The sequence below is a fragment of the Burkholderia theae genome, assembly GCF_048565265.1.
Lineage (GTDB): Bacteria > Pseudomonadota > Gammaproteobacteria > Burkholderiales > Burkholderiaceae > Burkholderia > Burkholderia theae.
The window spans coordinates 2601505-2657839 of sequence record NZ_CP183461.1; the positions used below are offsets into that span (position 1 = coordinate 2601505).

Annotated in this window: 54 protein-coding genes, 3 tRNA genes and 3 rRNA genes (2 of these 60 running past the window's edge); 27 read left to right on the plus strand and 33 right to left on the minus strand. The window is 64.1% G+C overall.

Going from position 1 to position 56335, the window contains the following annotated elements; translation table 11 throughout:
* On the plus strand, positions 1-791 hold the 3' portion of the coding sequence (locus ACN22W_RS12270; protein WP_193098728.1) for a fatty acid desaturase. 319 nt of this gene lie to the left of the window's left edge; 791 of the gene's 1110 nt are visible here — the last part of the coding sequence; its start codon lies beyond the left edge, outside the window; its stop codon occupies positions 789-791.
* Between the two features lie 43 nt (positions 792-834).
* Here the strand turns inward: ACN22W_RS12270 and ACN22W_RS12275 are convergent, their stop codons facing one another.
* From ACN22W_RS12275 to ACN22W_RS12310, 8 genes are all read right to left on the minus strand, one after another.
* On the minus strand, positions 835-1455 hold the full coding sequence (locus ACN22W_RS12275) for an HAD family hydrolase (protein ID WP_048248867.1): 621 nt from the start codon (positions 1453-1455) through the stop codon (positions 835-837).
* 133 nt (positions 1456-1588) lie between these two features.
* Positions 1589-2455, minus strand: a complete 867-nt coding sequence (locus ACN22W_RS12280) for a hypothetical protein (protein WP_419684543.1) — start codon at positions 2453-2455, stop codon at positions 1589-1591.
* Between the two features lie 51 nt (positions 2456-2506).
* Positions 2507-3163 carry a TerD family protein gene (locus ACN22W_RS12285; protein WP_129512557.1) on the minus strand — a complete coding sequence of 219 codons (657 nt, stop codon included), beginning with the start codon at positions 3161-3163 and terminating at the stop codon, positions 2507-2509.
* 92 nt (positions 3164-3255) lie between these two features.
* Positions 3256-4272 carry a DUF475 domain-containing protein gene (locus tag ACN22W_RS12290; protein ID WP_419684545.1) on the minus strand — a complete coding sequence of 339 codons (1017 nt, stop codon included), beginning with the start codon at positions 4270-4272 and terminating at the stop codon, positions 3256-3258.
* A 43-nt stretch (positions 4273-4315) separates the two neighbouring features.
* Complete coding sequence (locus ACN22W_RS12295) at positions 4316-5062, minus strand: VWA domain-containing protein (protein WP_343494579.1); 747 nt, start codon at positions 5060-5062, stop codon at positions 4316-4318.
* A gap of 10 nt (positions 5063-5072) precedes the next feature.
* Complete coding sequence (locus ACN22W_RS12300) at positions 5073-6161, minus strand: toxic anion resistance protein (RefSeq protein WP_419684547.1); 1089 nt, start codon at positions 6159-6161, stop codon at positions 5073-5075.
* A 353-nt stretch (positions 6162-6514) separates the two neighbouring features.
* On the minus strand, positions 6515-6931 hold the full coding sequence (locus ACN22W_RS12305) for a hypothetical protein (RefSeq protein ID WP_419684549.1): 417 nt from the start codon (positions 6929-6931) through the stop codon (positions 6515-6517).
* A 7-nt stretch (positions 6932-6938) separates the two neighbouring features.
* A complete protein-coding gene (locus ACN22W_RS12310; RefSeq protein ID WP_193098734.1) occupies positions 6939-7568 on the minus strand; it encodes a LysE family translocator in 630 nt (209 codons plus the stop codon).
* A 346-nt stretch (positions 7569-7914) separates the two neighbouring features.
* On the opposite strand from ACN22W_RS12310, the gene ACN22W_RS12315 reads away from it, so the two are divergent.
* A complete protein-coding gene (locus ACN22W_RS12315; protein WP_419684551.1) occupies positions 7915-10101 on the plus strand; it encodes a TonB-dependent receptor in 2187 nt (728 codons plus the stop codon).
* Between the two features lie 57 nt (positions 10102-10158).
* Positions 10159-10249, plus strand: a tRNA-Ser gene (locus ACN22W_RS12320).
* Positions 10250-10337: 88 nt separating this feature from the next.
* On the opposite strand, the gene ACN22W_RS12325 is transcribed toward ACN22W_RS12320, so the two are convergent.
* From ACN22W_RS12325 to acs, 3 genes are all read right to left on the minus strand, one after another.
* On the minus strand, positions 10338-12353 hold the full coding sequence (locus ACN22W_RS12325) for a VC_2705 family sodium/solute symporter (RefSeq protein ID WP_419684553.1): 2016 nt from the start codon (positions 12351-12353) through the stop codon (positions 10338-10340).
* Positions 12354-12356: 3 nt separating this feature from the next.
* A complete protein-coding gene (locus tag ACN22W_RS12330) occupies positions 12357-12701 on the minus strand; it encodes a DUF4212 domain-containing protein (RefSeq protein WP_419684555.1) in 345 nt (114 codons plus the stop codon).
* Positions 12702-12786: 85 nt separating this feature from the next.
* Positions 12787-14769, minus strand: coding sequence for an acetate--CoA ligase (gene acs / locus ACN22W_RS12335; protein ID WP_193098737.1), 1983 nt, complete (start codon positions 14767-14769; stop codon positions 12787-12789).
* Positions 14770-15084: 315 nt separating this feature from the next.
* Between acs and ACN22W_RS12340 the strand changes: the two genes are divergently transcribed.
* From ACN22W_RS12340 to ACN22W_RS12380, 9 genes are all read left to right on the plus strand, one after another.
* A complete protein-coding gene (locus ACN22W_RS12340) occupies positions 15085-15993 on the plus strand; it encodes a DMT family transporter (protein WP_419684557.1) in 909 nt (302 codons plus the stop codon).
* Positions 15994-16106: 113 nt separating this feature from the next.
* Entirely contained in the window at positions 16107-16730 is a 624-nt protein-coding gene (locus tag ACN22W_RS12345) for a TIGR00645 family protein (RefSeq protein ID WP_166960507.1), read from the plus strand.
* Between the two features lie 35 nt (positions 16731-16765).
* The gene (locus tag ACN22W_RS12350; RefSeq protein WP_129512569.1) at positions 16766-18289 is read left to right on the plus strand and encodes a fumarate hydratase; all 1524 of its coding nucleotides are present in this window, start codon (positions 16766-16768) and stop codon (positions 18287-18289) included.
* Between the two features lie 193 nt (positions 18290-18482).
* A complete protein-coding gene (gene bfr / locus ACN22W_RS12355; RefSeq protein WP_111016572.1) occupies positions 18483-18959 on the plus strand; it encodes a bacterioferritin in 477 nt (158 codons plus the stop codon).
* Between the two features lie 28 nt (positions 18960-18987).
* Entirely contained in the window at positions 18988-19851 is an 864-nt protein-coding gene (murI, locus tag ACN22W_RS12360; protein WP_419684560.1) for a glutamate racemase, read from the plus strand.
* Between the two features lie 150 nt (positions 19852-20001).
* Positions 20002-20238 carry a (2Fe-2S)-binding protein gene (locus ACN22W_RS12365; protein ID WP_039370093.1) on the plus strand — a complete coding sequence of 79 codons (237 nt, stop codon included), beginning with the start codon at positions 20002-20004 and terminating at the stop codon, positions 20236-20238.
* A gap of 218 nt (positions 20239-20456) precedes the next feature.
* Positions 20457-21191, plus strand: a complete 735-nt coding sequence (locus ACN22W_RS12370; protein ID WP_419684563.1) for an energy transducer TonB — start codon at positions 20457-20459, stop codon at positions 21189-21191.
* A 35-nt stretch (positions 21192-21226) separates the two neighbouring features.
* Positions 21227-21958, plus strand: coding sequence for a MotA/TolQ/ExbB proton channel family protein (locus ACN22W_RS12375; RefSeq protein ID WP_048248884.1), 732 nt, complete (start codon positions 21227-21229; stop codon positions 21956-21958).
* A 13-nt stretch (positions 21959-21971) separates the two neighbouring features.
* Entirely contained in the window at positions 21972-22400 is a 429-nt protein-coding gene (locus tag ACN22W_RS12380) for an ExbD/TolR family protein (protein ID WP_048248885.1), read from the plus strand.
* Between the two features lie 352 nt (positions 22401-22752).
* Here ACN22W_RS12380 and ACN22W_RS12385 read toward each other — a convergent pair whose 3' ends face one another.
* The gene (locus tag ACN22W_RS12385) at positions 22753-23727 is read right to left on the minus strand and encodes a LysR family transcriptional regulator (protein WP_129512572.1); all 975 of its coding nucleotides are present in this window, start codon (positions 23725-23727) and stop codon (positions 22753-22755) included.
* A gap of 122 nt (positions 23728-23849) precedes the next feature.
* Between ACN22W_RS12385 and ACN22W_RS12390 the strand changes: the two genes are divergently transcribed.
* From ACN22W_RS12390 to hemP, 3 genes are all read left to right on the plus strand, one after another.
* Positions 23850-24722 carry a pirin family protein gene (locus ACN22W_RS12390; RefSeq protein WP_419684567.1) on the plus strand — a complete coding sequence of 291 codons (873 nt, stop codon included), beginning with the start codon at positions 23850-23852 and terminating at the stop codon, positions 24720-24722.
* A gap of 101 nt (positions 24723-24823) precedes the next feature.
* A complete protein-coding gene (locus ACN22W_RS12395; protein ID WP_129512574.1) occupies positions 24824-25306 on the plus strand; it encodes an SRPBCC family protein in 483 nt (160 codons plus the stop codon).
* Positions 25307-25444: 138 nt separating this feature from the next.
* Positions 25445-25690: a hemin uptake protein HemP gene (gene hemP, locus ACN22W_RS12400; protein WP_048248889.1), complete on the plus strand. Its 246-nt coding sequence runs from the start codon at positions 25445-25447 to the stop codon at positions 25688-25690.
* Positions 25691-25964: 274 nt separating this feature from the next.
* Here the strand turns inward: hemP and ACN22W_RS12405 are convergent, their stop codons facing one another.
* The 5 genes from ACN22W_RS12405 to uvrB all read right to left on the minus strand — a co-directional run bounded on the left by ACN22W_RS12405 (position 25965) and on the right by uvrB (position 31516).
* Positions 25965-27362, minus strand: a complete 1398-nt coding sequence (locus ACN22W_RS12405; protein WP_419684569.1) for a 4Fe-4S binding protein — start codon at positions 27360-27362, stop codon at positions 25965-25967.
* Positions 27359-28201 (minus strand): FTR1 family iron permease, encoded by an 843-nt coding sequence (locus ACN22W_RS12410; RefSeq protein ID WP_193098745.1) that lies wholly within the window; start codon positions 28199-28201, stop codon positions 27359-27361. The genes ACN22W_RS12405 and ACN22W_RS12410 overlap by 4 nt, the downstream gene beginning before the upstream one ends.
* A 58-nt stretch (positions 28202-28259) precedes the next feature.
* Positions 28260-28592, minus strand: a complete 333-nt coding sequence (locus ACN22W_RS12415) for a cupredoxin domain-containing protein (RefSeq protein ID WP_034190351.1) — start codon at positions 28590-28592, stop codon at positions 28260-28262.
* A 55-nt stretch (positions 28593-28647) separates the two neighbouring features.
* Complete coding sequence (locus tag ACN22W_RS12420; RefSeq protein ID WP_048248892.1) at positions 28648-29199, minus strand: iron transporter; 552 nt, start codon at positions 29197-29199, stop codon at positions 28648-28650.
* A gap of 226 nt (positions 29200-29425) precedes the next feature.
* Positions 29426-31516 carry an excinuclease ABC subunit UvrB gene (gene uvrB / locus ACN22W_RS12425; RefSeq protein WP_419684572.1) on the minus strand — a complete coding sequence of 697 codons (2091 nt, stop codon included), beginning with the start codon at positions 31514-31516 and terminating at the stop codon, positions 29426-29428.
* Between the two features lie 251 nt (positions 31517-31767).
* Between uvrB and ACN22W_RS12430 the strand changes: the two genes are divergently transcribed.
* Positions 31768-32967, plus strand: coding sequence for an amino acid aminotransferase (locus tag ACN22W_RS12430; protein WP_412021433.1), 1200 nt, complete (start codon positions 31768-31770; stop codon positions 32965-32967).
* Positions 32968-33087: 120 nt separating this feature from the next.
* Here the strand turns inward: ACN22W_RS12430 and ACN22W_RS12435 are convergent, their stop codons facing one another.
* Positions 33088-33876, minus strand: a complete 789-nt coding sequence (locus ACN22W_RS12435) for a 3-hydroxybutyrate dehydrogenase (protein ID WP_419684574.1) — start codon at positions 33874-33876, stop codon at positions 33088-33090.
* 164 nt (positions 33877-34040) lie between these two features.
* Here ACN22W_RS12435 and ACN22W_RS12440 point away from each other — a divergent pair, with 164 nt between their 5' ends.
* Both ACN22W_RS12440 and ACN22W_RS12445 read left to right on the plus strand, forming a co-directional pair.
* Positions 34041-35012, plus strand: coding sequence for a potassium channel beta subunit family protein (locus tag ACN22W_RS12440; RefSeq protein ID WP_419684576.1), 972 nt, complete (start codon positions 34041-34043; stop codon positions 35010-35012).
* Between the two features lie 111 nt (positions 35013-35123).
* Positions 35124-35969, plus strand: a complete 846-nt coding sequence (locus tag ACN22W_RS12445; RefSeq protein ID WP_048248897.1) for a 23S rRNA (adenine(2030)-N(6))-methyltransferase RlmJ — start codon at positions 35124-35126, stop codon at positions 35967-35969.
* Positions 35970-35984: 15 nt separating this feature from the next.
* On the opposite strand, the gene ACN22W_RS12450 is transcribed toward ACN22W_RS12445, so the two are convergent.
* The 8 genes from ACN22W_RS12450 to ACN22W_RS12485 form a co-directional block, all read right to left on the minus strand.
* Complete coding sequence (locus ACN22W_RS12450; RefSeq protein ID WP_129512582.1) at positions 35985-36356, minus strand: hypothetical protein; 372 nt, start codon at positions 36354-36356, stop codon at positions 35985-35987.
* A gap of 113 nt (positions 36357-36469) precedes the next feature.
* The gene (locus tag ACN22W_RS12455; protein ID WP_006478295.1) at positions 36470-36616 is read right to left on the minus strand and encodes a DUF3563 family protein; all 147 of its coding nucleotides are present in this window, start codon (positions 36614-36616) and stop codon (positions 36470-36472) included.
* Positions 36617-36832: 216 nt separating this feature from the next.
* Entirely contained in the window at positions 36833-37237 is a 405-nt protein-coding gene (cueR, locus tag ACN22W_RS12460) for a Cu(I)-responsive transcriptional regulator (protein ID WP_193098747.1), read from the minus strand.
* A 260-nt stretch (positions 37238-37497) separates the two neighbouring features.
* Positions 37498-37610 (minus strand): 5S ribosomal RNA (gene rrf / locus ACN22W_RS12465).
* A gap of 182 nt (positions 37611-37792) precedes the next feature.
* A 23S ribosomal RNA gene (locus ACN22W_RS12470) occupies positions 37793-40674 on the minus strand.
* A 297-nt stretch (positions 40675-40971) separates the two neighbouring features.
* A tRNA-Ala gene (locus ACN22W_RS12475) sits at positions 40972-41047 on the minus strand.
* Between the two features lie 41 nt (positions 41048-41088).
* Positions 41089-41165, minus strand: a tRNA-Ile gene (locus ACN22W_RS12480).
* A 63-nt stretch (positions 41166-41228) separates the two neighbouring features.
* Positions 41229-42761 (minus strand): 16S ribosomal RNA (locus ACN22W_RS12485).
* Together the 16S, 23S and 5S rRNA genes with 2 tRNA genes alongside form the textbook arrangement of a ribosomal RNA operon.
* Before the next feature lie 566 nt (positions 42762-43327).
* On the opposite strand from ACN22W_RS12485, the gene ACN22W_RS12490 reads away from it, so the two are divergent.
* The 4 genes from ACN22W_RS12490 to ACN22W_RS12505 all read left to right on the plus strand — a co-directional run bounded on the left by ACN22W_RS12490 (position 43328) and on the right by ACN22W_RS12505 (position 47129).
* The gene (locus ACN22W_RS12490) at positions 43328-44545 is read left to right on the plus strand and encodes a DUF2863 family protein (protein ID WP_419684587.1); all 1218 of its coding nucleotides are present in this window, start codon (positions 43328-43330) and stop codon (positions 44543-44545) included.
* Between the two features lie 210 nt (positions 44546-44755).
* Positions 44756-45592, plus strand: a complete 837-nt coding sequence (locus tag ACN22W_RS12495; protein WP_419687418.1) for a LuxR C-terminal-related transcriptional regulator — start codon at positions 44756-44758, stop codon at positions 45590-45592.
* Between the two features lie 75 nt (positions 45593-45667).
* Complete coding sequence (locus ACN22W_RS12500; RefSeq protein WP_048249400.1) at positions 45668-46342, plus strand: energy-coupling factor ABC transporter permease; 675 nt, start codon at positions 45668-45670, stop codon at positions 46340-46342.
* A 139-nt stretch (positions 46343-46481) separates the two neighbouring features.
* Positions 46482-47129, plus strand: a complete 648-nt coding sequence (locus tag ACN22W_RS12505; RefSeq protein WP_412023356.1) for a BspC domain-containing protein — start codon at positions 46482-46484, stop codon at positions 47127-47129.
* Between the two features lie 78 nt (positions 47130-47207).
* Here ACN22W_RS12505 and ACN22W_RS12510 read toward each other — a convergent pair whose 3' ends face one another.
* A complete protein-coding gene (locus tag ACN22W_RS12510; RefSeq protein ID WP_419684589.1) occupies positions 47208-48362 on the minus strand; it encodes a M14 family metallopeptidase in 1155 nt (384 codons plus the stop codon).
* Between the two features lie 137 nt (positions 48363-48499).
* The gene (gene yaaA / locus ACN22W_RS12515) at positions 48500-49282 is read right to left on the minus strand and encodes a peroxide stress protein YaaA (RefSeq protein ID WP_048249394.1); all 783 of its coding nucleotides are present in this window, start codon (positions 49280-49282) and stop codon (positions 48500-48502) included.
* Positions 49283-49339: 57 nt separating this feature from the next.
* Between yaaA and ACN22W_RS12520 the strand changes: the two genes are divergently transcribed.
* Complete coding sequence (locus ACN22W_RS12520; protein ID WP_048249392.1) at positions 49340-49837, plus strand: putative toxin-antitoxin system toxin component, PIN family; 498 nt, start codon at positions 49340-49342, stop codon at positions 49835-49837.
* Between the two features lie 33 nt (positions 49838-49870).
* A complete protein-coding gene (locus ACN22W_RS12525; protein ID WP_419684592.1) occupies positions 49871-51043 on the plus strand; it encodes a pyridoxal phosphate-dependent aminotransferase in 1173 nt (390 codons plus the stop codon).
* Positions 51044-51085: 42 nt separating this feature from the next.
* Here ACN22W_RS12525 and ACN22W_RS12530 read toward each other — a convergent pair whose 3' ends face one another.
* Positions 51086-51742, minus strand: coding sequence for a glutathione S-transferase (locus tag ACN22W_RS12530; protein WP_048249387.1), 657 nt, complete (start codon positions 51740-51742; stop codon positions 51086-51088).
* Positions 51743-51944: 202 nt separating this feature from the next.
* Between ACN22W_RS12530 and ACN22W_RS12535 the strand changes: the two genes are divergently transcribed.
* From ACN22W_RS12535 to ACN22W_RS12545, 3 genes are all read left to right on the plus strand, one after another.
* Positions 51945-52736: an oxepin-CoA hydrolase, alternative type gene (locus ACN22W_RS12535; RefSeq protein ID WP_419684594.1), complete on the plus strand. Its 792-nt coding sequence runs from the start codon at positions 51945-51947 to the stop codon at positions 52734-52736.
* 29 nt (positions 52737-52765) lie between these two features.
* Complete coding sequence (locus ACN22W_RS12540; RefSeq protein WP_419684596.1) at positions 52766-53035, plus strand: hypothetical protein; 270 nt, start codon at positions 52766-52768, stop codon at positions 53033-53035.
* Positions 53036-53165: 130 nt separating this feature from the next.
* Entirely contained in the window at positions 53166-53858 is a 693-nt protein-coding gene (locus ACN22W_RS12545) for a glutathione binding-like protein (RefSeq protein ID WP_419684598.1), read from the plus strand.
* Positions 53859-53905: 47 nt separating this feature from the next.
* On the opposite strand, the gene ACN22W_RS12550 is transcribed toward ACN22W_RS12545, so the two are convergent.
* The 4 genes in view from ACN22W_RS12550 to ACN22W_RS12565 are tightly spaced (at most 38 nt apart) and all read right to left on the minus strand, a layout consistent with a single transcriptional unit that may run on beyond the window.
* Positions 53906-54382 (minus strand): MaoC family dehydratase, encoded by a 477-nt coding sequence (locus ACN22W_RS12550; protein ID WP_419684600.1) that lies wholly within the window; start codon positions 54380-54382, stop codon positions 53906-53908.
* Positions 54379-54840: a MaoC family dehydratase gene (locus ACN22W_RS12555; protein ID WP_193098757.1), complete on the minus strand. Its 462-nt coding sequence runs from the start codon at positions 54838-54840 to the stop codon at positions 54379-54381. The genes ACN22W_RS12550 and ACN22W_RS12555 overlap by 4 nt, the downstream gene beginning before the upstream one ends.
* A 38-nt stretch (positions 54841-54878) precedes the next feature.
* Positions 54879-56012, minus strand: coding sequence for an acyl-CoA dehydrogenase family protein (locus ACN22W_RS12560; RefSeq protein ID WP_419684602.1), 1134 nt, complete (start codon positions 56010-56012; stop codon positions 54879-54881).
* A 25-nt stretch (positions 56013-56037) separates the two neighbouring features.
* Positions 56038-56335 carry the final stretch of an acyl-CoA dehydrogenase family protein gene (locus ACN22W_RS12565; RefSeq protein WP_419684604.1) on the minus strand. 899 nt of this gene lie beyond the right edge of the window, so 298 of the gene's 1197 nt are visible here — the last part of the coding sequence; its start codon lies beyond the right edge, outside the window; the stop codon is at positions 56038-56040.

The window sequence follows — 56335 nt, forward strand, 5'->3', positions numbered from 1 at the left end:
TGGCGCTGTGCTGGCTCACGCGGCCCGGCACGATCAACCCGTGGACGCGGCGTCGCATGCACCTGCATCACCACAAGGTGTCGGGCGGCGAATCGGATCTCGAAGAATTCGGCATCACCAACGGCGAGCGCTGGGGCGTGAAGCGCCTGCTGATGATCGCGGACGGCATGCTGGCCGTCGTGCTGCGGCCGGCCGCGATGCGCCGCAAGGTGAAGCAGTACGTCGCCGCGCAGCCGGTGCAGGATGCGGCCGAACGCGTGCAGTTGCGTGTCGAGCAGGTGTCGTCGTACATGCCGGTCGGTCACGTGTATTACGCGCTGTGGCACGCGTTCATCGTCTATCACGTCGGCCTGTTCGCGCTGCATGCGTTTGGCTACGCGGTGACGGTGCCGGCCCTCGTCGAGCGCGCAATGAACGTCGTCGATTTCCTCGCGGTGGTATGGCTCGGGCCGAACTTCGTGCGCAGCTTCTGCATCAACTTCGTCAGCTCGAACATGCATTACTTCGGCGACATCGATTCGCGCAACGTGATCCAGCAGACCCAGGTGCTCAACCCGTGGTGGATGCTGCCGTTCCAGCTGTTCTGCTTCAATTTCGGCAGCACGCACGCGATCCATCACTTCGTGGTGCGCGATCCGTTCTACATCCGGCAGCTGACCGCGCGCACCGCGCATGCGGCACTGCGCGAAGTGGGCGTGCGCTTCAACGACGTCGGCACGTTCGCGCGCGCGAATCGCTGGGGTGCCTATCGCTCGCCGCGCGGCGAGCGCCGCATGCAGGCCGACGCGTAACGCGGGCGTCCGGCGGCACGCTGTGCCGAACCACCGCGGTCCATCAATCGCCGATCGGCGGCATCGCCCCCTGCCCGCGAATCCACGACCAGTTCGCGAGCTCGGCCATTTCCTTGTCGCCGCGGCTGTCGCCATACGCGAACAACTGCTTCGGCGGCCGGTTGCCCCACCACCCGCGCAGCCGCACGACCTTCTGCGGCCCCCAGCAGTTCTCGCCGTCGAGCCGCCCGGCGAACGTACCGCGCTCGAACGCAAGCCGCGTTGCGAGCACCGCATCGAAGCCGGCCGTCTTCGCCCACTTCTCCAGATACAGCGACGGCGACGCGCTGACCAGCACGACTTCATGCCCGCGCGCCTGATGCTCGCGAATGCGCTCCAGCATTTCCGGACGCACGAAGCGCGGCAGGTACGTGTCGACGAACGTGCGCGCCTGTGCGTCGAGCGCGTCCTCGCGGATCGGCCCGAACGCGAACGACGCGAACTTCGCTTTCGCGTCGCCGCGCGACAGCAGCCCGGCCTTCATCGCGACGATCCAAGGCAGTGCGCGCAGCCCGGCCCATGCGAAACGCGGCGTGCCGACCGCGTAGCGGACGAAATGGCGGAAGCTGTCGGTAGTCGTGATGGTGCCGTCGAAATCGAATGCGGCGACGATGCGGTCAGTCATGGAAAATCGGCGGGAAAGCGATGGGATGCCCGGGAAGATAGCAGACTCGCGCCGGCGTGCGAGAAATGGCGTGACGCGATGCGCCCGAGGCAACGAACCCGCGCGGCACAGCACCCGGGTTCGTGCCGTTCGCTCAGCGCTGCGGCCGCGCCGCCAGCGCAGCAGGAAGCACGACGTTCATCAGGTGGTCGGCGCGCGACAGCAGGTCGGACACGCGTTCGTCGAGCCCGCGCAGTTGCGCGGGTTGCATCCGGATCTGCTGGACGGCCTGCCCGACGATGTTGCGGCGGTCGAACAACGTGCGCTCGACACCCGCGTCGTCCGGCACGTGCACGACGTCCGCCACCGCGCTCAGCGCCGCGAGCACGACCACGAGGTTTTCTTCCGCGTGGCGGACCTTCGTGGCGAGTTCCCCGGTGCGGCGCGGGAAGAAACCGAGCGACTGCTTGAGCGCGCCGAGCGCCGCGCGGTAGTCGACATGATCCGACGCCCCGCCGAACCAGCGTTCGAACATGCCGGCCTTGCGCGTCGCCTGCGCGAGCATCCCGGCCATCATGTCGGCCGCGCCGAGTTCGTTGAATTCGCGCGTCGTCGCCGCGACGGCTTCGACGAGGTTGCCCGCCGTCTCCAGCGCGCCGTCGCCGATCGTCGCGACCGTCGCGAGCTTGAGCGGCACCAGTTGCCGGATATGCCGCTCGATGCGCGGCGCGTAGTCGGGATACAGATTCGGAAAGCTGGCCTGCGCGGCGCGGAAGCACGCGTCGAGCTGCGGGTGATTCGATTCGCCGAACAGCGCACGGCCGAGCGCATCGGCCGGCGCCGCGCGTTCGGCCTTGTCAGCCGCCGGCCCGAAGTCGAGCGCCTGCGGCGCCGCTCGCTCGGGCACACGCGCGGCCGGCGCGCCGCCCGCAGGCGGCGCGTCGAACGCAAGACGCCCGGGCGTGCGCTCGGGCGTCGTATCGAACTCGAGCCGTTGCGGCTCGTCGGACGGATTCGTCATCGCTGCATCCTGCCCGGCGCGGCGGTGTCCCGCACGCCGGGCCGCGGCCAGTCAGACCGCGCCGCCGTAGGCGCGCACGAAGTCGCCGAGGCCACGGTTGTAGCCGGCGCCGACGGCCTTGAACATGAAGTGACCGTCGCGGCGATAGAAGCTGCCGACCTGCACCGACGTCTCCATCGAGAAGTCTTCCTCGAGCGCGTACTTCGCGATCACCGCGCCCGACACCTCGTCGGCGATCTGGATATAGCTGTTGCGAACCTGGCCGAAATTCTGGCGGCGCGCTTCGGCCTGGTCGATCGTGACGACCACCGAGATTTCCTCGATATCGGCCGCGAGCTTCGTCATGTCGATGAAGATCACTTCGTCGTCGCCATCGCCGCTGCCCGTGCGATTGTCGCCGCTATGCACGACGCCCATGCACTTCGACGCGGGCATCCCGCGCTTCGGGAAATCGTCGCCCGGCTGGATGAAGGTTTCCTTGCGCTCCATCGTGCGCACTTCGCTGTTGTAGAACACGAAGTGCTGATCCGAGATCAGCTTCGGATTGCTCTGCGCGTCGTACTTGCACAGGAACACCGACACGTCGAGATCGAAATCCGTGCCCGTGTCCGTCGAGTTCGCGTCCCAACCGAGACCGATGCGGAATTTCTGCGTGCCGGGCGCTTCCTTCGACAGGTTGACGCGACCGCCTTTCGACAAATTGATCATCTGAACCTCTTCTGCTGGAACCGCCGTTGCGCCGGCGGTCATGCCGGGCCGCCCTGCGCGGCCCCTCGTTGATGGTGTCCGTGCCGCGCGCGTTACTCGCTCGCCACCGCGGTCCGGTCTTCCCTGCGTTGCACGACGATCGACGACCACACGGCCGCCGCGATCATCGCCGCGCCGATCAGGCCCGTGACGACCTCGGGCACCTCGAACTTCACGCCGAGGAACATGATCGTTGCGAGCGCACCGATCGCCCAGAACGCGCCGTGTTCGAGAAAGCGATATTGCGCGAGCGTGCCCCTCTTCAGCAGCACGAGCGTCATCTCCCGGATATAGGCCGCGCCGACGCCGAGGCCGAGCGCGATCAGGAAGATGTTGTTCGACAGCGCGAACGCGCCGATCACGCCGTCGAAGCTGAACGACGAATCGAGCACTTCGAGATACATGAAACCCGCGACGCCTTCGCGCACCACGCGCGTGCCCGTCTCCCCGCCGCCGACCAGGTCGCCCACGCCGTGCGCGATCACGAAGCCGATCACGCCGAACGCGCCCGCGAGCAGGAAGCTGACCTGCTCGGCCGCCGGTACGTAGAACGACGCGACGATCACGATCGCGAGCGTCAGCGCCACTTCCAGCGCCGTGATGCGACCGAGATGGCGCATCGGGCCTTCGAGGAAGCCGATCCAGTGCTCGTCCTTCTCGGTGTCGAGCATGAACTTGAAGAACACCATCAGCAGGAACGCGCCGCCGAACGCCGACACCTGGTGATGCGCGGACGTCAGCACCGCCGCGTACTTCTCGGGCGATTCGATCGCGAGCGTCAGCGCGTCCCACAGGCCGATGTGGCCGATCACCGCGACGATCAGCAGCGGGAACACGAGGCGCATGCCGAACACCGCGACCGGCAGGCCGAACACCATGAAGCGGTTGCGCCACTTCTCGGACCAGTTCTTCAGCACGGAGGCGTTGACGACCGCGTTGTCGAGCGACAGCGAGATTTCGAGCACGGACAGGACCGCGACGATCAGCATGTCCTTCACGCCGCCGAGGAGATAGGCCGCGACCAGCGCGAGCACCGTGAGCGACAGCGGGATCTTGAAGTCTTTCAACATGATGGGGATATCGAGTTCTGAAAAAGAGGCATGCGGGCCGCGCTTACTTCGCGCGCACCCAGTCGCAGAATTCCTGCGTGATCAGTTGTTCGTAGATCTGTTCGTCGCTGACGTCGAGCGATTCGAGATGCAGGAAACCAACGTTCGGCATCTCGTCCGCGACTTCCGCGAGGAAGCCGAATTCGCTCGGATCGCCGACGCCGACCAGCGACCAGTACAGCGGGAAGTGCTGCGACTCGGCCAGCAGCTGGCGCACGCGCTTGCGGTCGTTCTTCGGGTTCTGGCCGTCGGTGACGAACAGCACCCAGGCGGGCAGATGGCCGTTCACCGGTGCGGATGCGGCCGGCGCGGGCGCTTCGTCCGCGCCGCCGAACAGCCGGCTCAGGAAGCCGCGTTTCGCTTCGCGCTGCGGCTGCGGCTCCGGCGCGCGGAAGAAGAAGTCGACGATGTCGTTCATCACCGGCGCGTACTGCGTGCCGCCCCACTTGTCGATCCGGGCTTCGAGCACGTGGTCGGAAATGTACGAGCCGTAGTTGTCCGGCGTCGCGGTCGGCAGGCGGTCGTAGCCTTCGGTGAAGGTCCACGTGTCGACTTCGCCGTTGTCGTCGAACTTCAGCGCGATGCCGAGGATCCGGTCGTGCGTGTCCTGGATCACGCCCGACTGGTACAGCGGCTTCGCGGAGCCCGAGATGTCGAGCGCCGCGCCGACGCGCACGACGGGCGGCTTCAGGATCTGGCGTTTTTCGAGGACGATCGCGACCTTCGCCGCGCGTTTCTCAAGCGTAATCATGCGGTGTTCCTCAAGAGTGCTTCGGAGCGAATCGGGTGATCAGGTCCTGTTCGAGCTGGCGCAGGCGCGGCGCGTCCTGGTCGCGCTGGCGCTTGCCGTCGGCGATGATCTGCGTGATGTCGTCGAACGCGCCGAACAGCTGCTGCTGCGCGTATTCGAACGTATCGGTCGAGATCACCGGGCGCTGGCCGAGCTTCGCGACTTCCTGCGCGTTCTGGCGGTTCAGGTCGGCCTGCGCACGGATCGCCTCGTCGGCCGCGTCGTACGTCGCGTTCGCGAGCGCCGCCGCGCGCTTCGTGCTGAGCTGCTCGAGGTAGAGCGCGAACGCGTTGGTCCACGCGGGGATCAGCACGGTCTTGATCGTCATGAACTTCGACGTCAGCGTGCGTTTCTGGTCCTGCTCCATCCGGATCTGCGGCGCGAGCTGCTTCGACATCAGCATCGCGCGGTCGAGGTCGTCGAGCTTGCTTTCGAGCGCGTCGACCTTGCGCTTCACGTCGAGCAGGCGTTGCGCGCCGAACGCGTCGTCCACCTGCTGCTGGCCGGCCGCGAGATGCGCGCGCAGCGTCGCGAGCGCCGTCTCGCCGTGCGCTTTCGACTGCGCGAGCGCCTGGTGCAGCGCGTAGTTGTCGTTGTACATCCGCTCGAGTTCGTCGATACCGGCCTTCTGGCGCTGCGCATGGCTCTCGAGCTCGACGACGAGCGTATCCATCCGCTTGCTCACCGACTCGTATTGCGACAGCAGCTTCTCCTTGGTCGAGCGGAACAGCCGCGTGACCTGCGTGAGCAGCCCGCCCTTGTCGGCGCCGCGCGGGTCGAGCCCTTTCGCGGTCGCGATCAGTTCGTTGAGCTTGTCGCCGAACTGGTCGGCATCCGACGCGCGGACGCTCGCGAGAATCTGCTGGGAGAAGGCGGCGATCCGCGTGCCCTGCGTCGCGCCGAGCTGGTCGATCTCGTCGACGGTGATCAGGCGCGCGTTCTCCATCGGCTTCGCTGCCGGCACGACGGCGGCGGCAGGCACTGCGACAGGTGACAAAGACGGGGTGGAAGGACGATCGCTGACCGCATCGGATTTCTTGTCGTCGAATAGCGGCTTCATGTGGCTACCACGTTTCCTTTTCTGCTTTTTGCTACGTGTTGTCGTGCGCGCGAGGCGCGCATCCGCGATAACCGCCGTGCTCTCTCACGGGCGGCAGACGGACAATAAATGGCACGGCCGCATTACGTCAAGCGACGTAATTCTTTCAATTGCCATTCATTTTGTAATGAAGTGCGTGACCACGATGCCAGCCCGTCGCCATCCATACCGCCATGCGCGTTGGCCGCGTAAGATTCGGACGCATCCAAACTTACACGTCTGATCAATGCGAAAGAAAAATGAAATCGCCGGTATTGGCGCGTTTCAGACACCGCGCATGGGCGGCCGAGAGGCTCGCGATCGCCGATCGCGCGCTATCGATCGTGCACGCGATTCATGCCGAGCCGAGGCAGGACGAACGGCACGGAGCGGTCACGAATCGTGAAGTCCCATCGTCCGTCGATGCCCACGAACGTCGCGCTGAAATGCCGGACGTCGGCCCAGGTGATGTCGTCCAGATGGCACGACGCATACATCGCGCCGACCGTGCGTTGCGCGCACACCTTCAGCGGATCCTTCGACACGAGCGTGAAGGTGACGGCCTCTTCGAACGGGCAGTCGTAGTCGGTGACGAGCAGATAGGCGGCCGGCGTTTCGAACTGGCGCAGCAGCACGTAGCCGGAAATGGCGAGACCGCAACGCACGTCGTCCACGAGCACATGCGTGCGTGACGGCCACGCTTCGTACGGACCGTCGTGCGTTTCGAGCGTAAAGCGCTCGACCGGCTTCATCGCCGCGTCAGTTCGCGGCCTTGCGATACAGCGCGACGTAGCCCGCGAGCATCAGCAGCAGCGACCCGCTGACGCGGTTCAGCCACTTCTCCCCCGCCGCTTTCCACACCCGCACCGAATGCACGCCAAGCAGCGCGTAGCCGGTCATCCCGATGACGTCGATCGCGACGATCGTCGCCGCGAGGATCGCGTATTGCGGCGCGATCGCGTGCGACCGGTCGACGAACTGCGGCAGCAGCGCGGACATGAACAAGTAGTACTTCGGGTTGCTCATCGCGACGAAAAAACTCTTCAGGAAGGCGGTCCGGCGATCGGGCGTCGGGGGCTCGAGTTCCTCGGCCACGGCGGACCGGCCGCTCGACATCAGCATCCGGATGCCGACATACGCGAGCCACGCCGCGCCGAGCAGCTTCAGCGTCACGAACGCCGTTTCGGATGCGTCGAGCAGCACGCCGAGGCCGAGCCCGACCAGTGCGACGAGCACGACGTCGGCCGTGACGGCGCCGAGCATGCCGACCATCGCGTGACGCAATCCGTAGCGCGAACCGTTGCTCATCGCGAGCAATACCGTCGGGCCGGGTGTCGCGACGCCGACGGACAGGATCAGGGCAAATGCGAGCAACGCGGAGAGCGACATGGCGTGGCGTTCCTTCTGAAAGCGGCCGTGCGAACGGATGGCATCGTCGATCTCGGCCGTGCGGGCCGCAACCGGCGCGCCCGGTTTGCTACGACGAATGTGAACGGCCAATGATCGCACGCTCGTCCCGATGGCGCTCGGCGGCTGTGCGGTGCCGATCGTGCACGGCGATCGCCCGCCATCCCAGATAGTGATACCTCATTTTTGTAAACGACAATCATTCTCGTTTACGTTAGACTCCGCCGCTCGATAAAAACACGTCCGCGACAGCACGGACGCGTCACGCCGCCCGGATTCCGACTTGCCGCCCTGGGATGGATCACCGACTACCTCCGATTTGCGTCCCATGTCGACACTTTCGATACCCGTCCGGCGTCTCACGCCGATTGCATTCGGCATTGCGCTCGCCTGCACGCTCCCTGCCGCCGCGCGTGCCCAGCAGCCCGCCCCCGGCGCCAGCGTCAGCGCTTCGCCCGACGGCGCTGTGCTGCCGTCGATCAACGTGACCGGCGCCGCCGAGCCGCTGCCCGGCGACCTCGCGCCGACCTACGCGGGCGGCCAGGTCGCGCGCGGCGCGGATTTCGGCGTGCTCGGCCGGCAAAAGGCGAGCGACGTGCCGTTCAGCATGACCACCTACACGTCGAAACTGATCGAGGATCAGCAGGCGCGCACGCTCGCCGACGTGCTCGACAACGATCCGGCCGTGCGCAGCGCGTCCGGGTACGGCAACTTCTCGCAGGTGTTCGTCATCCGCGGCTTCCAGCTCGCCGGCGACGACGTGTCGCTGAACGGCCTGTACGGCGTCACGCCGCGGCAGCTCGTCGAAACCGACGCGGTCGAACGCGTTGACGTGTTCAAGGGCGCGAACGCGTTCCTGAACGGCGCGTCGCCGAACGGCTCGGCGGTCGGCGGTGGCGTGAACCTGCAGTTGAAGCGCGCGGACGACAAGCCGCTCACGCGCGTCACCGTCGACGGCGAGGTGTCCGGCTCGTTCGGCACGCATGTCGACATCGGGCGCCGCTTCGGCAGCGAAGGCCAGTTCGGCGTGCGCGTGAACCAGTCGATCCGCGGCGGCGACACGGCCGTCGGCGACGAGCGCCGCCGCAGCAACGTGACGGCCGTATCGCTCGACTGGCGCGGCGACAAGCTGCGCCTGTACGGCGACTTCCTGTATCAGCGACAGCGCATCGACAACGGCCGCCCCATCGTGCTGATCAGCGGCAACCAGTTGCCGGCCGTGCCGTCCGCGACCCACAACTATGCGCAGCCGTGGAGCTTCAGCGAGCTCGAAGACACGGTCGGGATCGTGCGCGCCGAATACGATTTCCTGCCCGCGTGGACGGCCTATGTGTCGGCCGGCGCGCGTCATACGAACGAGCACGGCGACTACTACACGCCGACCTACTCGTCGTCCGGCACGACCGGCTCGCGCCTGAGCGTGCCGCACAAGGAAGATGCGCAGTCGACCGAGGCCGGCGTGCGCGGCCGCTTCACGACCGGCCCTGTGTCGCACTTCGTGACGGCCGGCGCGTCGTTCATCCGCATCGACAGCCAGTCCGCATACACGATGTCGAACGCGTTCCCGACGACGCTCTACGATCCGGCGCCGGTCACCTTCCCGCCGACTGCCTTCGCGGGCGGCAACATGGACGATCCGGGCACGGTCACCAGGACCTGGCTGCGCAGCTTCGCCGTATCCGACACGCTCGGTTTCCTCGACGACCGCGTGCTCTTCACGATCGGCGCGCGCCGCCAGTCGATCTCGGTCGACGACTTCAGCTACACGGGCGCGGCCACCGCGACCTACAGCGACGCGATCACGACGCCGGTATTCGGTCTCGTCGTGAAGCCGTGGCGCAACGTGTCGATCTTCGCGAACCGCAGCGAGGCGCTCGCGCAGGGCGAGACCGCGCCGAGCACCGCGCGCAACGCGGGCCAGGCGCTGTCGCCGTTCCGCTCGAAGCAGTACGAAGCCGGCATCCGCTACGACACCGACAAGTACGGCGCGTCGCTCGCGCTGTTCCAGATCGAGAAGCCGATGGCGTACACCGATCCGGCATCGAACCTGTTCGGCGCCAACGGCACGCAGCGCCACCGCGGCATCGAGACGGCCGTGTACGGCGAACCGTGGAAAGGCGTGCGGCTGATCGCGGGCGCGACCTACCTCAATGCAACGCTGCAGAACACCTCGGGCGGCGCCAACGACGGCAACCGGCCGATCGGCGTGCCGTCGTTCCTGTTCAACGCGGGCGCCGAATACGACGTGCCGATGCTGCACGGCCTCACGCTGACCGCGCGCTGGATCCACACGGGGCCGCAGTATCTGGACGTCGCGAACACGATGTCGATCCAGGCGTGGGACCGCGTCGACCTCGGCGCGCGCTACGCGACGGAACTGTTCGGCAGGAAGACGACGTTCCGCGCGAACGTGCGCAACGTCGCGAACAAGTCGTACTGGTCGTCGACGATCGGCGGGTATCTGACGCAGGGCGATCCGCGCTCGGTGTGGCTGTCGATGACGACGGATTTCTGACGTCAGCGGAAGGGAGTGGCGGGCCGCCACCAGAGTTTGCTATACTCTCGGTCTTCCGGAGAGATGGATGAGTGGTTTAAGTCGCACGCCTGGAAAGCGTGTATAGGTTAATCGCCTATCGGGGGTTCGAATCCCCCTCTCTCCGCCAGAACGCATGAAGCCCCTTGATTTCCCGGAAATCAAGGGGCTTTTCCTTTTGGGGCGCCGACACGCCCCCTATCCGCCCGCCTCCCGCGTCACGGATGCCTGATGTAATCCACCAACGCCCGCGTGTATTCATCCGGCCGCCGATCGCACAGACTCGCCACGATCGCCACCGCAAACCCTGCCGGCACACCGAACACGCCCGAACTGATCGGCTCGATCCCGAACCACGTGCGCCCTGCGAACCCCGTCAGCTGCGTGAAGTACGGATAGGTCGACACGATGTAATACACGCACACCGTGAGCCCCGTCACCATCCCGGCAATCGCGCCGCGCGTCGTCGTGCGCTTCCAGAACACGCCGAGCACGAGCACCGGAAAGAAGCTCGATGCCGCGAGCGAGAACGCGGCGCCGACGAGGAACAGGATCTTCCCCGTATTGAGCGACGCGACATACGACGCGAACAGCGCGACGCCAAGCAGCAACACCTTCGAGATCGTCACGCGCCGCTGGCTCGACGCATCGGGTGCGACCATGCAGTAATAGACGTCGTGCGACAGCGCGTTCGCGATCGTCAGCAGCAGCCCGTCCGCGGTCGACAGCGCCGCGGCGAGCGCACCGGCCGCGATCAGTCCCGACACGACATACGGCAGCCCCGCGATCTCCGGCGCGGCCAGCACGACCATGTCCGGCTGCATCTGGATTTCCGACCAGTGCACGATGCCGTCGCGAATCACCTCGACGACGCTGATCAGGTCCGGTTCGAAGTGATGCCATTGCGTGACCCACGCCGGCAATTCGGCGAATGGCCGCCCGACGAGGTTCGCGAGGATCTCGTACTTGATCAGCACCGCGAGCACCGGCACGCTGAGGTAGAACAGCGCGATGAAGAACAGCGTCCAGCCGACCGAACGCCGTGCCGACGCGACCGACGTGGTCGTGTTGTAGCGCGTCAGGATGTGCGGCAGGCTCGCGGTGCCGAGCGACAGGCACAGCAGCAACGCGAGAAAATTCCGCTCGCGCGGCTTGCGCTCGTCGTCGCTCGCGGCGGGAAACGGCTCGTGCATCGGCACGGGCGGCTCGGCACGGGCAAGCAGGTCGTCGCGCGCCTGCGTCCACGCGACGCGCGCCGCCGCCGGATCGCGCGGGAAATCGGCCAGCTCGCGCTCGCGCTGGCTGATCTCGCGCAGCGGCCCGTTGTGGCGCCGCAGGTCGGCGAGCTGGTCGGCAAGATGCCTGCGTGCGTCCGCATAGGACGCCGGCAGCCGGTCGAGCCGTGTCTGGATGTCCGCGGCTTGCCGGCGGTACGCGTCGCGCACCTGCTGCTCCCCGGACGCATCGCGCACCTGCGCCTCGCGCGCCGCGACGCGCTCCATCAGCTTGCCGTAACTGAACTGCGGCACGGGGCCGAGCCCGTTCTTCATCGCGATCAGCGACACCGGAATCAGGATCGCGCTGATCAGGATGATGTACTGCGCGACCTGCGTCCACGTGACCGCGCGCATCCCGCCGAGAAACGAGCACACGAGAATGCCCGCGAGCCCGCAGAAGATCCCGATCGCGAAATCGACGCCGATGAAGCGCGTCGCGATCAGGCCGATCCCCTGGATCTGCGCGACCAGATACACGAACGAACACAGGATCGCCGCGCCGGCCGCCAGCGCGCGCACGGCGGTGCTCGAAAAGCGCGTGCCGAGAAAATCGGGAATCGTGTAGCGCGCGAGCTTGCGCACATAAGGCGCGAGCAGGAACGCAACAAGGCAGAACCCGCCCGTCCAGCCCATCACGTACGCCAGCGCGTCGTAGCCGGTGGAATAAAGCGATCCGGCCAGGCCGATGAACGACGCGGCCGACAGCCAGTCGGCCGCCGTCGCCATCCCGTTGAACGCGGACGGCACGCGCCGCCCGGCCACGTAGTACTCGACGAGATCGGACGTGCGCGACAGCAGCCCGATCACCGCATAAACGGCGATCGGCACGAACAGGAACACGTAGCCGATCCAGACTCCGGAGCCGGTCGCGCGCTCGATCCGCCACATCAGCAGCACGAACCCGAGAAACCCCAGCGTGTAGAGCGCGTACGCGCGTATCAGTCGATGCGTCAGCATGAATCAGCGCCCGCCGTGTGCGTGGGCGGTGCGCGCCGCATGGTCGTCATACGCGCGACGCAGTGTGCGGTCCGCGCGTTGCATCAGCCCGATGTAGACGACGATCAGCACGAGATACACGAGAATCGCACCCTGCGCGCCGACATAGAACGGCAGGCTGAAACCCGCGAAGCGGACACCCGCGAGCGCGGGCGCGAAGAACGGCACGACGAACGACACCGTGAAGCCGATCGCCATCAGCACCACGATCAGCGCGACGTTGAAACGCCAGTAGCGCGCGTGGGCACGCGCGAGCGGTTCGGGAACGGGCGGAGGCGCAGCGGGCGCGGGACAGGTCGGAACGGTCATGCCGTTATGTAGCAAAAAGCCCCTGCGCGGACAATCGGGATTGCCGCGCAGGGGCTCATGCGCGCGTGGCGCGACGCAGGTGCGATCAGCGCACTTCGGTGAGCTGGTCGAGGATCGCCGGGTTCTCGAGCGTGGACGTGTCCTGCGTGATCGCCTCGCCCTTCGCGAGCGAGCGCAGCAGGCGCCGCATGATCTTGCCCGAACGCGTCTTCGGCAGGTTGTCGCCGAACCGGATGTCCTTCGGCTTCGCGATCGGCCCGATCTGCTTGCCGACCCAGTCGCGCAACGTCTTCGCGAGCGCCGCGGCTTCCTCGCCTTCCGGACGCGAACGCTTCAGCACCACGAACGCGACCACGGCCTCGCCCGTCGTGTCGTCCGGACGGCCGACCACGGCCGCCTCGGCGACGAGCTCGTGCGAAACCAGCGCCGACTCGATCTCCATCGTGCCGAGCCGGTGGCCCGACACGTTCAGCACGTCGTCGATCCGGCCCATGATCGTGAAGTAGCCGGTGTCCTTGTCGCGCACGGTGCCGTCGCCGGCGAGATACAGCCGGCCGCCGAGTTCCTCGGGGTAGTAGCTCTTCTTGAAGCGCTCCGGGTCGCCCCAGATCGTGCGGATCATCGCGGGCCACGGGCGCTTGACGACGAGGATGCCGCCCTGCCCGTTCGGCACGTCCTGGCCCGTCTCGTCGACCACCGCGGCCATGATGCCCGGCAGCGGCAGCGTGCACGAACCGGGCACGGTCGGCGTCGCGCCCGGCAGCGGCGTGATCATGTGGCCGCCCGTCTCGGTCTGCCACCACGTGTCGACGATCGGGCAGCGCTCCTGCCCGACGTGCTTGTGATACCACATCCATGCTTCCGGATTGATCGGCTCGCCGACCGTGCCGATGATGCGCAGGCTCGACAGGTCATGGCTCTTCGGATGCACCTTGTCGTCGGCTTCGGCCGCCTTGATCAGCGAGCGGATCGCGGTCGGTGCGGTGTAGAACACGGTGACCTTGTGATCGCCGATCATCTTCCAGAAGCGGCCGGCGTCCGGATAGGTCGGCACGCCCTCGAACACGACCTGCGTGCCGCCGCAGGCGAGCGGACCGTAGGTGATGTACGTGTGGCCCGTGACCCAGCCGATGTCGGCCGTGCACCAGAACACGTCGGTCGGTTTCCAGTCGAAGGTCCACTTCATCGTCTGCGCGGCCCACAGCAGGTAGCCGCCCGTGCTGTGCTGCACGCCCTTCGGCTTGCCGGTCGAGCCCGACGTATACAGGATGAACAGCGGATGCTCGGCGCCGACCCAGGCCGGTTCGCATTGGTCGGATTCTCCGTCCGACAGTTCGTGCATCCACAGGTCGCGGTCCGCATGCCAGTCGATCTTGCCGCCGGTGCGGCGATAGACGATCACGCTCTTCACCGCTTCGCAGCCACCCAGCGCGATCGCCTCGTCGGCGATGCTCTTGAGCGGCAGCGTCTTGCCGCCGCGCGCCTGCTCGTCGGCCGTGATCAGCGCCACCGCGCCGACGTCGACGAGCCGCTCGTTCAGCGATTTCGCGGAGAAGCCGCCGAACACGACCGAGTGCGTCGCGCCGATGCGCGCGCAGGCCTGCATCGCGACGATGCCTTCGATCGACATCGGAATATAGATGACCACGCGATCGCCCTTGCCGATCCCGCGTTTCTTCAGCGCATTCGCGAAGCGCGACACGCGCGCCAGCAGATCCGCATAGGTGACGCGCGTGACGGTGCCGTCGTCGGCCTCGAAGATCACCGCGACGCGCTCGCCGTTGCCGGCCTCGACGTGCCGGTCGAGGCAGTTGTACGACGCGTTCAGCTCGCCGTCTTCAAACCACTTGTAGAACGGCGCGTTGCTCTCGTCGAGCACCTTCGTAAACGGCTTGTGCCACGCGAGGCCCTCGCGCGCGAGACGCGCCCAGAAGCCTTCGTAATCGGCCTCGGCCTCGGCGGCGAGCGCGCGATAGGCCGGCATGCCGGAAATGGTTGCCGCCTTCTCGAGCGCCGCGGGCGGCGCAAACTGACGGGTTTCGTGAAGAACCGATTCAATCGCAGACATCGACTACCCCTTGGTGAACATGAATCCTCTGCATGGCGGCGCGATCGTGCGCGCCGCGCGTCTTGGCCGGCGCATGTGCGCCGCTGTCTCCCACCCACCCGCGCACGGCCGCGAAGGCTGCGCGCGATGCTGCACCGCACCACGTCGCGCGTTGGCGAACGTGCGGCCCGGTAGTTTGCACGATAAGCGCTTCAACTTACCCGTCACTTACGCGGCATGGCCGTTGGCAGAGCCGTTTCGCATGTCGGGCGGCGCTTTACGCTGTTACAAACGCGACCCTACAATCCTAACTGAACTCGCCTCCCGGATTCCAGCTTGAATCGCTACGCCCTCTTCCTCATCCTGTCGATGCTGTTCGTCGGCAGCAACGTCGGTATCGGTAAATCCATCGTTGCATTCGTTCCTGTCGCCATCCTCGCCACGCTGCGCTTCGTGATCGCGATCGCCGTGCTGTGGCCGCTGTTCAGCCCCGTGAAAATGCGCGCGGTCAAGCGCGGCGAGTGGCTGAACCTGTTCCTGCAGGCCTTCTTCGGCACCTTCATGTTCACGCTGCTGATGCTCAACGGCGTGCAGCGCACCAGCGCGGTGGCGGCCGGCGTCATCACGAGCACGATCCCGGCCATCGTCGCGCTGTTCGCGTGGCTGATCCTGCGCGAAAAACCGAACGGCCGTGCGCTCGTGTCGATCGCGCTCGCGATCGTCGGGGTCGTGACGATCAACCTCGCCAACGGCGGCGCGGCCGGGCACGGCGCCCACGGCGAAGCGTCCGGCTCGCTGACCGGCAACCTGCTGATCCTCGGGGCCGTGTGCTGCGAATCGATCTACGTGATCCTGTCGCGCCGGCTCACGCAGACACTCGCGCCGATCGACATCTGCGCGTATACGCACCTGTTCGGCCTGTTCCTGATGCTGCCGCTCGGCGCGACGGCGCTGTGGCACTTCGATTACGCGAGCGTGCCGGCCGGCACCTGGGTGCTCGTCGTCTGGTACGGGCTGTCGGCCAGCATCTTCTCGTTCTGGCTGTGGATGAAAGGCATCCGGCACGTGCCGGGCAGCCTCGCCGGCGTGTTCAGCGCGGTGCTGCCGATCGCCGCCGCCGCGTACGGCATCGCGTTCCTCGGCGAACGCCCGACGCTCGCGCACGGCATCGCGCTCGCGTGCGTCGTCACCGGCATCGTGCTCGCGAGCCTGCGCGTGAAACGCGTGCCGTCCGCCGCCTCCTGATCGGTCCCCGGCCGCGCCGGCGCGTCGCTGCAGTCGCGCCGGCCGACGCGTTACAATAGCGCGCCTTTTCAAGATTACCCCCGATACCTGCGCACCGCGCCCGCACCGCCATCATGTCCGCCCCGCATTCGCCCGGCCGCCCCGCCCGTCGCCCGCTTCGCCCGCTTCCCGCGCTGATCTTCATGAGCCGCTGGCTCCAGGTTCCGCTTTACCTCGGCCTGATCGTCGCGCAGGCCGTCTACGTGTTCCTGTTCCTGAAGGAAGTCTGGCACCTGCTGTCGCATGCGACCAGCCTCGACGAAATCAGCGTGATGCTCGCGGTGCTCGGCCTGATCGACGTGGTGATGATCTCGAACCTGCTGATCATGGTGATCGTCGGCGGTTACGAAACGTTCGTGTCGCGCCTCGGCATCGAGGGCCACCCCGACGAGCCCGAGTGGCTCGACCACGTGAACGCGGGCGTGCTGAAGGTCAAGCTGTCGATGGCGCTGATCAGCATTTCGTCGATCCACCTGCTGAAGACGTTCATCAACCCCGACCAGCACACGATGCACGCGATCATGTGGCAAGTGATCATCCACGTGTCGTTCCTCGTGTCGGCGCTCGTGATGGCGTGGGTCGACCGCCTGACGACGCACACGCACCCGGCCCATTTTCACGAGCCGCGCGCCCACGACGGGCACGCGCCTGCAGCGAACGAGCCCCGGAAGCCGGCCGAAGCAGCCGTGAACGCATAAAACGCATTCCCCACTGTCCCCACAGAGTCTCAGCCATGACCGTCATCAAACAGGAAGACCTGATCCAGAGCATCGCGGATTCGCTGCAGTACATCAGCTACTACCATCCGCTCGACTACATCCAGGCCCTCGGCCGCGCGTACGAGCTGGAAGAGAGCCCGGCCGCGAAGGATGCGATCGCGCAGATCCTCACGAACAGCCGCATGTGCGCGGAAGGCAAGCGCCCGATCTGCCAGGACACCGGCATCGTCACGATCTTCGTGAAGGTCGGCATGGACGTGCGCTGGGACGGCGCGACGATGGGCCTCACCGACATGATCAACGAAGGCGTGCGCCGCGGTTACACGCACCCGGACAACGTGCTGCGCGCGTCGATCGTCAATCCGCCGGAAGGCGCCCGCAAGAACACGAAGGACAACACGCCGGCCGTGATCCACTACGAGATCGTGCCGGGCGACAAGGTCGACGTGCAGGTCGCGGCGAAGGGCGGCGGCTCGGAGAACAAGTCGAAGTTCGTGATGCTGAACCCCTCCGACTCGATCGTCGACTGGGTGCTGAAGACGGTCCCGACGATGGGCGCGGGCTGGTGCCCGCCCGGCATGCTGGGGATCGGCATCGGCGGCACGGCCGAGAAGGCGATGCTGATGGCGAAGGAATCGCTGATGGATCCGATCGACATCCAGGAAATCATCGCGCGCGGTCCGCAGGACTGGGTCGAGGAACTGCGTGTCGAGCTGCATGAAAAAGTCAACGCGCTCGGCATCGGCGCACAGGGCCTCGGCGGCCTGGCGACCGTGCTCGACGTGAAGATCATGGCCGCACCGACGCACGCGGCATCGAAGCCGGTCGCACTGATCCCGAACTGCGCGGCCACGCGTCACGCGCACTTCGTGCTCGACGGCTCGGGCCCGGCCAAGCTGGAAGCGCCGTCGCTCGACGCCTGGCCGAAGGTCCAGTGGGAACCGAACACGGAAACCAGCAAGCGCGTCGACCTGAACACGCTGACGCCGGAAGAAGTCGCCAGCTGGACGCCGGGCCAGACGCTGCTGCTGTCGGGCAAGATGCTCACCGGCCGCGACGCCGCGCACAAGCGCATCGCCGACATGCTCGCGAAGGGCGAGAAGCTGCCGGTCGACTTCACGAACCGCGTGATCTACTACGTCGGCCCGGTCGATCCGGTCCGCGACGAAGTGGTCGGCCCGGCCGGCCCGACGACGGCCACGCGCATGGACAAGTTCACCGAGACGATGCTCGCGCAAACGGGCCTGATCTCGATGGTCGGCAAGGCCGAGCGCGGCCCGGTCGCGATCGAGGCGATCAAGAAGCACAAGGCCGCGTACCTGATGGCGGTCGGCGGCGCGGCTTACCTCGTGTCGAAGGCGATCCGCGGCGCGAAGGTGCTCGCATTCGAAGACCTCGGCATGGAAGCGATCTACGAGTTCGACGTGCAGGACATGCCGGTGACGGTCGCCGTCGATTCGTCGGGCACGTCGGTGCACCAGACCGGTCCGAAGGAGTGGCAGGCGAAGATCGGCAAGATCCCGGTCGCGACCGCTTAAGCGCGATCGAACGAAAGGCCGGACGCGAGTCCGGCCTTTTTGCTTCTCGTTCTCATTATTGTGTGCGGCCGGTTATTCAAGGCTGATTCTCATTACACGCAAAAGGCAGGCCCGGCAAGGCTTCGAGGCTTGGCTTTTCTCGTTCGAGCGATTATCGTTCGGTTTCTGAAGCCCCACTGAACAAGGAACAGCCATGCAAGGCGACAAGAAAGTCATCGAATATCTGAACGCCCAGTTGAAGAATGAGCTCACGGCGATCAACCAGTACTTCCTGCATGCCCGCATGTACAAGCACTGGGGCCTCGACAAGCTCGGCAAGCACGAGTACGACGAGTCGATCGGCGAAATGAAGCACGCCGACTGGCTGATCGAGCGCGTGTTCATGCTCGACGGCCTGCCGAACCTGCAGGACCTGCACAAGCTGCTCGTCGGCGAGGAAACCGAAGAGATCCTGAAGTGCGACCTGAAGCTCGAGCAGATCTCGCAGACCACGTGCAAGGAAGCGATCGCCTACTGCGAATCGGTTCGTGACTATGTGTCGCGCGAGATCTTCGAAAAGATCCTCGACGACACCGAAGAGCATATCGACTGGCTGGAAACGCAGATCGACCTCATCGGCAAGGTCGGCCTGCAGAACTACCAGCAATCGATGATGGGTTCGGCCGAGTAATCGGCCCACTCGCCGCCGCGCCGTCCGCATGACGATGACGAACCAGCCAGCCGCTGCCGCGATGCGTGCCGCCGCCCCCGTCGGGATCTTCGATTCGGGGCTCGGCGGCCTGTCGGTGCTGCGCGCCGTGCGTGCGCACCTGCCCGGCGAGTCGTTCGTCTATACCGCAGATACACGCTACATCCCGTACGGCGAACGCGACGATGCATTCATCATCGAGCGCACGCTCGCGATCGGCGAGTGGTTCGTCCGGCAGGGCGCGAAGGCGCTCGTCGTCGCGTGCAATACGGCAACCGCGCAGTCGATCGCGGCGGTACGCGAGCATCTCGCGATCCCGCTCGTCGGCGTCGAGCCGGGCATCAAACCGGCCGTCCAGCAATCCGCGAGCGGCGTCGCCGGCGTGCTCGCCACCCAGTCGACGCTGCGCAGCGCCCGGTTCCAGGCATTGCTCGAGCGTCACGGCGCCGGCTGCCGCTTCATCTGCCAGCCAGGCCACGGGCTCGTACAGGCAATCGAGAGCGGCGACACGGGCTCGCCCGCGCTGCGCGCACTGCTCGACAGCTACCTGCAGCCGATGCTCGACGACGGTGCCGATACGGTCGTCCTCGGCTGTACGCACTATCCGTTCCTCACCGCCACCATTCGTGACATTGTCGGCGACCGCATGTCGATCATCGACACGAGCGACGCGATCGCGCGCCAGCTCGCGCGCGTGCTCGACCTGCACGGCCTGCGCGCGCCCGCCGGCACGCCTGTCGCGCCACCCCGGTTCTGCTCGACCGGCGACGGCCGGCAGTTGCAGGCACTCGCATCGACGCTGCTCGGCCTCGATGCGCCGGTCGAACCCGTCACCATTTCCTCGCCGAACGCGCGCGCCTGCGCGACCGCCTGACGCGGGCCGGCACGCCCCCTCCCGCCGCGGCTCCGCCGCCCCCGCCGTTTCAAGGGTCCGATGACCTTAAAAAAAGCCCGGGCCAGGCTTGTCAACGCCCGCAAAATTAATGATAATAATTCGCATTAACGTTAGCTATCGCAACTCATCATGATCGTCTGCGTGTGCAAGTCTGTTTCCGATCGCAAGATCCGCGCGTCCCTCGCAGAGGGCGTGAACTCTTTCGATGAACTCCAGTTCGAGCTCGGCGTGGCCACGTGCTGCGGCAAGTGCGAGGAGTCCGTACGCGACCTCATGGCCGAGCAAGGCGTCTGCGCGAGCCGGTGCGGTGTCGAGCATCACGCTCACCCGATCCCGGTCACGTTCTACGAACGCAAGGCTGCCTGACCGGCGCCGAGTGTGCGCATGCGGCCCAGGCCGCATTTTTTGTTTTGACCGTCAGCAAGCCACCGTCCGCGCGAGCCAGCGGCTTACCTGCCAAGGAGCCTGTCATGGAATTGCTGATCGGATTTGTGACCACCGTTTGCATCTCGCTGCTGATCTTCCGCAAGTGATGCCGATTCACCCGCCGCGCCCCGGGTGCGACATCGTTCTTTCAAGCTAACATGCAGGCTTCGCATTTCGCTCCTGCCGGCGCCTTGCCGGCTGCACCACGTATGAATCCCCGAGTGATCGTCGTCGCGGTCGGTGTGCTTGCCGCACACGCGATCATGCTGACGGCCGCCTGGCTCCATCGCAACGCGCCGCCGCCGCCGAAAACGGTCGAGGTCCAGTCGATCACCGCGCAGCTCATTGCGCCTGCGCCGATCGCGCAGCAGGTCGCGGTCGAATCGATCCGGCAACCCACGCCGCCGAAGCCGGTGCCGCGCGTAAAGCCGAAGGTCGAGCCGAAACCGGTGCCTACAGCGGTGAAGCCGACACCTCAGCCGGTTGCACAGTCGCCGGCCCCGTCGCCGACACCCGCGCCGGCCGCCGATCCAACGCCTGCTCCCGCCGCGCCCGCTCCCGCAGCACCAGCCGCCACGCCCAGCCCAGCGCGCGAAACGATGCAGATCAACGCACCGAAAAACGTGCCGACGGTCCAGTGCAAGATCATCGAGCCGCCCTACCCGTCGATGTCGCGCCGCCGCGGCGAATCGGGCACGGCCCTTGTTCACTTCGTCATCGGTGTGACCGGCAAGATCGAAAACATCGAGTTGCAGAAGAGCAGCGGCTACCCACGCCTCGACGAGGCCGCGCTCGACGCCATACGCGCAAGCACTTGCCGTCCGTACGTCGAGAACGGCCAGGCGATCCGCGTCGCCCGCACACAGCCCTACAGCTTCGGGCTCACTGACTAACCTGCCTCATCCGGAAGATTCAAAGGAAACAAAAAATGCAAAGCTACGGTATCGCGCACGTCTGGGCGCAAGGTGATTTCGTCACGCGCGCCATTGCGATCACGCTGCTCGTGATGTCGGTTCTGTCGTGGATCGTCATCGTCGTCAAGGGCTGGAACGTGGTTCGCCTGAACCGCCTCACGAAGAACGCCGAACAGGCATTCTGGCATTCGGACAATTTCGACGACGGCATCAAGAAGCTCGGCCTCGCCGCATCGACGCCGAACGACAACCCGTTCCTCGCGCTCGCGCTGTCGGGCAAGGAAGCAGCCGACCATCACCACCAGACGCAACCGCACCTGCACGACCGCATGGACGTATCGGACTGGGTCACGCGCTGCCTGAAGGACACGATGGACGAAGGCATCTCGCGCATGCAGAGCGGTCTCGCGGTCCTCGCGTCGATCGGCAGCACGGCGCCGTTCGTCGGCCTGTTCGGTACGGTCTGGGGGATCTACCACGCGCTGCTCGTGATCGGCGCAACCGGCCAGACGTCGATCGACCAGGTCGCGGGCCCGGTCGGCGAATCGCTGATCATGACGGCCTTCGGCCTGTTCGTCGCGATCCCGGCCGTGCTCGGCTACAACGCACTGACCCGCGCGAACAAGGGTGTCGTCAGCAAGCTGCGCCGCTTCGCGCACGGCCTGCACGCCTACTTCGTGACCGGTGCGAGCCTCGCATCGTCGTCGACGCGCGACGGCCTGCGCCTCGCGACGCGCGCCAGCTGAGACGGGGTGAACCATGGCAATGAACACTGGTTTCAGCGACGATGACGACGATGCCGTGATGAGCGAGATCAACATGACGCCGCTCGTCGACGTCATGCTCGTACTCCTGATCATTTTCCTCGTGACGATCCCGGCGATGCAGCATGCGGTGAAGATCGACCTGCCGCACGCCAGCAGCCAGCCCGTCGACGAAAAGCCGCAGACGGTCGACGTCGCGATCCAGGGCGACGGCACGATCCTGTGGGACGACCACACGGTCACGCGCGAACAATTGCAGGCACGCATCGCGGAAGCGGCGCAACGCAAGCCGCAGCCGGAGTTGCACCTGCGCGCGGACCGCAAGGTTGCATACGAGCATGTCGCCGAAGTGATGTCGGATGCGCAGGCAGGCGGCCTGACGAAACTCGGCTTCGTGACGGAGCCGGCAGCGAAAGCGAAGTAACACGCGCACGTCGCGCTCCTCGCCGAGCACAAAGTAAAAGGCCTTCATCGCCAGATGAAGGCCTTTTTTCATGCGCACGCGGGCGCCTTCGGGCGGCGGGCTCTTTGGCGGTATCGGTTGCGCCTCGAGCAACGCAAATGCGACTCTGCCGTGGTCTGCACGGACTGCGCGTTCTGCCCTATCTGGCTCACAATATATGCGGCCACCTGATTTCGCTCAGAACTTCCTTCACGAAATGGGATTTCAATATAGGCCCGCGCGCGCGCGCATTCAAGGCCCCGGCGATTGAAACTTGCGATTGCAGACGACGCTTCAATGACAAAACAAATTTGCCTCGTCGTGCGCGTCGTGTTCAGGTCGCCGAAGCATCGGCCGCGGCTTCCTTCTTTGCACGCTCGGGGCACCCCTGCTCCTTGTAGGCGCCGTGATCGAGCTTCTCGACCAGGTAGTCGACGAACGCACGCACCGCGGGCGGCATCCCCTGCCGCGACACGAACACCGCATACAGTTGCGGCACCGGCAGCGTCCAGCCCGGCATCACGGGCGACAGTTGCCCCGCACGCAGCGCATTGCCGTACATCATCTCCGGCAGCGCCGCGATGCCGAGGCCGTCGAGCACGGCCTCGCGGATCGTCATCAGGTCGGCCGTCACGAGCCGCGGTTCGTGCTCGTGCACATGACGCGTGCCGTCCGGCGCGATCAGGTTGAACACGTGCCGCCCGTCGACGCTCGGCGTATCGAGCGTCTCGAAGCCGGCCAGATCGTCCGGCACCAGCGGCGGCGCATTCTGGCTCAGCAGGCTCGGCGCACCGACCAGCATCTGCTCGGTGCGCCACAGCGGCCGCACGACGATGTTGGCGTTCTGCGGCGGCTCCGAGCGCACGCGCAGCGCGACGTCGATCGAGTCCTCGAAGAGATCGATCACGCGATTCGTCACGCGCACATGCACCCTCACCTCGGGATAACGACGCAGGAATTCGGGCAGGATGCGCGACAGCATCGTCTGCGACAGCGTGACGGGCACGCTGACCCGCACCGAACCGCGCGGCGACGCGCGCAACTGCTGCACCGCATTCATCGCGGCCTGCGCCTCGGCGAGCATCGCCTGGCAATGCTGGTAGAACAACTCCCCCGCCTCGGTCAGCGCGAGCTTGCGCGTCGAACGCTGCAGCAGGCGCACGCCGAGTGCCCCCTCGAGTTCGGTCAGGCGCCGCGACAGGCGCGATTTCGAGATGCCCAGCACGCGTTCCGCGGCCGAGAAACCACCATGTTCGACGACCTGCGAAAAGTACATGAGGTCGTTCAGGTTATGTGCATCGATATTCATCTCATCGTTCCAATTTCAGAACAATCCATTGCGAACCATCGCAAATCGAACGGGAAAACGCCCAATATAATAGCGCTATGTTTCAAAAATAACGCTATTCCGTTGATTCCGAGGGCCTCCCCATGACGACCGCTCGCTCGCTTGACCGCACCTACCCCGCGCTTCGCACCACCGAAGGCGGCGGCTTTGTCGTTCACCGTCCGTTCCCGACCCGGCTGCTGATGGATTTCGATCCGTTCCTGCTGCTCGACGAAATGGGCCCCGTCGACTACGCCCCCGGCGAAGCCAAGGGCGCGCCCGACCATCCGCATCGCGGCTTCGAGACCGTGACCTATGCACTCGACGGACGCTTCTGCCATCGCGACTCGTCCGGCCATGCGGGCACGCTTGGCCCCGGCGACGTGCAGTGGATGACGGCCGGCGCCGGCGTCGTGCACAGCGAAATGCCGGATCCGGCGTTCGCGCAGGCCGGCGGCCGCTCCCACGGCTTCCAGCTGTGGGTCAACCTGCCGCGCCGCGACAAGCTGATCGCGCCGCGCTACCAGGAGATCCCGGCCCAGCGCATCCCGACCGCGACGTCACCGGACGGCCGCGCGCGCGTGCGCGTCATCGCCGGCGAGGCGTTCGGCGTCCGGGCCGCGATCGAGACGCGTACGCCGATCCTCTACCAGCATTTCACGCTGGAACCCGGCGCAACGGTCACGCAGCCGGTTCCGGCCGGCTATCGCGTGTTCGCCTATCCGATCGACGGTACGGGCCTCTACGGGCCCGACAGGCAGGCTGTCGACGCACGGCACATGATCGTGTACGGCGACGACGGCGACACGGTCACGTTCGCCGCCGGCGACACGCCGCTCGACCTGCTGCTGATCGGCGGCGTGCCGCTCAACGAACCGATCGTCCGCTATGGCCCGTTCGTGATGAATACCGAGGAAGAGATCCGGCAGGCGGTCGTCGACTACCAGACCGGTCGCATGGGCCGCATCGAAGCCTGACGCCCGATCGGAGGGCGGCAGGTACCGCGAAACGGACGGTTTTGCGTCACAATAACTTCTTGAACCATGTGGCCGCCAACCACCAGAAGGAACCCGTCCCCTTGAACTTCGAACATCTGATCCAGATCAATTCCGATGATTCGGCCGTGCCGGCCCTCACCCGCGACCAGCTCTGGGAAGGTCTCGTGCTGCGCGCCGAACAGCCGCAACTGTTCGTGCTCGGCCTCGACAGCTGCGTCGTCCGCGAACGGACGGATACGACGCTCGAACGTGAACTGCACTACGGTCACGCGATCGTGCGCGACCATGTCACGTTCACGCCGAACCAGCAGGTCCGCTACGACATCCTCGCCGCCGACGGCGAGATCGGCGGCTCGCTGACGATGACGATCGAGGAACGCGAAGACCACCAGCTGTTCCTGCGTTTCGAATACCGCACGACGCTGACCGTCACGGACGACAGCGAAGATGCCCGGCAGACGCACGGGATCGTCAAGGAAGCGTATCGCACGTCGGATATCGACACGGTCCGCCTGATCCGCGAATACGCGCAGGGCCGCAAGGACCCCGATCCGTTGCACTGAACCCGGTGGCGGCCTTCGGGCCGCCCCTTTGACTCAAGCTATCAACTCGGCCTTCTCGATCGATAAAGAGTTTTTGCGAATGGGAATGGTTATCATTTAGAATTCATTCCATCGTATCGACAGTCACCGATCAACCGAATGACCGACACCATGCGCCCGACCACGCTGACCTTGCGCCACACAACCGGCACCGCAGGCAGCAGCCGTCAGAAGACGGCAGCGGTCACCACGCCGGCGAAACCCGCCGGCAACCGCGATGCAGGCACGCGGGTCGTCAACAGCGATTCGCTGCTGCAAGGCCACAGCCACATCAGCATCGCGCATAACGGAGAGACTTATCAGCTGCGTGCCACTCGGCTCGGCAAGCTGATCCTGACGAAGTAACGACAGAGTATTGTGGGGACCACCTCCCTGAGAGGTGTTGGGCATTAGCCAGCGCAACGGCTTGCACGCGAGATCTAGACCCCTTCGTGCAAACACACTCAAGCAGCCGCTGCAGCAAGCCAAGCCACTTTTTTTGGTTCTCGCACAAGGAAGAAAAAAGCGGCACGTCGAACGACGTGCCGCTTTTTCATTTGGGCGGCGAATACGTAACGCATTGCCGCCCGTGTTCGTTGCTGCCGTCAATGCATGCCGCCGAAGCGGCACACCCGCTGCTTCAGAAACCCCAGAACATCAACCACCAGGCGCTGTCGACAACGGCAAGCCCGACGGCAAACCACGCGAATGCCGCCAGCCGGCGCGGCCACGCCGCGTAGCGCCCCGTCACCTTCCATGCGAGCCACGCACTCCATGCGTTGGCACCGACCAGGATCGCGACGCGCACATCGGTCGCCCAGCCGAGCGGAACATGTTCGGCGCGCAGCAACGACAGCGTCGTTGCCGACAGCCCGAGGAACACGCCCGCCCCTGCGATCGGAATCAGCGCCTGCGTGAGGTGATGCAGCCGCACGCGATCGAAGCGGCCGAGCATCAGCGTGGCACCGGCCAGCAGCACCAGCAGCGCCGTGCCGTACACGAGCCCCGTGCCGACGATGTAGCTGACGATCAGCCCGCCATCGAGCCAGGAAAACACGTCGTTGCGATCCGGGTAATGCGTGAGCAGGAACCACGGCGCATTGGTTTCGAGCGGCCACGTGATGTCACGGTCGATCAGCCAGCCCGCGAGCCATTGCTTGATCTGCACGAACCACGGGCTGACGGTCCAGTGGAACGCACCGATCGCGACGCCGAGCAGGCCGTACAGGATCAGCGCGGTATCCCAAGGGTTCGCCTGCTGCGCGCCGAGGTTCACGACTTCGTCGGACGGCGAGCGCGCCGACAGCGAGATCGCGTCGCGGTGCCCGCTGCAGCGGCCGCACATGTGGCACGATGCTGCGCCCTTCATGCTGCGCAACGGCACGAGCGGCGCGCAGTTGATCGGAATCACGCGATGGCCGTGTTCGCCGTTCTTGTACGAACGGCGCCATGCGTCCTCGTCGACCTTGTAGCGCATCGGCGCGAGCCGTGCGAGCAACCCGAACACGCCGTTGACCGGGCACAGGTACTTGCACCACACGCGCTTCTCGCGGCCGTACAGCACGCCGATCACGATCGCGCCGACGGTCGAGCCGCCGAGCACGAACAGCACCGCGAGCGGGTACTGGTACACGCTCACCATCTGCCCGTAGATCGTCGTGATCCCGAACGCGACGAACGGCCAGCCGCCCCATCGTATCCAGCGCGGGATCGGGCCGCCGCGGCCGAACTTGCTCGCGTATTCGGTGAGCGCGCCTTCCGGGCACAGCACGCCGCACCAGACCCGGCCGAGCATCACCATCGACAGCAGCACGAACGGCCACCAGATGCCCCAGAACGCGAACTGCGCGATGAGCGTGAGGTTGTTCCACAGATGCGCGGAATCGTCCGGCAGCGGCAACACCGCCGGCACGATGATCAGGAACGCGTAGACAGCGACGACGATCCACTGGATGCCGCGGATCAGCGCACCGTGGCGCTGCATCCACTGGCCGGCCTGCGCGAGCCAGCCCGGCTTGGCTGCGGCGACCACGCTCATGCCGCGCGGCCCGCGGCGACGGCCGGACGACGGCTCGCGCGCTTCATCAGCAGCCACACGACCGCCCAGTACACCGCGTAGGCAACCAGGTTGGTCAGTGCCGGGTGCGCGCGATAGCCGGTCAGCGTCGCGACGAGCGAGCCGAACGTGCTCGAATCATCGAGGATCGCGGACGTGTCCCATACCTGCGAAATGCCGAGCGGCAGGATTTCCTTGTCGATCAGCTTGTCGACGCCGGTCTGGAACAGGCCTGCGCCGAGGAACAGCAGCATCACTTCGGTGACGCGGAAGAAATGCCGCCACGAGAAGTACTTGCCGCCGAGCTGCAGCAGATAAAACGTGAAGAACGCGAGGCCGAGGCCGATCACGACCGCAAGCATCTGGTTGCCGTCGACATGACCCGACTGGCCGAAACCGAGGCCGTACAGAAAGATCACCGTCTCGCTGCCTTCGCGCGCGATCGCGAGCGCGACCAGCACGGCGACGCCCCACCAGTTCGAATCGCGTGTGCTCTGCTGCAGCGATTGCTCCATGTCGCGCTTCAGCGTGCGGCCGTGCCGGCGCATCCACAGCACCATCTGCACGATCAGCACGCATGCGATCAGCACCATCGCCGTCTGGAAGTAGTCCTGCGCATCGCCGGACAACACTTCGGTGAAACCGACCAGCGCGGCGCCGAGGCCGACGGCCATCAGCAGGCCGGCGCCGACGCCCCCCCACAGATAAGGCAGGCCGCGGCGCGCGTCGTCGTCGCCGTTTTTCAGCCATGCATAGAGAATGCCGACGACGAGCAGCGCTTCGACGCTCTCCCGCCAGACGATGAACAAGATCTGACCCATCGATACCTCCTGACGCGCGGGGCAACGGACGTGTGTGCCCGCACGCAGATAAAACGCGTTACTTCGCGACGATCACGCCCTGTGCCTGCTGGTGGAAATCGTCGAAAAACTTGTATTCGCCCGGCGACAACGGAGCGACGACCACGAACGAATCGGCGCCCGGCGCGAGCACCTTCTCCTTGCGCAGTTGCACGCTCTCGAATTCGGCGGCGCCCTTGCCGGTGTTCTTGATCTCGATCTTGAAGCGCTGGCCGGCCGGCACTTCGATGCGGGCGGGATTCAGCTTGCCATCCGTCATCTCGAGCTTGAACGTCGGCAGATCGGCAGCGTGCGCTGCGCCGGCAAGCCACAACGCAGCGGCTGCGGCAACGATTTTCTGGGGAATTTTCATTCTGGGTTCTCTACGCCGACGGCGCGCCGAAGCGCGCCGTTCGTGATGCCACCGATCAGTAACCGCCCTTCTTGCCGATACCGGCGAACGGGAAGTCGTACTCGAGGGTAATGGGCTTGAACCACGCGCCCACGCCCGTTTCCTTGTCGATGTGACGGCCGAACGCCATGTGGCCCGACTGCATCGGCGGCTTGACGACCATCGACAGGTGATACTTGCCCGGGCCGTTCAGCTTCACGTTGTCGCCGTAATGCGGACCGTCGCTCGCGACCATGCCCATCAGGTCGCCTTCAGCCTTCCACTTCGTGTCGCCCTGCTTCGTCAGCTTGTACGTGACCTGCAGGTACGGCATCCAGTCGCCTTCCGCGAAACCCGTCGGGTTGTTCTTGACCGCATGGATGTCGGCCTCGAGGTGGATGTCGGAATCCGACGCCTTGCGCATCATCCCTTCCGGGTCCATCGTGATCGGCTGCAGGTACACCGCGCCGATTTCCATGCCGCCCTGGATCTGCTGCTTGCCGATCGGATATTCGGCAGCCGAGGCCGACATCGCGGCAAGCGCCGCCGCTACCGCAACCGTCGTGCGGATGAACGAAGAACCCAACATGGACACTCCTTGTTATTTGTCTGACTAAATGACGACACACGAACCGCCGCCGGGGCGGCTCGCTGGAAACACTAACGCGACGAAGAACGTTAATGCGAACAATTCTCAATAATTGTGGAGTTTAGCACCGAACCCGTTCCGGAACAAACGAGAGGCCGTGTAAACCCCTGATCCGACAAGGCTTACAGGCCCGTTAGTGCACCGTTTCGGTGACGCTTGGAAAGATTTACCGGCCGCCGCTGATGTGGTCGCCGACGTTCGCGCCGAACACGCGCTCGCGCAGCAGCGCAAGCTGGTCGCGGGTCGCGGCGGCCTTCTCGAACTCGAGGTTCTTCGCGTAGTCGGCCATCTGCTTCTCGAGGCGTTTGATTTCCTTCGCGAGCTGCTTTTCCGACATGTCCTCGAATTTCGCGCGCTGTTGCGCTTCCTTCAGCTCCGCGCGCGCCTCGTCGGCGTTGTAGACGCCGTCAATGATGTCCTTGATGCGCTTCACGACGCCACGCGGCGTGATGCCCATTTTCTCGTTGTGCGCGATCTGCTTCGCGCGGCGCCGCTCGGTCTCGCCGATTGCGCGCTTCATCGACTCGGTCATCGTATCGGCATAGAGAATCGCCTTGCCGTTCACGTTCCGCGCGGCGCGGCCGATCGTCTGGATCAGCGAGCGCTCGGCGCGCAGGAAGCCTTCCTTGTCCGCATCGAGAATTGCGACCAGCGACACTTCGGGAATATCCAGGCCCTCGCGCAGCAGGTTGATCCCGACCAGCACGTCGAACGTGCCGAGCCGCAGGTCGCGGATGATCTCGACCCGCTCGACCGTGTCGATGTCGCTGTGCAGGTAACGCACCTTGACGCCATGGTCGGCCAGAAACTCGGTGAGCTGCTCGGCCATGCGCTTCGTCAGCACGGTGATCAGCACGCGCTCGCCGGCATTCACGCGCGCGTTGATCTCGGTCAGCACGTCGTCGACCTGCGAGCTTGCCGGCCGCACTTCGATTTCCGGATCGACGAGCCCCGTCGGCCGAACGACCTGTTCGGCGATCTGCCCCGTCACGCGCTTCTCGTAGTCGGCCGGCGTGGCCGACACGAACACGACCTGGCGCATCTTGCGCTCGAACTCGGGGAACTTGAGCGGCCGGTTGTCGAGCGCCGACGGCAGGCGAAACCCGTAATTGACGAGGTTTTCCTTGCGTGCGCGGTCGCCGTTGTACATGCCGTTCAACTGGCCGATCAGCACGTGCGATTCGTCGAGCAGCATCAGCGCGTCGGGCGGCAGGTAATCGACGAGCGTCGGCGGCGGATCTCCAGGCTCGGCACCCGAGAAATGCCGCGAGTAGTTCTCGATGCCCTTGCAGAAGCCGAGCTCCTGCAGCATCTCGAGATCGAAGCGCGTGCGCTGCTCGAGGCGCTGCGCCTCGACAAGCTTGCCGTCGCGGTGGAAGAACTCCAGGCGTTCGCGCAATTCGTCCTTGATCGTCTCGACCGCGCGCATCACGGTGTCGCGCGGCGTCACGTAGTGCGACGACGGATACACGGTGAAGCGCGGAATCTTCTGCCGCACGCGCCCGGTCAGCGGGTCGAACAGGTGCAGCGTATCGACCTCGTCGTCGAACAGTTCGACGCGCACGGCCATTTCGGCGTGTTCGGCCGGGAAGATGTCGATCGTGTCGCCGCGCACGCGGAACGTGCCGCGCTGGAAATCCTGCTCGTTGCGCGTGTATTGCATCGCGATCAGCCGCGCGATCACGTCGCGCTGGCCGAGCTTGTCGCCGATGCGCAGCGTCAGGATCATCTGGTGGTATTCGGACGGGTTGCCGATACCGTAGATCGCCGACACCGTCGCGACGATCACCACGTCGCGGCGCTCCATCAGGCTCTTCGTCGCCGACAGCCGCATCTGCTCGATGTGCTCGTTGATCGACGAATCCTTCTCGATGAACAGGTCGCGCTGCGGCACGTAGGCCTCAGGCTGGTAGTAGTCGTAGTACGAGACGAAGTACTCGACCGCGTTGCGCGGGAAGAACTCGCGGAACTCGGCATAGAGCTGTGCCGCGAGCGTCTTGTTCGGCGCGAACACGATCGCCGGGCGGCCGAGCCGCGCGATCGTGTTCGCCATCGTGAAGGTCTTGCCCGAACCCGTCACGCCGAGCAGCGTCTGGAAGGCAAGGCCGTCGCCGATGCCTTCGACGAGCGTCTCGATCGCGGTCGGCTGGTCGCCTGCGGGCGGATACGGTTGATACAGCTGGAACGGCGACCCTTCGAAGGTGACGAATTTGGATTCGTCGAGCGCGTCGCCGGCTTCGGCATGATGTTCGGACATGGAATGCGGCTGGAGCGAGGGCAAAGGAACCATTCTAGCGCTTCGCGGCCGCGCGAACTGCTGTCGGCTCCTGACGGCCGACGGCCGTCCGAAATCGCGACTCGCCGCCGAATCGCGCGCCCCCGCCTGCGCGAATTCGCTACAATATCAGGCTGCTGCGCTTTCCGGCGTCGTGCCCATTGGCGTGCGGTCTACTGCGCCCGCACCGCCGGCTGAAAGCCTGACCCTCTTTTCACAACTGCCGAATCATCATGTCGCTCTTCTCCGCTGTCCAGCTTGCTCCCCGCGACCCGATCCTGGGCCTGAACGAAGCCTTCAACGCCGATGCGCGTCCGACCAAGGTCAACCTCGGCGTCGGTGTGTACACGAACGAAGAAGGCAAGATTCCGCTGCTGCGCGCAGTTCGCGAAGCGGAGAAGGTGCGTGTCGAGGCCGGCCTGCCGCGCGGCTACCTGCCGATCGACGGGATCGCCGCCTACGATGCGGCCGTGCAGAAGCTGCTGCTCGGCAACGATTCGCCGCTGATCGCAGCGGGCCGCGTGGTCACGGCCCAGGCGCTGGGTGGCACGGGCGCGCTGAAGATCGGCGCCGATTTCCTGCGTACCGTGAACCCGAACGTGAAGGTCGCGATCAGCGATCCGAGCTGGGAAAACCACCGCGCGCTGTTCGAGGCGGCCGGCTTCGAAGTCGTCGCCTATCCGTATTACGACGCCGCCACCAACGGCGTGAACTTCGAAGGCATGCTGTCGGCGCTGAACGGCTATGCGGCAGGCACGGTCGTCGTGCTGCACGCGTGCTGCCACAACCCGACCGGCGTGGACCTGACCGAAGCGCAATGGCAACAGATCGTCGACGTCGTGAAGGCGCGCAACCTCGTGCCGTTCCTCGACATCGCCTACCAGGGCTTCGGCGAAAACATCGAGGCCGATGCCGCCGCCGTGCGTCTGTTCGCCGCGGCCGACCTGAACGCATTCGTGTCGTCGTCGTTCTCGAAGTCGTTCTCGCTGTACGGCGAGCGCGTCGGCGCGCTGTCGATCATCACGTCGAGCAAGGAAGAAGCCACGCGCGTGCTGTCGCAACTGAAGCGCGTGATCCGCACGAACTACTCGAACCCGCCGACCCATGGCGGCGCCGTGGTCGCAGCAGTGCTCGCATCGCCGGAACTGCACGCTGCGTGGGTGCAGGAACTCGGTGAAATGCGCGATCGCATCCGCGCGATGCGCAACGGTCTCGTCGAGCGCCTGAAGGCAAGCGGCGTCGATCGCGACTTCAGCTTCATCAACGCACAGCGCGGGATGTTCTCGTATTCGGGCCTGACCACGGCGCAAGTCGATCGCCTGCGCGACGAGTTCGGCATCTATGCAGTCGGCACCGGCCGGATCTGTGTCGCTGCGCTGAACACGCGCAACCTCGACGTGGTCGCCAATGCCGTCGCAGCCGTCCTGAAGTAACGCGGCGCCAGCGGGCGGCAGCCGTCACCGGCCCCGCCCTGCCGAAATGAAAAACGCGCTCTCCGGAGCGCGTTTTTTTTTGCCGTTTGCGCGCGGGCGGCCATGCTGCCCGCGCCCGCATTACTGCATGAACCAGCCGTGGCTGACGACGAACGACTGGCCCGTGAGCGCGGCGCTCGGGAACGCCGACAGGAACAGCACCGTCTGCGCGACGTCCTGCACCGTCGTGAACACGCCGTCGACCGTGTTGCCGAGCATCACCTTCTTGATCACTTCTTCCTCGCTGATGCCGAGCTCCTTCGCCTGCTCCGGAATCTGCTTGTCGACCAGCGGCGTGCGCACGAAACCCGGACACACGACGTGCGAGCGCACGTTGTGCTTCGCGCCTTCCTTCGCGAGCACGCGTGCCAGCCCGAGCAGCCCGTGCTTGGCCGTCACGTATGCCGACTTCAGCGGCGACGCTTCGTGCGAGTGCACCGAACCCATGTAGATCACGACGCCACCGCGATCGTCCTTGTACATGTGCTTGAGCGCGGCCTTCGTCGTCAGGAACGCACCGTCGACGTGGATCGCCTGCATCTTCTTCCAGTCGGCGAACGAGTAGTTCTCGATCGGGTTGACGATCTGGATGCCCGCGTTCGACACGAGGATGTCGACCGAGCCGAACGCTTCGGCCACCTTGTCGATGCCGCTGTTCACGGCTTCCTCGCTCGTCACGTCCATCGCGACGCCGATCGCCTTGCCACCCGCCTTGATGATCTCGTCAGCGACCGCGTTCGCGCCGTCCTGGTTCAGGTCGGCGATCGCGACGGCTGCGCCCGCCTTAGCGAGCTCGAGTGCGATTTCCTTGCCGATGCCGCTCGCGGCGCCCGTGACGACTGCGGTCTTGCCGTTCAGATCTGCTGCCATGTCCGTCTCCTCCCGTTGTCGGATCGATAAAGCATGCGCCCGCCACATCCGCTTTCGTCGCGCGACCGTGCCGGCGGGCCAGCCGTCATTGTGCACGATCGGCCCCGCCGTTCGCGCGCAAAACGTCTAAGCTTAAGGTCGGTTCCGTCACGCAGGAGATTCGCATGCAATATCGACGGTTGGGCCGTTCCGGCCTGCAGATCAGCGCGCTGTCGCTCGGCTCGTGGGTCACGTACGGCAATCAGGTCGACCAGCGGGTCGCACGCGAATGCCTCGCTGCGGCACGCGACGCGGGCGTCAATTTCTTCGACAACGCCGAGGTCTACGCCGGCGGAAAATCCGAGGAAATCATGGGCCAGGCACTCAAGTCGCTCGACTGGCCGCGCATCAGCTATATCGTGTCCACGAAGTTCTTCTGGGGGCTCGCGGAAGCGCCGAACCAGTATCACACGCTGAACCGGAAATACCTGCTGAACGCAATCGACGGCTCGCTGCGCCGGCTGCAGCTCGACTATGTCGACCTCGTCTATTGCCATCGCCCCGATCCGCATACGCCGATCGAGGAAACCGTCTGGGCGATGAGCGACATGATCGTACGCGGCAAGGCGCTGTACTGGGGCACCTCGGAATGGAGTGCCGACGAGATTCGCGCCGCATGCGAGATCGCCGAACGGCATCACCTGCACAAGCCGGTCGTCGAACAGCCCCAGTACAACCTGTTCCACCGTGTTCGGGTCGAACAGGAATATGCGCGGCTCTACGACGACTACGGTCTTGGCCTCACGACCTGGAGCCCGCTGGCGTCCGGTCTTCTCACCGGCAAGTACCGCAACGGCGTGCCGCCCGGCAGCCGCGCGCAACTGCAGGGTTACGACTGGATGCGTGACCGATTGACCGATCAGGCCAGCAACGAAATCGTCGAGCGGCTCGGCGGGATCGCGGCCGACCTCGGCTGCAGCACGGGCCAGCTCGCGATCGCGTGGGTCCTCGCGAATCCGCGCGTGAGTTCGGTCATCACCGGTGCATCGCGGATCGAGCAGATCGGCGACAACATGGGCGCACTCGACGTCGCCGCGAAGCTGACGCCGGATGTGAAGAAACGCATCGAGGAAGTGGTCGGCGATGCATACGAGTAAGGCGACTCACGGCCACTCGCGTACAATACGCGGCCGCGTCGGCGCCCGGCTTGACGGCCGCGCGCGATCGACCGCTTTCATCGATTCACCTTTCGTTTCAGGCAGCCCGCCATGCTCAGTTATCGTCACGGTTTTCACGCAGGCAACCACGCGGACGTGCTCAAGCACGCCGTCGTCGTCCAACTGCTGCGCTACCTGAACAAGAAAGACAAGTCGTACTGGTACATCGACACGCACGCAGGCGCAGGCGTGTACTCGCTGCGCGACGGTTACGCGGCAAAGACGGCGGAATTCGACACCGGCATCGGCCGGCTGTGGAACGACAAGAACCTGCCGGAAGCGCTGGGCGACTATGTGGACGAAGTACGCGCGCTGAACGACGACGGCGAACTGCGCTTCTACCCGGGTTCCCCGTACATCGCATGGCGATCGATGCGCGAGCAGGACCGCATGCGCCTGTTCGAAATGCACACGACGGAAATCGACGTGCTGCGCCACAATTTCCGCGACGCGGGGCGACGCGCGATGATCTTCGCCGGTGACGGTTTCGAAGGAATCAAGGCGCTGCTGCCGCCGCCGCCGCGCCGCGCACTCGTGCTGATCGACCCGTCCTACGAGGACAAGAAGGATTACGCGCGCACGGTAAGCTGCGTGGCGGAATGCCTGAAGCGTTTCGCGACGGGCTGCTACGCGATCTGGTATCCGCAGGTCACCCGGCTGGAATCGCAGCGCTTTCCCGAGCAGTTGAAGCGCCTGCAACCGAACAACTGGCTGCATCTGACGCTGACGGTATCGAATCCGCCGACCGATGGGCTGGGACTCTACGGCAGCGGGATGTTCATTCTGAATCCGCCGTATACGCTCGCCCAGAGCATGAACGAAGCACTGCCCTATCTGGTCGAGACGCTGGGACAGGATAGCGGCGCCCGCTTCCAGATCGAGCAGCGCGGAAACTGATCGCGCGACCTGCCGTTACGGCTGCGGTCTAGGCGCAAGCCTTGGCTGGTTGGCTGGCGGCGCGCCACCCCAGCCGGGGACATTGATATACGGCGCGACAAACAGCGGAACCGACGTGTTCGGCGCTTGCCCGGCCGGCGCCCGCATGCCCGCCGGCTCGACGATCGGCTCGGAAGACAACGGCGCGGTCTGCAGCACCAACCCGCCCTTGCCGTCCTGGATACCGCGCTGCGTATCCAGAATCAACGGTTTGGACGACGTCGCCGCGCCGGCCGCAAGTCCATGGACAAGCACCGCCGCGCCTAGAGCGAGACGCGCGCGGGCACTGCGACGCACATCGAGACGCAAACGCATGATCGTGTCCTTCAGGATGAAAAGCAGGCCCATACCATAGCGCTGCTCAGACGATTTCGCCAGATCCGGCGCACAAAAAACAAAGCCCCGTCAAATACGGGGCTTGCTTTTCGTTCGGCGCCACACGGCACCTGACGGTGACTCGATTACAGCGAGTAGCCGTTGGTTTCGAGCGAGCGGATACGGCTCTCGAGCTGGACGATGTCCGACGACGTGGCGAGGTAAGCCTCACGGCGCTCACGTTCTGCGGATTCGAACCAGTTGCTCAGCTTTTCGACGATGTAGGCGATCATGACGTTCTCCAAGGAAGAGGGACCCCTGGTGAATCGAGATTCAGGGATTTCCCGTATAGGGTATTCCCGAATTATAGCGACGCCGCACCAAGATGCTAGTGAAATACTTGCATGGAAGCCATTCCACTTTGGAATGCTCGCACGCAAATCCACTACAAGTCATTGATTTTTATAGATATTGAATCAGATGCCCATTTCGGGCCTCGAGTGCACGCACTAATCTGGTTCACTGACGGGGTCGGCCAGGCGCGCCAAAATCGGGCATTCAGGCCGTCCGTCACCATGGCAGTGCGCGGCCAGGTTGGCCAGCGTATCGCGCATGTCGCTCAGCTCCGCGATGCGCTTGTCGAGTTCGGCCACGTGTTCGAGCGCAATCGACTTCACCTCGGCGCTGGCGCGGGAGCGATCTTGCCAGAGCGTCAACAGCTTGCGGATGTCCTCGACGAGAAAACCAAGCCGTCGCGCCTGACGGATAAAGCGCAGGATATGGATTTCGTCCGCGCCGTAGACCCGGTAGCCGGCGTCGGTACGCTTGCTCGGTGCAAGCAGGCCGACCTGTTCGTAGTACCGGATCATTTTTGCGCTGACTCCGGATTCGCGTGACGCGTCGCCGATATTCATTCCCCACCCTCTCCATCAAGCCCTGGTTTCGAACATGAGCGTCGACGAAAGCAATCGCCGACGACATTTCGATCGTATCAAATCGCGCGGTTTCGTTCCGCGGTGAGGGCCGGCGGCGGGATGGACGGTGGCTGATCTGGCGCAGGTCGACGGATGCGGCGATTGGGGCACGCTACACTCGCCCGCCCCCGGGGCGTATATTTCTGCCACCGAAATGCAAAAACCCCCGCCTTTACGGGCGGGGGTTCTTGGCTTAGGGAGCCTGACGATTACCTACTTTCACACGGGAATCCGCACTATCATCGGCGTAGAGTCGTTTCACGGTCCTGTTCGGGATGGGAAGGGGTGGGACCGACTCGCTATGGTCATCAGGCAAAGAGGGTTGTCGCGCTGCTTCGCAGCACGACCAATCTTGGAAGAAGCAGTAATTTTGGGTTGTGAGCTGTATCTCACACGTACGCGGTACTTCAACCGTCGTACGCCGAGTGCCTTGCACTCGACGTTCGACATCCGTAAGCGCTGAAGCGCCAACGGCTGTCGAAACAGACTTGTTATAGGATCAAGCCTTACGGGCAATTAGTATCAGTTAGCTGAACGCATTACTGCGCTTACACACCTGACCTATCAACGTCCTGGTCTCGAACGACCCTTCAAGGGGATCTAGTCCCCAGGGATATCTCATCTTAAGGCGAGTTTCCCGCTTAGATGCTTTCAGCGGTTATCTCTTCCGAACATAGCTACCCGGCGATGCCACTGGCGTGACAACCGGTACACCAGAGGTTCGTCCACTCCGGTCCTCTCGTACTAGGAGCAGCCCCCTTCAAATATCCAACGCCCACGGCAGATAGGGACCAAACTGTCTCACGACGTTTTAAACCCAGCTCACGTACCTCTTTAAATGGCGAACAGCCATACCCTTGGGACCGGCTACAGCCCCAGGATGAGATGAGCCGACATCGAGGTGCCAAACACCGCCGTCGATATGAACTCTTGGGCGGTATCAGCCTGTTATCCCCAGAGTACCTTTTATCCGTTGAGCGATGGCCCTTCCATACAGAACCACCGGATCACTATGACCTGCTTTCGCACCTGCTCGACTTGTCGGTCTCGCAGTTAAGCACGCTTATGCCATTGCACTATCAGCACGATTTCCGACCGTACCTAGCGTACCTTCGTACTCCTCCGTTACGCTTTGGGAGGAGACCGCCCCAGTCAAACTGCCTACCATGCACTGTCCCCGACCCGGATCACGGGCCAAGGTTAGAACCTCAAACAAACCAGGGTGGTATTTCAAGGACGGCTCCACCGAAACTAGCGTTCCGGTTTCATAGCCTCCCACCTATCCTACACAGATCGGTTCAAAGTCCAATGCAAAGCTACAGTAAAGGTTCATGGGGTCTTTCCGTCTAGCCGCGGGTAGATTGCATCATCACAAACACTTCAACTTCGCTGAGTCTCGGGAGGAGACAGTGTGGCCATCGTTACGCCATTCGTGCAGGTCGGAACTTACCCGACAAGGAATTTCGCTACCTTAGGACCGTTATAGTTACGGCCGCCGTTTACCGGGACTTCAATCAAGAGCTTGCACCCCATCATTTAATCTTCCGGCACCGGGCAGGCGTCACACCCTATACGTCCACTTTCGTGTTTGCAGAGTGCTGTGTTTTTATTAAACAGTCGCAGCCACCAGTTTATTGCAACCCCTTCACCCTTTGCCCGCAGGGGCATCAAGCTACAAGGGCGTACCTTATCCCGAAGTTACGGTACCAATTTGCCGAGTTCCTTCTCCCGAGTTCTCTCAAGCGCCTTAGAATACTCATCTCGCCCACCTGTGTCGGTTTGCGGTACGGTCATCATTAGACTGAAGCTTAGAGGCTTTTCTTGGAACCACTTCCAATTGCTTCGCTCCCTAGGGAGCTCGCGCCACACCCTTGAATTCCGCGCCCGGATTTGCCTAAGCGCCTTCTCCAATGCAGCGACCGGGACTTCCAACACCCGGACAACCTTCCGCGATCCGTCCCCCCATCGCATCTAACAATGGTGCAGGAATATTGACCTGCTTCCCATCAGCTACGCATTTCTGCCTCGCCTTAGGGGCCGACTCACCCTACGCCGATGAACGTTGCGTAGGAAACCTTGGGCTTACGGCGAGGGGGCCTTTCACCCCCTTTATCGCTACTCATGTCAGCATTCGCACTTCCGATACCTCCAGCACGCTTTTCAACGCACCTTCGCAGGCTTACGGAACGCTCTCCTACCATGCGTGCAAAGCACGCATCCGCAGCTTCGGTATATAGCTTAGCCCCGTTACATCTTCCGCGCAGGACGACTCGATCAGTGAGCTATTACGCTTTCTTTAAAGGGTGGCTGCTTCTAAGCCAACCTCCTGACTGTTTTAGCCTTCCCACTTCGTTTCCCACTTAGCTATATTTGGGGACCTTAGCTGGCGGTCTGGGTTGTTTCCCTCTTGACACCGGACGTTAGCACCCGATGTCTGTCTCCCGTGATTGCACTCTTCGGTATTCGGAGTTTGCTATGGCGGGGTAATCTGCAATAGACCCCCCAACCATGACAGTGCTCTACCCCCGAAGGTGAGACACGAGGCACTACCTAAATAGTTTTCGGAGAGAACCAGCTATTTCCAAGTTTGTTTAGCCTTTCACCCCTATCCACAGCTCATCCCCTAACTTTTCAACGTTAGTGGGTTCGGACCTCCAGTACGTGTTACCGCACCTTCATCCTGGCCATGGATAGATCACTTGGTTTCGGGTCTACGCCCAGCAACTGAACGCCCTATTCGGACTCGCTTTCGCTACGCCTGCCCTATACGGTTAAGCTTGCTACTGAACGTAAGTCGCTGACCCATTATACAAAAGGTACGCCGTCACCCCTTACGAGGCTCCGACTGTTTGTATGCATGCGGTTTCAGGATCTATTTCACTCCCCTCCCGGGGTTCTTTTCGCCTTTCCCTCACGGTACTGGTTCACTATCGGTCGATCACGAGTATTTAGCCTTGGAGGATGGTCCCCCCATCTTCAGACAGGATTTCACGTGTCCCGCCCTACTTGTCGTACACCTAGTTCTTTCATACTGTTTTCGCCTACAGGGCTATCACCTGCTATGGCCGCACTTTCCAGAGCGTTCGGCTAACAATACAAATAAAGAGTACAAGGCTCATCCCATTTCGCTCGCCACTACTTTGGGAATCTCGGTTGATTTCTTTTCCTGCGGTTACTTAGATGTTTCAGTTCACCGCGTTCGCTTCGCATGGCCTATGTATTCAGCCATGGATACTCCAAAAGGAGTGGGTTTCCCCATTCGGACATCTACGGATCAAAGCTCGTTTGCCAGCTCCCCGTAGCTTTTCGCAGGCTACCGCGTCCTTCATCGCCTGTGATCGCCAAGGCATCCACCACATGCACTTGTTCGCTTGACCCTATAACGAGTCTGTCTCTCCGACAGTCGTTACAGGTTGAGTTTTCGCGTTGTGCCGTATTCCAATTGAGTCAAACATAGAGTTCGAATCATCTTGAGATACATCGATACAATCACAACCCGGATAGTTTTCACGTCCATCTCAAGACGCTTCCGCTATCCAAATTACTTACTTCTTCCAGATTGTTAAAGAACGACAGCCGATACTTTCGTACCGCTCTGACTGGCTCAATCGCCAATGGCAAATGCTCGTCTCACACGTCACTTACGTGTGATCCAAACGCTTCCCGTTGAAGATTGGTGGAGGCAGACGGGATCGAACCGACGACCCCCTGCTTGCAAAGCAGGTGCTCTCCCAGCTGAGCTATGCCCCCATGAGTACAGATTCCTCAGGTACTACCGCCAGACAAGACAATGGTGGGTCTGGTTGGATTCGAACCAACGACCCCCGCCTTATCAAGACGGTGCTCTAACCGACTGAGCTACAGACCCCTGAGTCTGTCTTTAATTTACAGCCGATAAGCGTGAGCGCTCAACTTTGCGAGATAGCTCTGGAAAGGAGGTGATCCAGCCGCACCTTCCGATACGGCTACCTTGTTACGACTTCACCCCAGTCATGAATCCTACCGTGGTGACCGTCCTCCTTGCGGTTAGACTAGCCACTTCTGGTAAAACCCACTCCCATGGTGTGACGGGCGGTGTGTACAAGACCCGGGAACGTATTCACCGCGGCATGCTGATCCGCGATTACTAGCGATTCCAGCTTCATGCACTCGAGTTGCAGAGTGCAATCCGGACTACGATCGGTTTTCTGGGATTAGCTCCCCCTCGCGGGTTGGCAACCCTCTGTTCCGACCATTGTATGACGTGTGAAGCCCTACCCATAAGGGCCATGAGGACTTGACGTCATCCCCACCTTCCTCCGGTTTGTCACCGGCAGTCTCCTTAGAGTGCTCTTGCGTAGCAACTAAGGACAAGGGTTGCGCTCGTTGCGGGACTTAACCCAACATCTCACGACACGAGCTGACGACAGCCATGCAGCACCTGTGTATCGGTTCTCTTTCGAGCACTCCCACCTCTCAGCGGGATTCCGACCATGTCAAGGGTAGGTAAGGTTTTTCGCGTTGCATCGAATTAATCCACATCATCCACCGCTTGTGCGGGTCCCCGTCAATTCCTTTGAGTTTTAATCTTGCGACCGTACTCCCCAGGCGGTCAACTTCACGCGTTAGCTACGTTACTAAGGAAATGAATCCCCAACAACTAGTTGACATCGTTTAGGGCGTGGACTACCAGGGTATCTAATCCTGTTTGCTCCCCACGCTTTCGTGCATGAGCGTCAGTATTGGCCCAGGGGGCTGCCTTCGCCATCGGTATTCCTCCACATCTCTACGCATTTCACTGCTACACGTGGAATTCTACCCCCCTCTGCCATACTCTAGCCTGCCAGTCACCAATGCAGTTCCCAGGTTGAGCCCGGGGATTTCACATCGGTCTTAGCAAACCGCCTGCGCACGCTTTACGCCCAGTAATTCCGATTAACGCTCGCACCCTACGTATTACCGCGGCTGCTGGCACGTAGTTAGCCGGTGCTTATTCTTCCGGTACCGTCATCCCCCGACTGTATTAGAGCCAAGGATTTCTTTCCGGACAAAAGTGCTTTACAACCCGAAGGCCTTCTTCACACACGCGGCATTGCTGGATCAGGCTTTCGCCCATTGTCCAAAATTCCCCACTGCTGCCTCCCGTAGGAGTCTGGGCCGTGTCTCAGTCCCAGTGTGGCTGGTCGTCCTCTCAGACCAGCTACTGATCGTCGCCTTGGTAGGCCTTTACCCCACCAACTAGCTAATCAGCCATCGGCCAACCCTATAGCGCGAGGCCCGAAGGTCCCCCGCTTTCATCCGTAGATCGTATGCGGTATTAATCCGGCTTTCGCCGGGCTATCCCCCACTACAGGACATGTTCCGATGTATTACTCACCCGTTCGCCACTCGCCACCAGGTGCAAGCACCCGTGCTGCCGTTCGACTTGCATGTGTAAGGCATGCCGCCAGCGTTCAATCTGAGCCAGGATCAAACTCTTCAGTTTAAACCTGTTACTGTTTTCGGTTCAGTTAAGAACCGGTCGCTCACTCAAAGCTGACAGGAATATGAATTGCTTCATAAACCTGACTTACTTTAGTGTGAGACTCTTGATACTTTTGCTATCTGATCCGAGGATCAGCTCGCTTCCATCAAGCGCCCACACTTATCGGCTGTTAATTTTTAAAGAGCAATCTGCGAGGAACTTCGTGTTTCTCAGCAGCGCTGCGTTTTCAGCAGCAGAGAAGCGAGATTATGAACCGTGTTTCGCAGTTCGTCAACAACTTTTTAACTGCTTCGTTGCGACTGCGGGGTTCAACTTCCTCGGCAGCGCCAGCGTCCGAAACCAGACACCCACACTGCTTCGCTTCCCCCTCCCGCGCTGCGTTTCCGTTAGCGCGAAAGAGGCGTGATTCTATGCACCCCGACCCGTTCGCGCAAGGGGTTTGAAGCAACTTTTTTACAAAAGCCGTCATTCGGCCGTCCGGCCATGCCTGGGCACGAGACCGCTTATGGTGCAAAGAACGGACTAGAATGTGAGGTTCTTCGCCTCTTTCTATATACGTCTTTAATATGCGCCAGCGAATCGCCAAACGCCTCCCCCCCGATGCCGACAAACTGGTTGGTCTGTCGCTTGCGCTCTTCGCCTCGGGCAGCCGCATCGAGGATCGCTTCTGGGAAGCGAAGCTCGATGCGCTGCTTGCCAAGATTGTCCGCAACGGCAACCAGACCACGCTCGACGCAGCGCTCGACCATCTTCAGCAGAATCATCCCGATGCCTACGGCGCGCTCGCCGACATGGCCGAGACCCATAGCGAGTCGATGGTGATCGAGCACGACGGCCAGCCGTACGACGCGCTGCTGGTCGCCGTCCCGGTGCTCGCCTGGACGCGGTACATGATTCCGTCGGGCCCGCTCAAGAGCGACGTTGCCGACGCGCTGCGAACGCACCTGCAGGCCCACGTCCTTGCGAACGGCACGCTCGTCGGGCTTGCGCCGTTCCTCTACAGCATCGACCAGCTGCCGCGGCACCACGTCGAAACCTACCGGCTTGCCCAGCAGCTCGCGCATTCGGCGATCACCCAGCACACGCCCAAGCTCAGCTTCGGCGACCTGCCCGAAACCTCGCCGATCCTCGCCGACCCGCGCTTCCTGCTCGCCGTCGTCGCCGCGCCCGTCGGCGCGTCGCTGTTCCGCTGGCAGGAAGAAGAAAGCGGCAGTCGGATCGAACGTGGCCAGTGCCTCGAGCAATGGACGGCCCAGGGCGGCCCGAACCTGTCGATCGCACTGCCCGGCTGCGAGTTCGAATGCCTGCTTCCGGACGCGTACTATTCGGCGTGCCGGGATGCGGACGAACGCATTCGTCCGCACACGGTGCGAACCGCCATTCGTTATCTTTTCGACACACTTGGTGTGGCACCGCAGGAACTCCGCGCGGTGGTCGCCGGCTTCGGCGAACGCCGTATCGATGAATATCGTGTCGGCTTCACCCGACGTGCCAGCAACGATGTGATCTACGGTGTCGTGTGGCCGCTCTACGGTCGCGAAAACGGCGACGTGTCGACCGACAGCGCGACGCTCGAAGGCGAGGCACCGATCGAAGGGCCGCTCGAGGAAATCGTGAACCTGCTGAAGGAATGCGGCGTAACCGACGTCCGCAGGCACGCCGGCCGCTTCGAGCCCGAATACTGCGACGATTGCGGCGTGCCGCTCTACGCGGATCCGCTCGGCGAAATCGTCCACGCTGAAATGCCGGAAGACGCGTCGCCCGCCCAACCGCACTTCCACTGACCGCGCGCCGCGGGCCCACCCGGCCTGCCCGCCCGAAGCCGCTCCCGGTTCCCGCCGGAGCGGCTTTTTTCTTGTCCGCTATTCCGCCGCCCGAAATTTCAGACTTTTCCTAAGCCTTTCAGCCAAGCAGACATCGTGTAAGGTCTTTGTCATTATCGGACCCAAGGCATGACCGACGGCAAATCAATGACTCACCTTAGGAGGTTGAATATGCGGTTCCTGGTGCTCAATTCAGACGCCGAGCGGCGCGACGGACTGAAGGCCCTGTTGCGGCAGATCGACCGTCACGCCAGCATCAACGATGCGCCCGACGGCTTCCAGGCGCGCCGGCTGCTGCGCACCCAGCGTTTCGACCTCGTCGCGATCGACTGGCTGGACGTCGGCCGGCTCAGCGAGCTTCAGGCGCTGTGCAGCGCGTGCTCGCCGACACCCGCCGCCGTGCTCGTCGACGAAGCGTCGCCGGAATCCATCCAGCGCTTCTTCAACTATGGTGTCGCGGGCGTGATCCCGCACTCCACGCGGCCGCACCTGATCGTACGCGCGCTCGAGATGGTGCTGCTGGGTGGGCACTACATCCCGCCGATCGCCCTCAGCCTGCTGCCCTCCGCGGCCGCGGTCCGCCACGATGCCCATTTCCAGACGCTCGCCGGATCGCTGCCCCGCCGCCCGCCGAGCGGCCTCTTGTCGCCGAGGCAAGCGCAGATCATGCGCTTCGTCCACATGGGCAGTACGAACAAGATGATCGCCCGTACGCTCGGCATCAGCGAAGGTACCGTGAAGATCCACCTCGCCAGCATCTTCCAGCAGCTTGGCGCCGCAAACCGCGCCGCCGCGGTCGCGATCTACAACGGCTGGCTGTCGCCCCACCTCGAGGTGCTGCTGGCGAACCGCAGCCGCGCGTGCAAGCCGGCCATCGGCGAACACGGTCCGGCTCCACGTCGGACGCAACGGAACGACCATCCGTACCCGTTGCCGGCCGCGAATGCCAGTACGCAAGACCTGCCGCTCGCCGCAGAGCCGCCGGCACGGTTCCGGCGCGAACGCTAGGCCAACAGTCTCGATATTGCGACGGTCGGTATGTGCGGATTCCCACCTTTGATGCTCAACGAGTAATATGAACGCATGGGTTTTCTTTTCACACCGCTTCCGCTCTGGATTGGCATCGGTGGCTGGATCGCCGCCGCGGCCCTGCTCGCACTCGCGATCTGGAATCGCCCCTTCGTGCGCCTGCAGGACGCCACGCTCCAGCACGTGTGGCTCGCGCTCGTCACCGCGATCGCGGTCCTCTGGGCCTCGAATGCCTGGCTCGAAGACGGCATCGTCATGCATTTGCTTGGCGCAACGCTGCTCGTCACACTGTTCGACTGGACACTCGCGCTGATCGCAATGGGCGCCGTCACGGCGGTTGCCGCGATCATCTTCGACGCGCCGTGGCAAGGCATTGGCCTGACCTATCTGATCTACGGTGCGCTGCCTGTCGCCGTGTCGGCGTTGTTGCAGCGCGCCGCACTCGCATGGCTGCCGCACAATCTCGCATCGTTCATCACCGGCCAGGGATTCCTGTCGCCGGCCATCGCGATCATCGCGGTCGCGGCTGCCGCGGCCGGTGTCCAGCTCGCGCTCGCGGATGGCGTGCCCGTCGTGATTCCGGCCGGCTATCTGCTGAACACGGCGCTGCTCGCGCTCGGCGAAGCGTGGTTCACGGGCATGGCGACAGCACTCATCGCCGTCTATCGCCCCGCGTGGGTCACGACCTTCGACGTCCGGCGCTATCGCCTCGGCGGCCCGCGCGCCTGAATTCCCTTCCGATCACGGCACCGTCAACACGTGTCGGCGGCCGCTTCCGCGGCGCGGGAGAATATGCCGTCTACTGCCGCACAACTTTTTTACGCTAAGATTGAACTCCTGTTCTTCATCGGGCATCTATACGTGCCCGATGTCTCATTCGCTCCTCACCAATAACCAGATGGACAGCTCACCTGCCTCGCTCCGGATTTTCCGGGCGCTCGGCAAGCTGGCAGCCTGTATCGCGGGCCTGTCGCTTGCGCTTCCGACACCGGTGTTCGCTGACCTGCTCGACCAGCGCTCCGAACTGATCAACAAATTCGTCAACGAAATGCATGCCGATCCGCTCGCCGCCGATTGTGCGGCGCACGGCAGCTTCATCGCCAGCACGTCGTCGGCCTTCGACCGTGTCGACTTCGCGCCGAACGCATTCGACAGCGGCAACGCGCCGATCACGCCGTGGAACGACTCGTTCGACCAGGGCAAGCAGCGCGTGAAGGTCGACAACATCGTCACGGTCGACGGACTCGGCATCCACAATGACGGCAGCGACGCGACGCCGCTGAAATTCCGCTGCGGCTATGTCGGCCAGCAGATGCTCGCGTTCAGCTGGAACGACCCCGTTCCGCCGCTGAAGCCGCGCGCCGAACGCTCGACGTCTTCGACGAAGAAGTTCAAGGGCAAGTCGCACCGAGGCAAGGCCAAGGCATCGGGCCGCACCGGCAAGAAGGCCGTCGCAACGAAAAAGTCGAGCGGCCAGAAGAAGGTCGTGAAGAAGAAAACCGCGAAGAAGTCCTGATACGACGACGCGGCAACGACAGAAAAAAAGCCGGGGCATCACAGGATGCCCCGGCTTTTTTATACGACGACGGTACGCTTACGCGAACGCGTCGACGTGCACCAGGATCGCGGCCAGCATCGCCGCACCGAGCGCCGCACTGCGCCCACCGTTCCAGCCGACCCGCTCGTCGGGCAGGTTCGCGTTGTCCTTGAACGGCATCTCGAGCGTCAGCGACAGGCAGCCGAACTGGTGGCCGATGTACTTCGACGCGAGCTTGAGCGCGTCTTCCTTGTACTTGCTCGCCGCGTAGCCGTGCTCGGTCTGGAAGTCGGGGCTCGCCACCTTGAACGCGTCGATGAACGCGGTCTGCTCCTTGCCCTGCTGCTCGGTGAAGCTCGGCAGCATCTCCGAACCGGCAACGAACACGTACGGCAGGTCCTCGTCACCGTGAATGTCGAAGAACATGTCGCAACCGATCGCGTGGATCGCGTCGCGCACGGCCAGCACCTCGGGGCTGCGCTCGGCGTCGGGCGCCATCCACTCGCGGTTCAGGTTCGCGCCTGCCGCATTGGTGCGCAGGTTGCCGTGCACGCTGCCGTCCGGGTTCATGTTCGGGACGATGTGGAACGTCACGCGATCGTAGAGCTTGCGCGCGACCGGATCGCCGGCCCAGTCACCCCATCCGGCCAGCCGCTTGACGAGGCCTTCGACGAACCACTCGGCCATCGTCTCGCCGGGATGCTGGCGCGCGATGATCCACACCTTCTTCTTCGGCTCACCGTCGGTTTCCGGCGTGCCGAGCGTCAGCAGCGACATCGGGCGGCCTTCGACCGTACGGCCGAGCTCGACGACGCTCGCCTGCGACAACTGCTGGACCGCGCCAAGAAACGCCGCGTGACGTTCTTCCGAGTACGGTTCGAAATACGCGTAGTAGATGCTGTCGAACTCGGGCGTATGGTCGATGGTCATCGTCTTGCCGTCGAACGTCGTCGGCACGCGAAACCAGTCGACGCGGTCGTAGCTCGCCACCGCGCTGTAGTTGCGCCAGCCCGACGGATACGCGCAGTCGGCCGCATTCTCGAACGTCATCACGCACCGCTCGCCGCGTGCACCCGTCAAGCGGTAGTAAAACCATTGCGCGAATTCCGAGCGACTGTCGCCGCGTACGCGCAGCCGAATCGCATCGGGGCTGTCGCACGACACGACGTCGATTGCGCCTGCGTCGAAATTGCTGGTGATCGAAAGGGTCATCTGTCTCTCCTCTGTCGACCAGAGTTAGTGCTTCAGCACTTACTCTGGTCCCATGCAAAGCAGTCGGCCGAAACCGGCGGTGTGTCGCCTGCCCGGCCTCATGCATGCGCCGGCCATCTCGTGAACGGCCGGCATGGTTACTCGCCGACTCGCCGGCGATATACGTAAGTCGAATCGTTCGACGCAGCCGCGTCAAATGCATAGCCTTCCGTCGCGAAATCCTGCAGCGCCTTCGGCTCGGTAATACGGTTCTCGACGATGAAACGCGCCATCAGGCCGCGCGCACGCTTCGCATGAAAGCTGATGATCTTGTACCGGCCGCCCTTCCAGTCCTCGAACACCGGCGTGATGACGGGCGCGGCCAGCAGTTTCGGCTTGACCGACTTGAAGTACTCGGTCGACGCACAGTTGACCAGCACGCGCGCCGCGCCGCTGCGCGTCTCGAGCTGCTCGTTCAGCGCGCGCGTGATGCGGTCGCCCCAGAACGCGTACAGATCCTTGCCGCGCGCGTTCGCGAAACGCGTACCCATCTCGAGCCGGTACGGCTGCAGCAGGTCGAGCGGACGCAGCAGCCCGTACAGGCCCGACAGCACGCGCACGTGCTGCTGCGCATAGTCGAGATCGGCGGACGACAGCGATTTCGCGTCGAATCCTTCATATACGTCGCCGTTGAACGCGAGCACGGCCTGCTTCGCATTGGCCGGCGTAAAGGTCGGCGACCAGTCCGCGTAGCGCTGGAAGTTCAGGCGCGCGAGCGGATCGGAAATATCCATCAGCGTCGCGATGTCCTGCGGCGAAAGCTTGCGCAGGCCGTCGATCAGTTCCGACGCGTCGTCGACGAATGCAGGCTTCGTGTAAGACTGGACGTGCGCAGGCGTATCGTAGTCGAGGGATTTGGCTGGAGAGAGAACGATTATCATAGAGGCTCGCTGGCACGCCGTGCCTTGCGGTCAGACGAAAACCACCGATTGTAACGAATGACCCGCTCTCTCGCCCCGCACACCGCGCACCGCGTCGTGCTCGACTCGAACGTCTGGATCGACATTCTCGTATTCGACGACCCCGCTACGCGCCCGATCCGGGCCGCGCTGGAACGCGGCACGCTTGCCGCCGTAATCGATGGCCGCTGCCTGACGGAGCTCGAGTACGTGCTCGATTATCCGCAGTTCCAGGCGCGCGCGGTCGACAAGGCCGCTGCGCTCGCGACCGTCGCCCGTCTGGCGAGCCTCGTCGAGCCGCCGCCCGTCGACGCCGACGCGCCGCCGCTGCCGAAATGCAAGGACCGCGACGACCAGAAGTTTCTCGAACTCGCCCGCGCCGCGCAGGCCGAATGGCTCGTCTCGAAAGACCGTGCGCTGCTGAAGCTCGCGAAGCGCACCGCTCGCGACTTTGGCTTCCGGATCGCGCAACCGGCGCCGTTTGCCGAGGCCTGCGCGCTCGACGCCGCGCCGATCGCCACGGCCACGCCGGCCTGACGCACCAGTCTCCACCCGATTTCGAACGTATCGATGAACGCTCCTTCAGACATGCCCACGACGCCCGTTTTCCCCTCGCGCCTGCCGAACGTCGGCACGACGATCTTCACGGTCATGAGCGCGCTTGCCGCCGAAAAAGGCGCCGTGAACCTCGGCCAGGGATTCCCCGATTTCGATTGCGATCCGCGCATCGTCGACGCCGTCGCGGCCGCGATGCGCAACGGGCACAACCAGTATCCGCCGATGGCCGGTGTCGCGCCGCTGCGCGACGCGATCGCCGACAAGATCGCGCAGGTCTACGGCCGGCGCTACGATCCGGCCACCGAAATCACCGTAACGGCCGGCGCGACGCAGGCGCTGCTGACGGCGATCCTGTGCGCGGTGCATCCGGGCGATGAAGTGATCGTCGTCGAACCGACTTACGACAGCTACCTGCCGTCGATCGAACTCGCGGGCGGCACGCCCGTGTTCGTCACGCTGGAAGCGCCGGACTACGCGATCCCGTTCGACCGTCTCGCGGCCGCGATCACGCCGAAAACGCGCATGATCCTGATCAACACGCCGCACAACCCGACGGGTACCGTGTGGCGCGAGGCGGACATGCGCAAGCTCGAGGACATCGTGCGCGGCACCAACGTGCTGCTCCTGTCCGACGAGGTCTACGAGCACATGGTCTTCGACGGCGCGCGCCACGAGAGCGTTGCACGCTATCCGGAACTCGCGTCGCGCAGCTTCATCGTGTCGAGCTTCGGCAAGACCTATCACGTGACGGGCTGGAAGGTCGGCTACGTCGCGGCGCCTGCGGCGCTGACCGCGGAATTCCGCAAGGTCCACCAGTTCAACGTCTTCACCGTGAACACGCCGATGCAGATCGGGCTCGCCGACTACCTGCGCGACCCGGCCCCGTACCTGACGCTCGCCGGCTTCTACCAGCAAAAACGCGACTTCTTCCGTGCCGGCCTCGAGCGCACGCGCTTCAAGCTGCTGCCGTGCACGGGCACGTACTTCCAGTGCGTCGATTACTCGGCGATCAGCGACCTGCCCGAAGCGGAATTCTCGAAATGGCTCACGTCGGAGATCGGCGTGGCCGCGATTCCGGTGTCGGCGTTCTATCACGAGCCGCACGAATCGGGCGTCGTGCGCTTCTGCTTCGCGAAGCAGGAACGCACGCTCGCGTCCGCGCTCGAGCGGCTCGCCCGCCTGTAAGTCCCGCACGGGGCGGCCCGCGCCGCCCCGCCGGAATCGCGCTTACGAGCGCACGCCGCTCGTCGCTTCGACGTAAGCCTTGCGATCGGCGGCCACGCGCTGCGCGGCGGCGCGCTCGCCGACCTTCTTCGAGTGCGCCTTCCAGTCGATGCCTGCGTCGAGCAGGAAGTCACGCCCGTACACGGCCTTCGTCGCCATCCCGATGACCGGCAGATGGATCGTTGCGGCGATGTCGGCGAGGCTGAACGACTCGCCGAGCACATAAGGCGAAAACTGCGTCATCTGCTTGAACGCATCGATCGCGCGCGGCAGGCGCTTCTCGACGTGCGCCTTCATTCCGTCGCTGACCTTGCCGCCGAAAAACGCTTCCGTATAGATCTCGCGCGCCATCCATTCGAGATACAGCTCGAGCGTCTCGACCAGTTCGCGCACCTTCGCGGCCGCGAACGGCCCTGCCGGGAAAATGGCTTTCTCGGGATAACGCGCCGCCAGGTATTCGACGATCACCTGCGACTCGAACAGCGCGCCCTCTTCGGTCCTCAGGAACGGAATCTTGCCGAGCGGCGAATCGGCGAGCTGGGCCGGATCGCTGATCGGCAAACCGCACACAGACTCCTCGAACGGGATGTCGTGCTCGAGCAGGACGAACTTCACCTTGTTGTAATAGTTGGACAACGGGATACCGCACAGCTGTAGCATCGGAGTCTCCTTCCTTGCTGGAGCGCGGCCGCAACGATGCCGGCCGCATCGGGATACGTCGTGCTGAAAAGCACGTTCGTGCTAGTCTAAAGCAAGTTTTGCGTCCGTCACGACAACAATACATCCGCTGCAACAACAGCCGCGCCTGTCCGCACGACACGCGCGGCGCCGCAGCCCCGCCATCCGATGGAGACACGCTCGCATGAGTGCTGAACTGCTGGCCTCGCGTCCGCCCGAGAGCGATTCGACGCTCGTCCTCACGCTATCCAATCCCGGCGCGCGCAACGCGCTGCATCCCGACATGTATGCGGCCGGCGTCGAAGCACTCGCCACCGCCGAGCGTGATCCCGCGATTCGCGCGGTGGTGCTGACGGGCGCCGATCGCTTCTTCTGCGCAGGCGGCAACCTGAACCGGCTGCTCGACAACCGCTCGAAGGATCCGTCCTACCAGGCCGACAGCATCGATCAGCTCGGCGCGTGGGTGACGGCGATCCGCGCATCGACGAAGCCGGTGATCGCGGCGGTCGAAGGCGCCGCGGCCGGCGCAGGCTTTTCGCTCGCGCTCGCGTGCGACCTGATCGTCGCCGCGCACGATGCGAAGTTCGTGATGTCGTACGCGCGCGTCGGCCTGACGCCCGACGGCGGCGGTTCGTGGTTCCTCGCCCGCGCGCTGCCGCGTGCGATCGCGGCCGAGATCCTGTTCGAAGGCAAGCCGGTCGCGGCCGAACGCCTCCATGCGCTCGGCGTCGTCAACCGGCTCGCCGTGCCCGGCTCGGCACTGACCGACGCACTGGCATGGGCCGATGCCCTTTCCGGCATCTCGCCGAATGCGCTCACGCGTATCAAATCGTTGCTCGACGACGCGACGATGCAGCCGCTCGAACCGCATCTCGGCACCGAGCGCGATCATTTCGTCGCGTCGCTGCATCATGCGGACGGGCTCGAAGGCATCACCGCATTTCTCGAGAAACGCCAGCCCCGCTACAAGCGCTGATTCGCCACGTCCGCAACACGACGAAGGAAGTGCCGTACCACCCGTACCTGCAATCCGCGCAACCCCGAGCCGCGCATCGGCATCGAGACGGCACCACGACGCAAGCGAATGAGCCTGCGCAACACGGTACCGACTACGCGGCATTCGAAGGCACAGCCTCCGTCGGCGAGCAGCAGCGCTTCAACATCGAGGCGATATCGCACCGGCTCGACGCACCGATCGACGGGTTCGCGGGCTCGCTGATCGTCGAGCAATTCAGAGGTGAACTGGCGCGGCAATACGTGCAGAAGGTGCATTAGGGAAAGCCGCGCGTATGCCTCTGCAGGCACGTTTCCGTCGCCAGCAGCCCGCGTCGATCCATGCTCTAATGACCGCCTGCCGCGGCGCGCTGCCGGCGCCGCTTTCGCGCATGCAACCAAGGAGTTGACGATGATCGACGTCTATAGCTGGGCGACCCCGAACGGCCACAAGGTGCACATCATGCTCGAGGAAACCGGCCTCGCTTATCGTGCCCATCCGGTCGATATCGGTGCGGGCGACCAGTTCAAGCCCGAATTCCTGAAGATCAGCCCGAACAACAAGATCCCCGCGATCGTCGATCCGGACGGCCCCGGCGGCAAACCGATCTCGCTGTTCGAGTCGGGCGCGATCCTGATCTACCTCGCGGAGAAAACCGGCAAGTTCCTGCCGACCGATCCGGCCGCGCGTTACGCGACGCTCGAGTGGCTGATGTTCCAGATGGGTGGTATCGGCCCGATGCTCGGGCAGGCGCACCACTTCCGCCTGTATGCGCCGGAGAAGATCGAGTACGCGGTCAACCGCTACACGAACGAAGCGAAGCGCCTCTACAACGTGATGGACAAGCGCCTCGGCGAATCCGAATATCTCGCGGGCGACGCGTACACGATCGCGGACATTGCGACGTTCCCGTGGACGCGCTCCTGGCAAAACCAGGGCATCGTGCTCGACGAGTTGCCGAACGTGAAACGCTGGCACGAGGCGATCGCCGCGCGACCGGCCGTGCAGCGCGGCGTCGAAGTCCTTGCGTCGATGCGCAAGCCGCTACAGGACGACAAGGCGCGTGAGGTGCTGTTCGGCGCGACGCAATACGCGAAGCACTGACCCGCGCGTGACGGGCGGAGCGGCATCCGTGCATGCCGCCCCGCGTTTCAGAAGTAATGCAGCGTGATGAATTCAACCGCGCAAACCAGCAACGGCGCGTCGGGACGCTCGGCCTGCATCGACACCGACCAGGTCACCTGCACGCCGCCCTGCGCAGCCTCGGCGGTTTCCTTCACCGCAAACAGCGCACGTACGCGCGCACCGACCGGCACCGGCTTCAGGAACCGCACACGGTTCAGTCCGTAGTTCACGCCCATCTTCTGCTCGAAGCGCATCGCGTCGGTCATCAACGCAGGAATCAGCGACAGCGTCAGGAACCCGTGCGCGATCGGCCCGCCGAACGGCGACTCGCGCCGCGCGCGTTCGGGGTCGACGTGTATCCATTGATGATCGCCGGTCGCGTCGGCGAAACCGTCGACGCGATGCTGGTCGATCGCGAGCCAGCCGCTCGCGAGCGGCTCCGCGCCGACACGCGCCTGCAGCGCCTGCGCCGATGCGATCAGCGGCAATGTCGCGTCGGTCATGCGTTCGTGCCTCCCGGATGGCGCAGCCCGAAGATCACCTTGCTGTGCACGCTGATCACCGTCTCGCCGCTGCCATTGACGCCGATCCACTCCGTCGACACGATGCCGCGATCGGGCTTGCTCTCCGAAACGCGCTTGTCGTGGACCTTCTGGTACATCGTGATCGTGTCGCCGGAGCGCACCGGCTTGAGCCAGCGAATCGAGTCGATGCCCGGCGAGCCCATGCTGGTCGAGTCCGGCCCGAGCTTCTTGATCAGCAGGCTCATGAACACCGAGCACGTATGCCAGCCGCTCGCGACGAGCCCGCCGAACGGCGACGACTTCGCGGCCTCCTCGTCGAGATGGAACGGCTGCGGGTCGTAGCGTTGCGCGAATGCCTTGATGTCGTCGGGCTCGAACGTGTAGCGGCCCACTTCGATGGTGCTGCCGACCACCAGATCTTCGTAACTGATACCCACTTGTGTGTCTCCTTGTCTGACGCGCTCGCGCGCCGCCGTCATGCCGCGTCGGCCTGCGCGAAATCGGGCAGTGCCACGATGCGGGCAAGATGATGATCGGTGTCGCCGAGCGTCGTCTCGATGATCGACAGCCGCTTGAACAGGTGCGCGGCGGCTACCTCGTTGGTCACGCCCATGCCGCCGTGCAACTGGACGGCCTGCTGGCCGACGAAGCGCGCGGCCGCGCCGACGCGCGCTTTCGCGGCCGACACGGCCTTGCGTCGCGCATCGGCATCGCCGCTCGCGTAGCGCACCGCCGCCAGGTAGGTCAGCGAACGCGCCTGCTCGGCATGGATCAGCATGTCGACCATCCGGTGCTGCAGCGCCTGGAAACGCGCGATCGGCACGCCGAACTGCTCGCGCGTCTTCGTGTATTCGACCGTGGCGCGATTCAGTTCGTCGAGCGCGCCGACCGCTTCCGCGCACAGCAGGAACGTCGCGTAATCGGCAACCTGCTCGAGCGCCGCCGCGTCGCGTGCGCCGCCCGTCAGCAGTCGTGCAGGCGTCTCGTTGAACTCGATCGTCGCGGCACGCTGGCCGTCGATGGTCCGGTAGTCGACCACCTTCGTGTCCGCTGCATCCCGTTCGACGACAAAGAGGCCGATGCCGCCGCCGTCGACGCGCGCAGGCACGATCCACGCGTGCGCCTGTGCGCCGTGCTGAACGACCGACTTGGTGCCGGTCAGTCGATACGTGCCGCCCTGCTCGTGTGCGTGAGTGTCGAGCTCGAACAGGTCGTAGCGCGCATGCGGTTCGTGGAACGCAACCGCCAGGCGCTTTTGCCCCTGCGCGACCGCCTCCAGCAGCGCGGCATCCTCGCCTGCGCCGGAGCCTGCGATGCGCAGCGCCTCGACGCCGACCGCCGTTGCCCAGTACGGCTCGATCACGAGCGCGCGGCCGAGCGCCTGCATCACGACCAGCATGTCGACCGGGCCGCCGCCGAAGCCACCCTGTGCGTCCGGCACCGGCAGTGCGGTCAGCCCCAGTTCCGCGAACGCGCTCCATTGCGTGTCCGACACGCCCGTGTCGCTGCGCACGATTGCCTGACGCGCATCGAAGCCATATTGCTCGCCGAGATAACGGTGCAGCGCGTCGGCGAACTGCTGCTGCTCATCGGTAAAGCTGAAATCCATGGTTGTCTCCGCTCCCGTTCCGTGATCACAGACCCAGAATCATCTGCGCGATGATGTTCTTCTGGATCTCGTTCGAACCGCCGTAGATCGACGTCTTCCGGTAATTGAAGTAATACGCGGCAAGCGGCGCTGCATCGTCGTCGCCCGCGATGCTGTGCTCGCGCTCGCCGTCGAGGAACGGCACGTCGAACGGCGCGGCGAGCGGACCGATCGCATCGACCATCAACTCGGTGAGCGCCTGCTGCACTTCGGTACCCTTGATCTTCAGCATCGACGCCTCGGGGCCCGGCCCCTTGCCGCTCGTCTCGCGGCTGACCACACGC

Bases quoted from the DNA above. Each gene is read 5' to 3' on its own strand.
- ACN22W_RS12380 (WP_048248885.1), top strand. From the start codon at position 21,972: ATGGCAATGAACACTGGTTTCAGCGACGATGACGACGATGCCGTGATG.
- ACN22W_RS12295 (WP_343494579.1), bottom strand. From the start codon at position 5,062: ATGATTACGCTTGAGAAACGCGCGGCGAAGGTCGCGATCGTCCTCGAA.
- ACN22W_RS12375 (WP_048248884.1), top strand. From the start codon at position 21,227: ATGCAAAGCTACGGTATCGCGCACGTCTGGGCGCAAGGTGATTTCGTC.
- ACN22W_RS12545 (WP_419684598.1), top strand. From the start codon at position 53,166: ATGATCGACGTCTATAGCTGGGCGACCCCGAACGGCCACAAGGTGCAC.
- ACN22W_RS12495 (WP_419687418.1), top strand. From the start codon at position 44,756: ATGCGGTTCCTGGTGCTCAATTCAGACGCCGAGCGGCGCGACGGACTG.
- ACN22W_RS12510 (WP_419684589.1), bottom strand. From the start codon at position 48,362: ATGACCCTTTCGATCACCAGCAATTTCGACGCAGGCGCAATCGACGTC.
- ACN22W_RS12450 (WP_129512582.1), bottom strand. From the start codon at position 36,356: ATGGGCCTGCTTTTCATCCTGAAGGACACGATCATGCGTTTGCGTCTC.
- uvrB (WP_419684572.1), bottom strand. From the start codon at position 31,516: ATGTCCGAACATCATGCCGAAGCCGGCGACGCGCTCGACGAATCCAAA.
- ACN22W_RS12560 (WP_419684602.1), bottom strand. From the start codon at position 56,012: ATGGATTTCAGCTTTACCGATGAGCAGCAGCAGTTCGCCGACGCGCTG.
- ACN22W_RS12550 (WP_419684600.1), bottom strand. From the start codon at position 54,382: ATGACCGACGCGACATTGCCGCTGATCGCATCGGCGCAGGCGCTGCAG.
- ACN22W_RS12300 (WP_419684547.1), bottom strand. From the start codon at position 6,161: ATGAAGCCGCTATTCGACGACAAGAAATCCGATGCGGTCAGCGATCGT.
- ACN22W_RS12285 (WP_129512557.1), bottom strand. From the start codon at position 3,163: ATGATCAATTTGTCGAAAGGCGGTCGCGTCAACCTGTCGAAGGAAGCG.
- yaaA (WP_048249394.1), bottom strand. From the start codon at position 49,282: ATGATAATCGTTCTCTCTCCAGCCAAATCCCTCGACTACGATACGCCT.
- ACN22W_RS12525 (WP_419684592.1), top strand. From the start codon at position 49,871: ATGAACGCTCCTTCAGACATGCCCACGACGCCCGTTTTCCCCTCGCGC.
- ACN22W_RS12315 (WP_419684551.1), top strand. From the start codon at position 7,915: ATGTCGACACTTTCGATACCCGTCCGGCGTCTCACGCCGATTGCATTC.
- ACN22W_RS12420 (WP_048248892.1), bottom strand. From the start codon at position 29,199: ATGTTGGGTTCTTCGTTCATCCGCACGACGGTTGCGGTAGCGGCGGCG.
- ACN22W_RS12535 (WP_419684594.1), top strand. From the start codon at position 51,945: ATGAGTGCTGAACTGCTGGCCTCGCGTCCGCCCGAGAGCGATTCGACG.
- ACN22W_RS12330 (WP_419684555.1), bottom strand. From the start codon at position 12,701: ATGACCGTTCCGACCTGTCCCGCGCCCGCTGCGCCTCCGCCCGTTCCC.
- ACN22W_RS12415 (WP_034190351.1), bottom strand. From the start codon at position 28,592: ATGAAAATTCCCCAGAAAATCGTTGCCGCAGCCGCTGCGTTGTGGCTT.
- ACN22W_RS12305 (WP_419684549.1), bottom strand. From the start codon at position 6,931: ATGAAGCCGGTCGAGCGCTTTACGCTCGAAACGCACGACGGTCCGTAC.
- ACN22W_RS12310 (WP_193098734.1), bottom strand. From the start codon at position 7,568: ATGTCGCTCTCCGCGTTGCTCGCATTTGCCCTGATCCTGTCCGTCGGC.
- acs (WP_193098737.1), bottom strand. From the start codon at position 14,769: ATGTCTGCGATTGAATCGGTTCTTCACGAAACCCGTCAGTTTGCGCCG.
- ACN22W_RS12455 (WP_006478295.1), bottom strand. From the start codon at position 36,616: ATGATCGCCTACATCGTCGAAAAGCTGAGCAACTGGTTCGAATCCGCA.
- ACN22W_RS12350 (WP_129512569.1), top strand. From the start codon at position 16,766: ATGACCGTCATCAAACAGGAAGACCTGATCCAGAGCATCGCGGATTCG.
- ACN22W_RS12440 (WP_419684576.1), top strand. From the start codon at position 34,041: ATGCAATATCGACGGTTGGGCCGTTCCGGCCTGCAGATCAGCGCGCTG.
- bfr (WP_111016572.1), top strand. From the start codon at position 18,483: ATGCAAGGCGACAAGAAAGTCATCGAATATCTGAACGCCCAGTTGAAG.
- ACN22W_RS12435 (WP_419684574.1), bottom strand. From the start codon at position 33,876: ATGGCAGCAGATCTGAACGGCAAGACCGCAGTCGTCACGGGCGCCGCG.
- cueR (WP_193098747.1), bottom strand. From the start codon at position 37,237: ATGAATATCGGCGACGCGTCACGCGAATCCGGAGTCAGCGCAAAAATG.
- ACN22W_RS12500 (WP_048249400.1), top strand. From the start codon at position 45,668: ATGGGTTTTCTTTTCACACCGCTTCCGCTCTGGATTGGCATCGGTGGC.
- ACN22W_RS12405 (WP_419684569.1), bottom strand. From the start codon at position 27,362: ATGAGCGTGGTCGCCGCAGCCAAGCCGGGCTGGCTCGCGCAGGCCGGC.
- ACN22W_RS12490 (WP_419684587.1), top strand. From the start codon at position 43,328: ATGCGCCAGCGAATCGCCAAACGCCTCCCCCCCGATGCCGACAAACTG.
- ACN22W_RS12280 (WP_419684543.1), bottom strand. From the start codon at position 2,455: ATGACGAATCCGTCCGACGAGCCGCAACGGCTCGAGTTCGATACGACG.
- hemP (WP_048248889.1), top strand. From the start codon at position 25,445: ATGACCGACACCATGCGCCCGACCACGCTGACCTTGCGCCACACAACC.
- ACN22W_RS12530 (WP_048249387.1), bottom strand. From the start codon at position 51,742: ATGCTACAGCTGTGCGGTATCCCGTTGTCCAACTATTACAACAAGGTG.
- ACN22W_RS12505 (WP_412023356.1), top strand. From the start codon at position 46,482: ATGTCTCATTCGCTCCTCACCAATAACCAGATGGACAGCTCACCTGCC.
- ACN22W_RS12370 (WP_419684563.1), top strand. From the start codon at position 20,457: ATGCAGGCTTCGCATTTCGCTCCTGCCGGCGCCTTGCCGGCTGCACCA.
- ACN22W_RS12390 (WP_419684567.1), top strand. From the start codon at position 23,850: ATGACGACCGCTCGCTCGCTTGACCGCACCTACCCCGCGCTTCGCACC.
- murI (WP_419684560.1), top strand. From the start codon at position 18,988: ATGACGATGACGAACCAGCCAGCCGCTGCCGCGATGCGTGCCGCCGCC.
- ACN22W_RS12410 (WP_193098745.1), bottom strand. From the start codon at position 28,201: ATGGGTCAGATCTTGTTCATCGTCTGGCGGGAGAGCGTCGAAGCGCTG.
- ACN22W_RS12520 (WP_048249392.1), top strand. From the start codon at position 49,340: ATGACCCGCTCTCTCGCCCCGCACACCGCGCACCGCGTCGTGCTCGAC.
- ACN22W_RS12275 (WP_048248867.1), bottom strand. From the start codon at position 1,455: ATGACTGACCGCATCGTCGCCGCATTCGATTTCGACGGCACCATCACG.
- ACN22W_RS12445 (WP_048248897.1), top strand. From the start codon at position 35,124: ATGCTCAGTTATCGTCACGGTTTTCACGCAGGCAACCACGCGGACGTG.
- ACN22W_RS12345 (WP_166960507.1), top strand. From the start codon at position 16,107: ATGTCCGCCCCGCATTCGCCCGGCCGCCCCGCCCGTCGCCCGCTTCGC.
- ACN22W_RS12290 (WP_419684545.1), bottom strand. From the start codon at position 4,272: ATGTTGAAAGACTTCAAGATCCCGCTGTCGCTCACGGTGCTCGCGCTG.
- ACN22W_RS12325 (WP_419684553.1), bottom strand. From the start codon at position 12,353: ATGCTGACGCATCGACTGATACGCGCGTACGCGCTCTACACGCTGGGG.
- ACN22W_RS12365 (WP_039370093.1), top strand. From the start codon at position 20,002: ATGATCGTCTGCGTGTGCAAGTCTGTTTCCGATCGCAAGATCCGCGCG.
- ACN22W_RS12430 (WP_412021433.1), top strand. From the start codon at position 31,768: ATGTCGCTCTTCTCCGCTGTCCAGCTTGCTCCCCGCGACCCGATCCTG.
- ACN22W_RS12385 (WP_129512572.1), bottom strand. From the start codon at position 23,727: ATGAATATCGATGCACATAACCTGAACGACCTCATGTACTTTTCGCAG.